The sequence below is a fragment of the Cryptocyanus atlanticus LEGE 06306 genome (assembly GCF_056633155.1).
Window position 1 is genome coordinate 107,827 of sequence record NZ_JBSJOZ010000003.1, and the last position, 54,530, is coordinate 162,356.

Sequence of the window (54,530 nt, forward strand, 5' to 3'; positions counted from 1 at the left end):
GCAAACAGGGGGGTGAGGGCCTCCTCGTAGGCCTCCTGGGTGGTGGCGAAGCCGCACTTGTAGACGCCGTTGTTGATGGTGTCGTAGATCCAGGTGTTGAGTTCGTCGATCTCGGCGCGCAGCTCCTCGGGGTAGTAGTCGCCGGGGGCGGCGCCAACCCCATCGAAGGCGGTGTTGAACATGCGCAGGATCTCCGATGATTCGTTGCTGACGATCGTGGAGCGCCGCTTGTCCCAGAGGATCGGCACCGTGACGCGGCCGGTGCAGCCGGGATCGGCGTGGGTGTAGAGCTGATGGAGCCAGCGGGCGTTGAGCACCGGATCGGGCACCACGCCGGGACCCGGATCGAAGCTCCAGCCGTGCTCCAGCATCAGCCAGTGCACCACCGACACTGAGATGGCCTCCTCCAGGCCCTTGAGGGAGCGCAGGATCAGGGTGCGATGGGCCCAGGGACAGGCCAGGGAGACATACAGGTGGTAGCGGCCGGGCTCGGCGGCGAACCCCCCCTCTCCACTGGGCCCGGGGGATCCATCGGGGGTGATCCAGTGGCGGAAGCGGGCGGAATCGCGCTGGAAGCGCCCTCCACTGGCACTCGTGTCGTACCAGGCGTCCTGCCAGGCGCCGTTCAGCAGGTAGCCCATGGAGAAGGGAAAGTGGAGGCAACCTTAGGAAGTCCAGCCCCGAGGAGCGCGGTGTTCGCCGAACAGCCCCATTGGACGGCGACCGGGGGCCGATTCAGGGGCGACCCGCCAGGAGGGCGCGCCACAGCGCTTCGAGCAGCAGGGCCGAACCCCCACTCCACAGCGCCAGGCGCCCCGCCTGGCAGAGCACCTGGGTGGTGAGCAGGGCGCGGATCGGGATCATGGGCGCGGGGCTCCGATCGGAGCGGGGCTGGCGGGGCTGAGATCGTCGAGGGCCACACTGAAGGAGGGGGAGCCGTGGCGGGAGAGGGGCCAGCGGCGGACCCAGCCGCTGCCGGTGTGGTCATCGATGCCGATCAGCTGGTAGGTGCCGGAGCGGTTGCCCGCGAGCTCCACGAAGGCGCCGGGTTGAAGGTGATCCATCGCCGGAAAGCAACGCCCTCTCAATGTATCGGTGTATGACACCAGCTTGACAGCCAGTCACATACCAGTAAGGAGTATCGGGAAACACCCATCAGGGGGGCTCGTCCCAGCGGAAGCCCTGGTCCTGCCAGGAGGTGATGTCCTCGATCGGCTCGAGGTGGGTGAACACGTGGCTGCGGGGCAGCAGGGTCACCACGTCCCGTTCCAGGCGTTCGCAGAAGTCATGGCCCACCTGCACCGTCCAGGCCCCGGGCACCAGGACGTGAACGGAGATGAAGCGGCGGGAGCCCGCCACCCGCGAGCGCAGGGCGTGGAAGGCGATCCCCTCCCCCGCATGGGAGGCGAACAGCGCTTCGAGCTGGTCGCGCTCGGAGGCCGGGATCGATCGATCGAGCAGACCGGAGGCGGTGTCGACCAGCAGTCGCCAGCCGGTGACGAGGATATTCACCCCCACGGCGATGGCGATGAGCGGATCGAGAACGAGCAGGCCGGTGAGCTTGACCAGGGCAATGCCCACCACCACGCCGATCGAGGTCCACACATCGGTGAGCAGGTGGTGGGCGTCAGTCCGCAGGGTGATCGAGTGAAAGCGGCGGGACGCCCGCAGCAGCAGCCAGGCGACCGCGGCGTTGATCCCAGTGGCGATCAGGGAGAGGGTGAGCCCGAGGCCGAGCCGCTCCAGGGGCTGGGGCTGGAGCAGCCGCGGCAGGGAGGCGTGCAGGATGCCCAGAGCGGCCACCAGGATCAGGGCGCTCTCCAGTCCGCTGGAGAAATATTCGGCCTTGAAGTGGCCGAAGGGATGGTCCTCGTCGGCGGGCTTAGCGGCCAGCGTCAGCGCCCAGAATGCCCCCAGGGCCGCCACCAGATTCACCCCCGACTCCAGCGCGTCGGAGAGCAGGCCCACCGAACCGGTGAGGCGCCAGGCGACCGCCTTGATCAGAATCGTGACCAGCGCAGCTCCCACCGAGAGGAGGGTGTAGGAGCGGGCAGTCGCGAAGGCCATGGTCAGGCTCTGGCGAGCGCAATCTAGGGGGACCAGTGAAACGGAACACCCTGGCTAGGGTCCCCGCAGCCGGATGGAGCAGCGCGTGCGCAGACGAACCCGGTTCCTGCTTCCCGTCGTGCTGCTGCTGGGCATCCTGTGGGCGCTCCTGTCCGCTCCAGCTCCTCAGGCGACGGCCCAGACGGGTCGTGCCGAGATCCGCGGCGTCTGGCTGACGGGCAACGACATGGCCACGGTGCGCGACCGCCCCAGGATGGAGGCCGCGGTGGCCAGGCTCAAGGACACCAACTTCAACACCCTCTACCCGGTGGTGTGGAACGGTGGGTATGCCTATTACCCCAGTGAAGTGACCCAGCGGCGCCAGATTCAGTCGTTTACATACCGGGGCCTGCAGCAGCAGGACATCCTTGAGGAACTGATCGCCGAAGCCCATGCCAACGGGATGCTGGTGCTTCCCTGGTTTGAATTCGGCTTCATGGCGCCCCCCTTCTCGGAGCTGGCGACACGCCATCCCGACTGGCTGACCCAGAAACTGGACGGCGGCAGGACCTCGGTCAGTGCCGCCGGCGAGGTGGTGTGGCTGAACCCGTTCCACCCGGAGGTGCAGGCCTTCATCACCGAACTGGTGATGGAGATCGTCAACGGCTACGACGGCGACGGCATCCAGTTCGATGACCACATGACCCTGCCGAGCACCTTCGGCTACGACCCCTACACGCGGGACCTCTATCGCAGGGAGATGAAGCGGGATCCACCGGCCAACCCCCAGGATCCGGGCTGGCTCAAGTGGCGGGCCGACCGGATCACCGCCTTCATGGACCAGTTACACCGCACGATCAGTGCGGCGAAGCCGAACACGATCGTCTCAGTCTCCCCCAACTACTACGACTTCGCCTACAAGTTCCAGCTTCAGGACTGGCTGACCTGGGTGCGGAGAGGTCTGGTCGATGAACTGCTGGTGCAGGTCTACCGACCGGATCTCGAGAGCTTCGAGGCCCAGCTCACACGGCCGGAACTGGCCGAGACCGGCGCCAAGATCCCCACCGCGATCGGGGTGATGACCGGCCAGCGAACCCGGCCGGTGCCGATGGCGATGATCGAAGCGCAGACCCGGGCCGCCCGGCAGCGGGGACTGGGAGTGGCCTACTTCTACTTCGAGAGCCTCTGGCAGAAGACCGCCGAACCGGCCGAGCTGCGGCAGGCGGGTTTCCGCGCCCTGTTTCCGACCCCGGCACCCCGTCCCAGGCCCTGAATCGGCAGGGCCGGCCAGCCCCTAGAGCCAGCGCATGGCCGGGGAAGCCAGCAGCTCCGGGGAGGGCCAGCCGCCGAGGTCACCGAAGACCGAACTGAGCACGACCCAGACCCCCCGACGCTCGTCCAGCTCCCGTTCGGCCGCCCATTCAGCGGCCTGCACCTGGTCGGCGCTGAGCCCCACACCCTCCACCAGGCGGCGGTAGGCCAGCTTCTCCTCCGCGCTGATCGGAGAGGCCGCGCCCTCCTCGTGGTCGATGCGGGCCATCAGGTAGGCGAGCTTCACCGCCAGGCGACGATCCTCGTCGCTGATCAGCCGGGGGATCACCGCGTCCAGTTCGGCCAGATCCAGGGCACCACGCCGGAACGGATCCGTCTCCGCCTGCAGGGAGGCCTGGCCATCGGCATCCTCCGGGCTGAGGTATTGCCGGACGATCCGCTGCAGGAGGTCGCTCTCCTCCTGCGAGAGCCGGCCGTCGGCCCAGGCCACGCAGCAGATGACACGAAGCAGGTCGCGCTGGCGGTCGCTGGCCGGATCGCGGGGGTCAGCCATGGGGCGGAGCGGAGGGGACGGGGAGGATTCTGAATCGAGCCGGACCAACAGCCCCCCGGGAGGAGGACCTCAGGGATCAGCCGACGGGCCAGAGGAGCCATAAGGCCAGCTGACCGGCCGGCCCCCGCCCGGTGATCACCTCTCCGGCGATGGCGGCCACGAAGCCCAGCATCGCCACACGACCGTTGAGGCGCTCCACACCGGCCAGGGCGGCGGTGTTCCAGGGCCGTGGCGTCGTGAGGCTCTGGCCGAAACGCTCGACGGGTTCGAAACGATGACGGGGCTGGGCCATGACCTCGGTGCAGGGGGCGCCTGGATGCCTCACACCCTGTCACAGCTGGGCGCTGGCCAATCTAGCCGGGTTCGATAGGGTCAGGCCCATCGATCCATCCCCAGACCCATGGCCCGCTCCCTGCTCCGGGGCTCCATCCCCGCTCTGGCCTCCCTGGGCCTCGCCATCCTGAGCCTGGCGGCACCCGTCCGGGCCCAGACCCAGGAGGAGGCCCGGCAGGCCGAAGCCAACCGGGCCCGCTGCACCAACGGGGTGGCGATCGGAGGCCTGATCGGAGGAGCCGTGGCCAGCGGTGGTGTGATCAACCGGCTGGGCGGGGCCGCCATCGGCGCCACCGCCGGCTGCGTGATCAACCGTGGCGTCAACGAAGGGCGCTGAGCCCGCCGCCCATGCCCCCGTCCCTCTCCCGCCGCCGCTTTCTCGCCCTCGGGGCCGCCGGCCTCGGGGCAGGGGCGCTGGGAGCCCGAGCGTTCGGGTCCACTCCGACGCTGCCCCCCCGGGGGGATCTGCGCCTGGCCCTGATCAGCGATCTGAACGCCAGCTACGGCTCCACCACCTACATCCCCGAAGTGGACCGGGCCGTCGCCCTGATCCCCACGGTCCACCCCGATCTGGTGCTCTGCGCCGGCGACATGGTGGCGGGCCAGAAGCTCAGCCTCAGCGACGCCCAGCTCAGCGCCATGTGGACGGCCTTCGATCGCCGCGTGCTCTCCCCCCTGCGGAAGCGGGGCCTGCCCTTCGCGCCCACGATGGGCAACCATGACGCCTCGGCCAGCCGCTCCGGCGGACGCTACGTGTTCGCGCGGGAGCGGCAGCAGGCATCGCGGTTCTGGCGCGCTCGCCGCGACGCCCTGGGCCTGTCCTTCGTGGACGCCAGCGGGTTTCCCTTTTTCTATTCCGTCCTGCAGGACGGCCTGTTCCTGCTGGTCTGGGACGCTTCATCCGCCACGGTGCCGGCGGAGCAGCTGCGCTGGGCCGAGCGCAGCCTGGCGTCCCCCGCCGCCCGCTCCGCCCGGAGGCGACTGGTGCTCGGCCACCTGCCCCTCCAGGCCGTGGCCCGGGGGCGCGACAGCGGCGGCAACGTGCTCGCCGGAGCCGGCCGCCTGCGCCAGCTGATGGAGCGCCACGACGTGGAGGCCTACATCAGCGGCCATCAGCACGCCTATTACCCCGCCCGGCTCGGAGAGCTGGACCTGTTCCAGCTCGGGGCCGCCGGCAGTGGTCCCCGCCCCCTGCTGCAGGGAGGGGCCGCCCCCTTCCAGACCCTCACCGTGCTCGATCTGGCCTGGAGCAGCGGCCGCACCACCGACACCACCCTCAATCTGCGCACCCTGCGCCCAGTCGACCGGCGACAGCTGCCGGCACGGATCGTCAACCGCCAGGGGGAGGCCCTGACCCGTCAAGCAGGTTGATGGCGTAGAGCACCTCCTCCAGCGCCTCACCGGCACGGATGCCCGCGTATCGCTGGGGGGTTGCGGCCGAGCAGCAGCTGGCCAGGGGCACCAGCACGGTGGAGGGTCGGGCGTGGCAGAACTGCACCACGCTGAGGCGGTCGTCGGAGTGGCCGGCGGGGGCCACCACCCGGTGAAGACCGGCCGGAATCAGGCCGTTGCTCAGCCGCTCCAGCATCAGGCCGCTGTTGAGGATCACCCGGCCTTCCGGCGGGCTGGCCTCGACCCACGCTCCCTCCACCTCCACCTGCAGCCCCGGCCCGGAGGCCCGGGGCAGGGCCGTGATCAGGTTGATGTCGCCATGGGGGGCCGCCCACAGGTGGCCCACGGCCGGAGCCGTCGCCATCGGCGGATAGCGGATGGCCCGGCTGAGGGTGGGAGCCTCCCGCACCATCGCCTCGAAGAAGCTCTCGGCGGCGCCGAGACCCAGCGCGATCACCCGCAGGAAACGGCGCTGCAGATCCTCGATGGCGCGGTGAAAACGCTCGAGCACCCCCGTGATGCCCGGGACCACGGCCTCCGGCAGCAGCGGCTCCGGATAGAGCAAGGGATGGCGGCGGCGCAGCGGGTGGCCCACCGGAATCGGCGACGACCAGTTCAGCATCTCCTTCCAGTCGGCCAGGGGGCTGCCGGCGGCGGTTTCCACCAGCGGGCCGGTGTAGCCCGTCTGCCCGCAGGAGCCGGGGGCGGAGAAGGCCTGCTTGCGGGCCGGATCGAGGGCGAAGAAGGCGGAGAGCATGCCGTAGGCCGTGTCGAGCAGATCCACCGGCAGGTCGCTGCTGGTGTAAACGAAGCCGGTGGCCAGGCTGCGGCGCACCCCATCGACCACGGCCCGGCGCCGGGCGCCATCGCCCCGCTCGAAGGCGAGCAGATCGACATCAAGAATGCCCTGGACCATGGCGGGAACCCTACGGGGGCCGGTGGGGCCGCTCAGGCGACCGGATCGGTGAGGGGAAGGGTGGCCGGCGCGGGGGCCCTGGCCAGACCCACGTCAACACCGATGTGCTGGTTGGGTCGGCCGGTGATCAGCAGGGCCGAGCGCTGGCGGGTGGCGATCTGCCAGAGCCAGCGGGTGAGCAGGGTGAGGCGGTTCTCGGTGGCGGGGATGAAGGCCAGATGGGCCAGTCCCCAGACCAGCCAGCCGGTCAGCCCGGAGACCCGCAGCCCCCGCAGGTCGGCCACGGCGTAGAGCGGCCCGATCACCGCCATGCTGCCCAGGTCGAGCCAGCGGAACGGGTCGCTGCGGCGGCCCTGGATGCGGTTGACGATGTCCCGCGCGACCCAGGCCCCCATCTGCACCGCCGGACCGGCCATGCCCGGCAGCGGCGCACCGCTGGCGGTGTGGGGGTAACAACAGAGATCCCCCACCACCCGGAGCTCCGGATGACCCGGCACCGTGAAATCGGGTTCCACCTGAACCCGGCCACCCCGGTCCAGATCGCAGCCGCAGCGCTCGGCCAGCAGCCGCCCCAGCCGGGAGGCCCGCACCCCCGCCGTCCAGCAGATGGTGGCAGCCTCCAGGCAGGCGCCAGAGGTGTCGCCCCCCCGGAGGCGCACCCGACCCGGAGCGATCGAATCCACCATGGTGTTCAGCAGCACCTCGACCCCGTTGCGGCCCAGGTAATCCGCCGCCGCCACCGAGAGGCTCGGATGCATGGCCGGCAGAACCCGATCGACCGCATCCACCAGCACCACCCGGCACCGCTCGAGCTCCAGTTGCTTGAAATCGCGGCGCACGGCCGCGTGCATCAGTTCGATCAGGGAACCGGCCAGCTCACAGCCGGCCGGTCCCGCCCCAACCACCACCACCGTCTGCAGGAACCGGCGGCGAAGGGGATCGGTGGTCTGCTCGGCCTCCTCCAGGGCCGTCAACAGCCGCCGGCGGATCTCCTGGGCGTGTTCGATGATCTTCATCGGGGGCGCCAGGGGCCGCCATTCCTCATGGCCGAAGTAGGCGCTGCCGGAGCCGCTGGCCAGTACCAGCTGGTCGTAGCCGAAACGCTGATCATTGAACACCAGCACCCGGCTCTGCGGATCCAGATCCGTGACCTCCCCGAGCAGCACCTGCACGTTGGGGGCCTGCCCCACCAGTTGGCGCAGCGGCGAGGCCACATCAGCCGCCGAGACCAGCCCCGAGGCCACCTGATACAGGAGCGGCTGGAACAGATTGAAATTGCGCTTGTCGATCAGGGTGACCCGCACCGGCTGGCGGGCCAGGGCCTGGCAGATCCGCACCCCGGCGAACCCGCCTCCCACCACCACCACGTGGGGGAGATCACCGCCAAGGCCGGCCGGGGGAGGCAGTTCGAGAAAGAAGCGCTCCGGTGCCATCGTTACGGCCAGCCAACCGCCGGGACCCAGGTCGTCCTAGGGCAGAGGTGGGGGGCTGACTGTGCCGGTTACGCCCATTGGCTCGACTGGGGCCGCAGCGGCCATGGCGTCCGATGATCCCGGGGCGGATGGGCCGGTGGGGGCGACAGCGCCGGTGGGCCCGGCGGGGTCCCGCAGGAACAGGGACCGGGTCGCTGCGTCGGGGGAGGAGACGGGGGAGCCGGAAGCGGCCGCGCCGACCCGGGCGAAGGCCAGCCAGCGGAAATCGCCGAGGGCGGCGGGGTCCACCAGCCGCAGCAGGGCCTCCCGGCGCGCCAGCAGGCTGGCCAGATCGGCCGGGACCGCCCCTTGCTGCAGGCCATGCAGCCGCTCCGCCAGCCCCAGGGCCAGCAGGGCCTCCCCCTGGCGGCGCTCGCCCAGGGGCGTCCAGCCCGCCGCTGCGGCCGCCGTCCGCAGGCTGTCGATGCACAGGTGAGCGGTGAGGTCCCAGTGTCCGGGCTCCAGCAGGGGATCGGCACTGGCCCGCTGGCCCCGATAGGCCATCAGGGTTCCACTGTGGCGCTGCGGGGCGTAATACCGCCAGGCCTCCAGGGCGTAGTCGATCACCAGCAGGCGGCCGGCCTCGAGCGCGGCGGCGCAGGCCGCCAGCCAGGGGGAGACCCCCGGATGGAGCTCCGTGCACCAGCCGGCCGGGCGCCGGGGCCCGGGGGTCGCCAGTCCGAGGGGCTCGAGGGTCTGCGCCAGCTCAGGCTCCAGGCGCTCACCGGGCTCCAGGGACAGGCCGCCAGCGGCACCGGCCAGGGTCACCATCTGGCGTCGCCAGTGATCCCCAGCGGAGACGATCCGCTCCACCGCCAGGGCATCGAGCACCTCATGGGCCAGGACCACAGCGCGCAGCGGGGCCGAGGCCAGCTGCCGGAAGGAGCACCAGCGCACCGGCAGGGGGGAGCCGGCCAGCCGGCGGCGCTGGCGCCGGGCCATGCCGGCGTTGGGCTCCACCAGCACCAGGTCCGTGCGGGCCGCCAGGGCGGGCCAGCCGGTGGCGAGGGCGGCGGCGAGCTGGGCCGCCAGATCCCCCTCGCCGGGGCCGGTCTCCACCAGCGCCAGCGGTCGGCGTCCCTCGGCGGAACGATCCGGTCCGCCATCCTGATCCAGCTGCTGCAGCCACTGGGCGATCTGGGGGGCCAGCAGCTCGGCGAACCCATCCCCGAGCGAAGGGGCCGTGGCGAAGTCCCCGTGGGGACCGAGACGCAGGCGCCCACTGCCGTAGGCACCGTGGTCCGGGTCATGCAGCGCCCACTCCATGTACGTGCGGAAGGGCACCTGCCCCCCGGCGTGGCGGAGGCGCTGCTGCAGCCAGTCGGATGGGGACACGACCATCGGGACATTCGGAGAGAATGGATTGTCCCTGAAGCAGCCGCATGGGCCTCGCCGCCAGATCGCACCCGTCCGCTGCCCTCCCCGGCCTGATCGGCCTGATCGGCCTGCTGGCCGCCCTGCTGCTGCTGCTGACTCCCCTGGGCGGAGCAAGCGGCGGGGGAGTGGCCATGGCGGCCGACAACCCCGAGCTGCTGCCCGACCATCCCACCCCGGTGATCGATCTGGCCCGGGCCCTCACCGACGGACAGCGCGTCAGCCTGGAGACGCACCTGGAGGCCTTCGAGGCGAGCAGCGGCTGGAAGCTGCGCGTGCTCACCCAGTACGAGCGAACCCCCGGGCTGGCGGTGAAGGAGTTCTGGGGGCTCGATGAGCGGAGCCTGCTGCTGGTGGCCGATCCCCGTGGCGGCAACCTGCTCAACTTCAACGTCGGCGATGCCCTCTTCGCCCTGATGCCCCGCACCTTCTGGGTGGAGTTGCAGACCCGCTTCGGCAACCAGTTCTACGTCCGCGACCACGGCGAGGACGGCGCGATCGTCGATGCCCTCAGCGCCGTGGAGACCTGCCTGGAACGGGGGGGCTGCCAGGTGGTGCCGGGCCTGCCCCGGGAACAGTGGCTTCTCACCCTGTGCACCTCGGTGCTCGGAGGGGTGATCGTGGGGGTGGCCGCCTTTCCGCGCAAGGCGGAGGACCGGGTAGCCTGGAGCTGGGTTCTGCTGCTCTCCCCCCTCTGGGTGATGCTGTTTGTGGTGTTCGGTCTCGGACCGGTGTTCACCCGCACCTCCGATCCACTGCCCGTGTTGCGCAACGTGCTCGGTTTTCTGGGTTCCGCCGTGGGGGCCTACCTGGTGGCCCAGAAAACGATGGGGAATCCTGCGGGCAGCGAACCGGGCTGATCGCAGCAGGTCACTCGTCCTGGCCGATCCCCTCGAGGGCGCAGGCGAGGCTCCCCGACGTGCAGGCCTGGATCACGGGCGGTTCCGCCCGGGCCAGTTCGGTGCGAACACCCTGGAGGGCCCTCAGGGTGGTGAGATTGGCGTCATAGAACGCGCGCAGTTCCGTGAAGCGCTTGACCGGCTGGCCATAGAAGCTACGGCCGGAGAGGGTGGGGAACGAGGCCCATTCGGGGGCCAGCTTGGCGGCCAGCTTGGGGGTCATCAGCCCGCCATCGACCAGGGGCAGGGCCCCGCGCCGCTGGATCAGGAAGATGGCGGCCTGGTCCTGCACCAGGGGTCCGAACCCCTGAAGTCCCAGGGCCCGGCTGGCCATCGACCAAGTGAACGGCATGAACTGGTAAGCCCCGGCGGCGGCGCTGGCGTATCGGGCGGTGCGCACGACACGGTCGGGATGCCGGTCGAGGCTGGGCATCAAACCGCCGCCAAACATGATCCAGTAGCCGCGGTCCTCGCCATTGGCCCAGGTGCCCTCCGCAAAACGGATGGTGTTGAGCATGGCCCGACGCTCAGGCGTGATCGCGAACTGGCGTGCCCCCCTCGGAAGATCCTCGGGCATCGCGATGGCCAGGGAGTGCGGCTGGGTCCGACCCTGGTCTGGGCTGTGGGAGGAGGCGCCGGGCAACCGGATCTGCTCCCAGCTCATGGCATGGGCTGGAGCCGTCAGGCCGATGGCCAGGGCGGGCAGACACAGGCGACGGGTGAGGGAAGCGAGGGTGGACAAGCGGGGAGTGGGGTAAGGGACAGGAACCATGGGGAAAGCCCATGGAGAGACAGCCGTAGATCGATCGCCTGGGGGGCGAGAGCCATGAATCAACTGCCGCCAACGTTGAAACAATCCGAAGATCAGGAAAACAAGATCAACCAGGCTGCATCAACGAAGCAGAATCAAGTGGGCAAAAACTGGAGGCTGATCTGAACTGAACGGTCACAAAGAAACGTGGGTAAGAATCTTGCCGCGTTCGGATGGGCGTTAATGTGTCAAATCATGTTGGGGCCTGGGTCGTATTAGTGCCAGTCGAACAAGTGTCCACACGTTATCCTGAGCACCTGTTGAGTTCACATCACTGTTCTGCACTGGGATTTCTGATCTGAAATCAATCAGCCTCAGGATGATCAGATCTGCTGATTGAAATCGGTCCTTTCGTAGCCGTGGACACCAGATCGCCTGCGCCGCAGTGCTCCCGGCCGTTTCAAAGGTGTTGACTTCAACCCCTCGAAGCGGATCTGGCGATCAGCCATTCCGCCGCCCGATCCGCCCCGTCGTTCGCCAGGGGCTCAGCCGCCGGTGGGTGGAGCGGCTTGTCGAGATCCCAGTCTCCGCTGCGGGCCTGGACTTCGCTGAGCAGCCGGTGGGCGCCGTGGCGGCGCAGGCCCTGCTCCAGCGCCGGCGCCTCGGCGAAGCCGCGGCGGTGCACCACGTGGAGACCCACGCCGCCGGAGAGAGCTTCGCAGAAACTGCTGTAGCCGGGCTTGGTGATCTGGCGCTCCACCAGGGACATCAGCTCCAGGGGGCGCACCCCCGACGGCAGCAACCGCACGTTCTTCGCCGCAGCGGCGCCAGGCTCGGTGCCAATGAAGACATGGTCCGGCCAGCGCCGGAACGGTTCGGGGCCCAGCCGCAGGCCCAGTCCGCCGAAGCTCACCAGCACGCAGCGGCTTCGCTCCGCCGGCAACGCCAGCTGCCGGCGGAGCTGGTCGGGATCAAGGCGGGCCGGGGCCACCGTGAGCCCCACCTCAGTCGATTCGAGGCCCCAGTCCATCGGCAGGGCGAATGGGCAACGGATCAGGCCGCTTCCGAGGGCATAGAGCGCTCGGCAGCGTTCCGCCCAGCCAGCGAAGGCCCCTCCCATCGGGGCATAGATCGTGTCCCAGCCGAAGTTGCCGATCCAGACCAGGGGCACCTCCAGCCGGGCGGCGAGCCGGGCGGCCGCCGGGGGCACATCGCCGAGCAGCAACTTGAGCCCCGGCTGGGCCCGCAGCCAGGCGGCCTCCGCCTCGATCTGGGCCGGAAGGCGGGCCTCGAGCCGGTCCAGGGCCTCCAGGGTGCCGGCCAGGTCGACGCCGAGGGCGTCGGCCTGCACCACCCCCACATCCCAGGTGCAGGGACGGTGCTCGAAGGGCACCGTCCCGAAGGCGCCGGTCAGGAAGGCGGTCGGCAGGGAGGTGGAGAGCACGAGGCGCCAGTGGGGTCGGCGGGCAGCCAGGGCCAGCAGGATCGCGGCCGACCGGGAGCCATGGCCATAGCCGTGGCCGCTGACGCAGGCGTAGATCAGCACGGCACGGCCAGGCTCGCCGCCAGCGACGAGCGTTCGAACAGCATCTGCTCGTAGAGAAGCCGACCATCGGGGTGGTACCAGCGGTGGCTGGCCAGGCGGAGTTCCCCCTGCTCCAGCTCGGCCCAGGCCAGGTGCCGCAGCGGCCGCCCCAGGGCATCCGTACCGTGGCGGGGCACGCAGGCGGCATTGAGGTAGGCGGTGCCGCGGCGGTCGATCAGGAAGCTGCGCCGCTCCCCCCGGCCCCGGCGCAGGGCGTGGTGCATGTGCCCGAACACCACCAGGGGGAGCGGGCGATGGGGGCGGATCGACTCGATGGCCTGGGCCAGATCCTGGTCACCCCAGTCGCAGGCGGGGGGTTTCCAATCACGGCCGCAGGGATCGTGGGCCTCACTGCCCAGGCCGCTCGGACCGCAGTGGGCCAGCATCACTAGGGGCAGAGCCGGGTCGGCGGCCAGGGCCGCCGCCACGATGCGCCGCACCGATTCAGCCGGCTCGACCGGCCCCCAGAGGGCCTGTACCGGCCTGGAGAGATGATAGCCGCCGCCAGCGCTGCCTGGGCGGCCTCCCACCACCGCCAAACCGGGGGGATCGAGGTTGCGCAGGGCCCAGCCGCAGTGCCGCTCCCCGAGCAGATCGATCTGGCGCTGCAGGCGTCGGCCACTGGGGTCCTTGCCCGTGTCGTGGTTGCCGAGGATGCAGGCGAGGGGATGGTCGAGGCTGGCCAGGCTGGCGGCGATCCGTTCCTGACCGTCGCTGAGATCCCCCACCACCAGCACCACATCAGGGGCCAGCCGGCGCAGCAGCCCCACATCCAGCGAATCCCATTGCCCGTGCAGATCTCCGGCAATGGCGATACGCATGTCGACCGTGCCAGATCCCTAGGGTGGTTCCATCCTGACCCAGATGAGGTATCGGTTGGTTTTCGCGGCCACTGACACCCGCCGATCGTCCCCCTCCGCCGCAGGCTCCGCTCCCGCCCCCGCGGACCTGCCGGGCGCCATCGAAGCCCTGCGGCGCCAGCGCAATGCCGTGATCCTGGCGCACTACTACCAGAGCCCCGAGATCCAGGACGTGGCCGATTTCATCGGCGATTCGCTCGAACTCTCCCGCCGGGCCGCCAGCACCGGCGCCGACGTGATCGTCTTCTGTGGCGTCCACTTCATGGCGGAGACCGCCAAGATCCTCAGCCCGGACAAAACCGTGCTGCTGCCGGATCTCGACGCGGGCTGCTCCCTCGCCGACGCCTGCCCCGCCGACGCCTTCGCCACCTTCCGCGCCAGACACCCCGACCATCTGGTGGTGAGCTACATCAACTGCTCGGCGGCGGTGAAGGCCCAGAGCGATCTGATCTGCACCAGCAGCAACGCCGTGCGCCTCGTGCAGCAACTGCCGGCCGATCGGCCGATCCTGTTCGCGCCGGATCAGAACCTGGGCCGCTGGGTGGCCCGCCAGAGCGGTCGTGCGCTCACGCTCTGGCCGGGCAGTTGCATCGTGCACGAAACCTTCAGCGAGGAGGGCCTGCTGCGGCTGAAGCTGGAGCAACCGGAGGCGGAGGTGATCGCCCACCCGGAGTGCCTGCCCACCTTGCTGGATCTGGCCGACTTCATTGGCTCCACCAGCAAGCTCCTGGAACGGGCGGCCGCCAGCGATGCCACCCGGTTCATCGTGCTCACCGAGCCCGGCATCCTGCACCAGATGCGCAAGCAACTGCCCCACAAGCAATTCTTCGAGGTGCCGGGTCAGGACGGCTGCAGCTGCAACGCCTGCCCCTACATGCGGCTGAACACACTGGAGAAGCTCTGGCGGTGCCTGGAGCGCCTGGAGCCCGCCATCGAACTCGACGAAACCACCCGACGGAAGGCCCTGGCTCCGATCCAGCGGATGCTCGCGCTGAGCGCCTGAGGCTCAGTAGCTGTAGTTGGCCACGAACAGCGAGGCCTCGTCGTCGGAGGGCTGGGAGCCGGCCACGTAACAGCCCCGGGCCGCCTCGCCATTGGCGGTGGCCCGGGCCAGCAGGGCGGCCTGGCCGGCGGCCACGTCCTGGCCTTTCCAGTGCTGGAGGCAGGAATGCTGCAGGGCGCGGCCAAAGGAGAAGCCCAGATGCCAGGGGGCGCCCGGCACCTGGTTGATGGCGTTGAGGTAGACACTCGCCTCTTCCTCCCCCAGCCCGCCCGAAAGGAAGAGGATGGCCGGCACGGCCGACGGCACGCTGCGCCGCAGGGTTCGCACCGTGAACTCGGCCACCTGCCCTGGGCTGGGCCGCTCCTGGCAGGCGGCGCCGGGCAGGGTCATCGAGGGCTTGAGCAGGCTGCCCTCCAGAAACACTCCGTTCAGGCCGAGAGCCTCGTAGACCGTGCGCAGCACCCACTCCTGCACCGTGGCGGTGGTGAGGATGTCGTGGTCGCCGTCCATCAGGATCTCGGGCTCCACGATCGGCACCAGACCCTCCTCCTGAACGGTGCGGGCGTAGCGGGCCAGGCCCCAGGCGTTCTCACGCACGCAGAGCTCCGAGGGGCAGCCCTCGCCGGAGATGCGCAGCACGGCCCGCCACTTGGCGAAACGGGCACCGCGTCGGTAGTAGCGGGCCGCCCGCTCCCGCAGCCCCTTGAGCCCGGTGCACCAGCTCTCCTCCGGCAGGCCCCCAGCCAGGGGCTCCACCCCCTGATCCACCTTGATCCCCACCACCATCCCCTGCTCCCGGAAGCGATCAAGGATCGATCCCGCCGGCTGGCCGTCGGGGGCGGTGGCGTCCTGAAAGAGGGTTTCCTCGAAGAGGATCACCCCGGAGACGGACGCACCCAGAGCCGGCGCGGTGGCCAGCAGGGTGCGGTAGGCGCGGCGGTGCTCCTCGCTGTTCTCCAGCCTGATCGCCGCGAAGCGCTTACCGATCGTGGCGGTGGATTCATCGGCCGCCAGCAACCCCGAACCCGGGCGGGCCAGGGCGGCGGCGGTGGCCTCCAGCTCCTCGCGATGGATGTCGAGCGGCATGGGCCGGGTGCGTGGGATCCCCATGGCTAGGGGAAGCGCCTGCCGGCGTCAACGCGCGGAGCCCGCCAGGATGCGCCCCTCCACACTCCGGCCGGGCCCCGTCCACCGGCCCCGCCATGGTGCTTCCGGCCGGCGGCCTGATTGAGCTCACCCCCCAGGGGTTTTACTGCCCGGCGGCCGGCGCCTGGATCGATCCCTGGCGGCCGGTGCCGCGGGCGCTGATCACCCATGCCCACGCCGACCATGCGCGCCCGGGCAGCGGGGCCTACTGGGCGGTGGGCAGCGGCGCGGCCGTGCTGCGTCAGCGGCTGGGGAACGGTCTCCCACTCACGCCGGTGAGCTACGGCGCGGAGTTCCGCATCGGTGAGGCGGTGGTGTCGTTCCACTCGGCCGGGCATGTGCTGGGCTCGGCCCAGATCCGGATCACGGCTGGCGGTGAAACCTGGCTGATCAGCGGGGATTACAAGCGCGCTGCCGACCCCAGCTGCGCCCCGTTCGAACCGGTGGGTGCCGATGTGTTGATCACCGAGGCCACCTTCGCCCTGCCGATCTACCGCTGGCGGCCGGGCCGCGAGGTGGCCACCGCCATCCTGCAGTGGTGGCGCAGCGCGCCGGAGCGGCCATCGCTGCTGTTCGCCTATGCCTTCGGCAAGGCGCAGCGGCTGCTGGCGGAACTGGCGGCGCTGGGGGTGGAGGAGGAGGTGCTGCTGCACGGGGCGGTGCAGAGCCTGATGCCCGCCTACCGGGAGCAGGGGGTCAGCCTGGTGCCCACCAGGCCGATGAGCGAGCTCCCCCGGGGCGCCCCACTGGCGGGACGCCTGCTGATCGCCCCCCCGTCCGCCCACCGCTCGGTGTGGATGAAGCGCTTCCAGAATCCCCAGACCGCCTTCGTCAGCGGCTGGATGGCGGTGCGCGGCGCCCGGCGGAGGCGCGGCTACGAGCGCGGCTTCACCCTCAGCGATCACGCCGACTGGGACGGCCTGCTGACCACCGTGAAGCAGTCCGGCGCCCGCCAGGTGTACGTGACCCACGGCAACAGCAACGGCCTGGCCCGCTATCTGCGGGAAGTGGAGGGGATCGCCGCCGAGCCCCTCGAGGGGCGGTTCCAGGCGGAATTGGGCCAGGACGAAGCAGAAGCGGAGCTGACGCGCCCAGACCCGGCCTGATCGTGGGCTGGTCTCCCCGCCGAGACCCGTGGGCCGGCTCTACGGGCGGGCCTGGGTTCCTGGCAGGCGCGGGGCCTGCGGGGCCGATGCTCGGAACCGTCCCAGGACGAGTCGGGAGGATCGCCCCCGAACTCCTGGAGGCCTGGTTCCGCAGGGGCACTCAGGATCCTCCGCTGCGAGGGGGTGCCCAGGATGGCCGGGACGATGACGCTGGAGGAGTTCGACTGCCAGACAAAGGCCGCCGGGATTCTCTCCAGACGTTTGTGGTCCCGGGTCCATCGCGATCGAGACATCCGGCGCGGCGACTGCTCGCGCAACACATCCGCCTGCCGATCCCCCGGGGTCATCCGGATGGAGCGGGCGGGAACGTTCGGCGATGGGGTGAGCGTCATCCACGGGCGTTCGGCGATCCGGGAACCCACGACGCTGACAGCGGAGACCAGCCCCGCGTCCAGGCCCGGCCGGGGACAGCTGGTCGATGCCGGGGAGCACGGGATGCCTGGGCGACTTCCCAACGACGACCACCCGAATGGGCCGGATCCGAACCCCGCTCGCTCGGGGGGCTTGATCCGTCCTCCCAGGGCCGTCCCCGTTCAACCAACGGCGACGTCCCAGTGCGTGGCTTCCCATGGAGGAGCGAAGGCCCTCGTTGAGGAGATCATTCCGGATGAATTGATCAGAATGAAACATGTTGCCATGGTGAATCCTCAGCCTATGGAGCGCCCCATCACCGATGACATGAGGCGAAGTGGATCGGCTCAGAAGAACGCGATGACTTCAAAAAGACAAGCGCTACCGAACAATTCTGGAAAAGTCACCATGACCACGGATGAAGTCTTTAAAGAAAGGATGCAGGCGTGGTCGAACGCACTCGAGCAAATCAAAGCGATTTGGTAGGCCTGATCCTGGCGGTGAGCGGAGGCCACCAACCAGCGCGTCGTGGCACCATCCGCGGGCGGACAACGCTTGCCCGGCCTGGCCGGGCCAGGTAGCTCCACCATGTCCGGGCGCCAGACCCCTCCTCCAGATCAGGGAGCCGGGCAACGGACGGGTCTCGATGAGGGACCGGATCCACCCCACTGAAACGGAACTCCCTGGGCCCAGACAACGGCAAGGCCGGACCTCCGGGTCGGGGAGCCGGGGGAGTCGGGGGGGATCACTCGCGACCGGTTCCTCGTCGGAACTGGGGCAGGTCACCGCAACACCCGGCAGGGGACGGTTTGCCTTCCCATCCTCCTCTCCAGTTCCCCGTTCCCGATGAGGTTCCACGTCCAGCTGGAGCGGCTGCAAACCACCGCCACCGCCCTGGCCGCCCGGTACCGATCCCTGGCCAGCTGTCCGGACGACAGCCTCGGCCGGGCGGTCCTGGCCTTCGTCGATGCCCATGGCTGCAGGGTGCCCGGCAAACGGGGCGGCCACGGCACAAGCGCCGCGGAGGAATGGGGCGTGCTGGGTTTCCAGGCCGGCTTCGGCCGCAATGATCCGTTCTTCACGATCCTGCTCGCCCTGGCCCAGGTCCAGCTCGGCATCGGCAGCACAGTGACCCGTGATCTGAACAACGACCGGGATCCCTGGGACGATTTCAGCCGGCCCCTGAAGCCAGGTCCTGGTCCCTGCCCCGATCACCGCCATGCAGGCCTTCGCCACCCTTCTCCAGCAACTCGATGCCAGTGGTGGCACCAACGCCAGGGTGCGGGCACTGGCGGAGTACTTCACGGCGGCCCCGGCCGAGGATGGGGCCTGGGCCCTGGCCCTGCTGCTCGGCAAGCGGCGCCGGCGTCTGCTCACCGGCCGGCGGCTCCGCCAGATCTGCCAGGAGCGCAGTGGCCTGCCGGAGTGGCTCTTCGATGCCTGCCACGCCCAGGTGGGGGATTCGGCCGAAACGGTCGCACTGCTGCTACCCGAGTTGAAGCTGCCGGCCGCCGACCCCCTGGACCTGCCGTTGGCCACCTGGATGGGCGAGCGGCTGCCGGCCCTGGCCCGGTTGGAGGAGGGTGCCCAGGCGGAGGCGGTGCTGGCGCTCTGGGCCGCCTTGCCCGAAGGCCAGGTGTTCCTGGTCAACAAACTGCTCACCGGTGGCTTCCGGGTGGGCGTGTCCACCGGTCTGGTGATCCGGGCCCTGGCGCTGACTGGCGGCCTGGAGGAGGCGGAGCTGGCCCACCGGCTCATGGGGGGGTTCGACCCCTCGGTGGCCGCCTTCCGCGCCCTGCTCGAGCCGGCGCCCGCCGGTGCGATACCCCTCAGCCGGCCCTATCCCTTCTTCCTGGCCTCTCCGCTGGAGACCGGACGGCTGGCGGGCACGGAGACCTCGGCCTGGCAGGTGGAGTGGAAGTGGGACGGCATCCGCGGCCAGTTGATCCACCGCGGCGGCGAGGCCTTTCTCTGGAGCCGTGGTGAAGAGCTGATCAATGCCGCCTTTCCGGAGCTGATCACCCTGGCCCGGCTGCTGCCCGAGGGCACGGCCCTTGATGGGGAGGTGGTCGTCTGGCCGGCCGGGGGCAAGCGGCCCGAGCCCTTCGCCGCCCTGCAACGGCGCCTCGGCCGCCAGAAGCCCAGCGCCGCCCTGCGGCGGACCAGCCCGGCGGCCTTCGTGGCCTACGACCTGCTGGAGCTGGGGGGCGATGACCAGCGCCCCCAGCCCCTGGGCCGGCGTCGGGCCGCCCTGGAGGATCTGCAGCAGCGGCACTCCGCGGCGGCGCCCCCTCCCTGTGCCGGGCTCCTGCGCCTCTCGACCGCCCTCCCCCTGCCGGACTGGGAGGCCCTGGAGCCGCTGCGGCAGCGAGCCCGCCACGCCGGCGCCGAGGGGCTGATGCTCAAAGCCCTGGCCTCGCCCTACCTGGCCGGCCGTCGGCGGGGCCACTGGTGGAAGCACAAGCTGGAGCCCTTCCATCTCGATGCCGTGCTGGTCTACGCCCAGGCGGGCAGCGGCCGCCGCGCCAACCTCTTCACCGACTACACCTTCGCGCTCTGGAGCCGGCCGCCGGGCACTGCCGACCAGGTCGGCGAGGGATCCGCGGAAGCGGACGAGCCCCGGCTGATGACGTTCGCCAAGGCCTATTCCGGCCTCGATGGTGCTGAGATCAGCGAACTCGACCGCTGGATCCGCCGCCACACCACCGAACGCTTCGGGCCGGTGCGGGCCGTGGAGCCGCTGCAGGTGTTCGAGCTGGCTTTCGAAGGCCTGCAGGAGTCCAGGCGCCACAGGAGCGGCCTGGCGGTGCGCTTCCCCCGCATCTCCCGCTGGCGCCGCGACAAACCGGCGACGGAAGCCGACTCTCTCGAGAGCGCCCGGGCCCTGATGCCGGGCGTCGCGGATGAGGAAGGCGGCCGGTGGGACGAGCCGGGCCAACCGGAACGGCCGCGCCACGGCCAGACCGTCTAACTGGAGCAGGCCCGGACCACACCTGAGCGGCGAATCCCGAAGCGACGGACCGTCCACCCCCGTTGATCGCGCAGGTCCGGCCCTGCGGTCGGGGGCTTGGCTCGTATGCGTGTTCAACGCATCGCGATGCCACTCGGCTCGGTGCAACAAGGGCAGCTGGTTCGCATCCATTCACTGCCCTTGCAACCGGCCTTACAGCGGCGTCTTCAGGCGATGGGGATCCAAACCGGTGCGCCCCTTGAGGTCCTGCGGCGGGGACAACCTGGCGGGATTCTGCATGTGGCCAGCGGCCTGGTGGAGTTCATGATCCGGCATGAACAGGCCAGCCAGAGTGAGGTCACCCCTGTGGCTTCACTCTGAAGCGATCGGCCATCCGTGAGCTGTCAAGGCACAGTCAGAACGCGGTCGTTCGGGTGTGAGAGAACGGTCAGACCGGCGATCAATCGACCACCTTGATCGATGATCAGCGCCGCCATCCACGCCAGAAGCAGGGACCACTCCAGCGACTGCAGAACGAAGGGGCGGCATCTGGATTCCTGCAGCTGGCCGCCTGGATGCCCAGGCACGGCGTGTACAGCAACACGAAGGTCATGAAACTCAACGCCTGCAAGGCTGGGATAACGGACGCCAGTCCATCCCCCAGACCTGATTCGCTCGACGTGTCAATCACGGCCATGGCCCCCAGAGAATCTCCTTGGCGATGAAGCCGAAGAACAGCGACACCGTGAGCTGGGGACCCATCCCGATCGGCCCCAGCACCGGCTGGAAGAAGCGACCGATGTCTCCATCCCAGGTCTGACCCGATGCCGCGGCGGCCCCGACGGGCAGGTTGGTGCGCAGCCCGATTCCCGTCGCCCCCACCAGGATGAACATCGGGGTTGTGACCAGAACATTCAGCATGTACGTCCAGCCGAGGCGGACGACCGTGAGCAGGCCTGGGGGCGCGGAAAGACGGAAGTTTCAACAGCAACGCCTCCTGGCCTGGATAGAGGTACTTGAAGATCAGGCCGGTGATCACGGCGGCCTGAACACTCATCAGATCGAACCTCAATAGCACCAGCCCAGGGGGCCACCACGGCCTGGGGAAGAACACGGCAGCCATGAAGAGATACACGCTGAAGCGTACCTGCACAGGGTAAACGGAATACACAGCATGGCCAGCAGCCGCGTACCGCGATCCCGGATCACACGGGTTCCCAGGAAGGAGAGAACGTTGCAGCCAAAGCCCATCACCTGCAGCACAAACGCTCGGCCATCGAGCCCCAGCCAGCGCATGAAGCCATCCATGAGAATGGCCACCCACGGGAGATATCCGGAATCCTCGATGATCGCCAGCACGACATAAGACAGAAGATCAGCGGCGCGGAGGTGGCCACCGTGCCGCCCCCCAGCCAGAGGCCATCCACCACCAGGCCCTTCAGGACGGGGGGCGCCTGGATCTGGTACAGCCCTGGCTCGAGCAGGTGGGCCTGAACCCAATCGAGGCCACTCCCGAGGCGATCCTGCGGCGGAGTCGTCACCAGGTAGAGCAGCTGAAACACGGTCAGAACGAGGCCCAGAAACAGCAGCAGGCCCGCCACCGGATGCAGCAGGATCCTGTCCACCGCCCGGGTGCGTCGGTTGTGCAGCCGATGCAGCTGATCGAGGGGCTGGTGGATCCCATGGTTGCGCTTGGCGCTCACGGCCACCACCGGGATCCCCAGCTCAGCCGCCATGGTCGCATGGTCGATCTCGATGCCGAAGTGATCGGGCTTCATCGCTCATGTTGAGGACGGCAACCATGGGAAGACCCAGGGTCTGCAGCGGCAGCAGCAACCGGATCTGGCTGCTGATCTGGCTGGCATTGAGCACCACCAGAAGCAGATCGGGGCTGCCGTTCCGCATCACTCGCTGCACCACGGCCTCATCGTCACTGCTGCCAGTGAGGTCGTGAATCCCGGGCAGATCAACCACCGTGTCGGCCTGACCAAGACGATCAGGGGGCATCGCGCCCCGCAGCAGCTCCACCGTGAGACCGGGCCAGTTGGCGATCTGGGCATGGCCGCCCGTCAGCCGCTTGTCGAACGTGGATTTCCCCGTGTTGGGCATTCCGAGCAGCGCCATGGTGAAGTTCTCCCGGGCGGCGGCGTCCGCCGATCTCGGACCGTGATGGCAGGACCGCCTGCTCCAGCAGCGCTCACGCGGGCCGGCGGGACGGCTGGAAGTCACACGCTCGGAGGACACCATCGGGCTCGGCCTCGGCGGCGATCAGGCCTCAGCGGCCCCACTGAGACCCCGCTGGATATGGCTGAGCGCCGTCCCTTCGAGGAACTGCTGATCCAGCAGCAACAGCGCAGCACTGTTGTCACCGGCGAGCCGCAGCCGCTTGCAGACGAAGCGCGCCTCCGCTTCCTCCTGCAGTTGCTCGGCGACAAACCAGTCGAGCATGGCGGTGGCACTGCGCTCTCCCTGGTGCTCGGCCATGGTGTACAGCCGATTGATGGAGGCCGTCACACCCTTTTCCATTCCGTAGGCCACATCGAAGAGGGCCTGAACGGAGGGCCAGCTGCGCTGCGGAGCCTCCACCGTGGGCAGTTCCACTTCGGCATCACTGTCCACTAAGTAGGCAATCATGCGGGAGGCATGCTGGCGCTCCTCATGACTCTTGTTGAGCATGTAGATGGAGAAACCGGCCAGATCTTTCTCCCGCAGCCAGATCGACATCGCCAGGTAGGTGTGGCTGGCCTGGAATTCCGAAGCCAGGTGATCGTTGATCGCCCGGGTGAGTTCATTCATGCCGGCAGACAGGGGTGCTCTTCCCCATTGTGGGCCGTGCGATCGCCGTGGGCCGGGCCAAATACACGGCCGGCTATGACCGATGGCACAACGGTTGCCCCCCGGGGCCGAGGCGGCGGGGGAGACACCAGGGCCGAGCAGGGCAGGCTCCTAGATCCCTGGCCGGTACACCGACCGGCCGTCGCCGGGCAGCAGGGTGAGCGCAGCGGGATCGATGCGCCGCCCCAGGGTGATCTCCGCCTCGTCGTCCCCCGCGCCGGCCGCCACGGCGCCGGGGCCGCCGCCCTCCCAGCGCTCCAGGGAGAGAACCCGCCCCTCGGGCCCTTCGTAGTCGCCGTAGCGGCAGCCGCCCAGGCGCCGGTTCATGGTGCGGGAACTGGAGGTGGCCCCGGCGCGTCCCTGCTCCCTGAGCCCATAGGCCACCCCCTCCCAGTGGATCCGGTCCGGGAAGGGATCCGGCAGCTCCTCCACCTGGTGGATCAGCTCGAGCGGAGCCGGCTCCAGCCAGCTCACCTCAAGCCAGTCGTCTTCGCAGACGCTCAGCCAGCGGCCGTCGGGCCCATCGCGAAGGAGATACTCCAGCCACTGGAATCCTCCGTCGTCATAGAGCAGGCGGTCTTCCACCACCCAGTCGCGGGAGCCGGCCTGCACGATGTCGCCGGTGCTCAGATCGAACAGGGTGCGGGCCCGGGGCAGGGCCGGCGTTCGTCGCTCCCGCCGCTGCACGCGCAGCAGCACCAGCGCCGCCAGCAGCAGGCCCAGCAGCAGAATCCAGACGCCCATGGGCCCAGCCTATCGATCGCTCAGCGCCAGAGGCTGCGGCGCTGGTAGTCGGCCAGGACCGGTCGCGACAGCCGGTTCGGCCGCACCCGCTGATCGGGCGGGGGCCGCAGATCCCGGGGGAGCTCGAACAGCCGCGCCAGCCGGTCGGCATCGACCCAGCGTGCCTCGAAGGGCAGCGCGGCGGCCCGCAGATCCTGCCCCGGGCGGTGGGCCAGCACGAACCCCCAGGGCCCAAAGCTGGGCACCGTGACGCTGTAGGGCCGGGTGGCGAGATTCACCTGCTCCAGGGAGGCCTGGATCGAGGCCATCACCGCCGGCGTGAAGAACGGGGTCGAGGCCTGGGTCACGATCAGCCCCTCCGGCGCCAGGCGCCCCAGCAGCCGCCCATAGAAGGTGACGCTGTAGAGGCGGGCCAGGGGGGCGGTGGCGGGGTCGGGAAAATCGGCGATCACCACGTCGTAGGGGCCCGAAAGCCGGCGCACCAGCTCGAAGGCATCCCCCAGATGCAGTCGCACACGCCGGTCGTCCAGGCTGCCGCCATTGATCCGCCGCAGGACGGGATGGCGACGGGCCAGCTGGGCCATCGCCGGATCCAGTTCCACCAGATCCACCCGTTCCACCCCCGGCCAGCGCAGCACCTCCCGGGCGGCCAGACCGTCGCCGCCCCCCAGCACCAGCACCCGCCGGGGCCGGGGATGGAAGGCCAGGGCCGGGTGGACCAGGGCCTCGTGGTAGCGGTATTCGTCGAGGCTGGAGAACTGCAGGTTGCCGTCGAGGAACAGGCGCAGGTCGCCACCCCGCCGGGTGAGCACGATCCGCTGGTGCCGCGACTGGGCCCGCCCCACCACCGGGTCGGCGTAGAGGCCATCCTCGATCCGGTCCCCCAGCGGCACCACGGCCAGGGCCGCCAGCACCGCCACCGGCAGGGCTGCGCTCACCGGCCAGCGCCAGCGGCGGCACTCGGGAAACATCCAGCAGAGCAGGGCACTGCTGGCCAGCGGCACCAGGGCCAGCAGACCGGCGGTGGGCAGCAGCCCGAACCAGGGCAGCAGCAGCAGCGGAAACAGCAGCGCCCCCACCAGGGCGCCGAAGTAGTCGAGGGCGAGCACGCGGGCCAGGGCCTGCCGCAGGTGCTGCTGGCTCTCGAGCAGCCGGGTGAGCAGCGGCACCTCCATCCCGCCGAGCACCCCCACCAGCAGCGTCAGCACCACCAGGGCCAGCCAGACCGGGCCGTCCAGGCTGAACAGGCCGAACAGCAGCAGCGGCCCCAGCAGGCAGAGCGGAGCCAGGCCCAGCTCCACCAGCAGGAAGCAGCCCAGCAGCCGCTGGCGCTGGCGATCCCCCACCGCCAGGAACTGGCTGAGCCAGGCGCCCAGCCCCATGGCCGCCAGGAACGTGCCGATCACCACGCCCGTGGCCAGGGCGGCATCACCGAGCAGATAGCTGGCCTGGGTGGCCAGCATCAGCTCCAGCACCAGCCCCACGCAGGAGGAGACGGCGGCCGTGGCCAGCAGCACCTTCACCTGCAGCGGCGACAAGGGAGCCGGCGGACGGGAGGACATCGCTACTTCGCCGCCCCCGGCCCCCGGCCCTGGAACCGGGACCAGTCGCGCGGGACCTCACGGCCCACCCAGCGGCCGCCGCGGTAGCCGCCCCGGAAGATCACTCCGCGGCCCCCGGCGGGGGTGCCGTCCTGACCGATGCGGTAGAGCATCGGCCGGGTGATGGCGGCCAGCGAGCCCACCCCCACCGCTGAAACGGTGAGCACCAGAATCAACCGGCGTTCGAGCGGCATCTCAGGCCGCCTCACGGGCCGGGGCCAGCGGCAGGGCCACCACCGGAACCGCCGTGCGCACGCCGTCCTCCAGCACCAGTTCGAGCCATTCGATCTCCCACGGCTCGTCGCCGTCGTCGAGCCGCTCGCTCACAACGGCGCGGACGCGCAGGTTCTGGGAATCGGGCACCCGCAGGTCGATGGTCTCCGCCAGGGTCAGCCAGTGGTCGCCGTCGCTGGAGTACCGCCGGGGGGCGAGCCAGCGGCGCTGCTCCAGCCGGGGGCGGCCCAGGGCGTCGCTCACCACCAGCTCGAAGCGGGTCTGGGGCAGGCCCGCCAGCGGGGCGGTGTCGCTGCTGGGCCGCTCCCAGCGGGCCCGGATCCTCAGCCGCAGCAGGCCTGGCCCGCCGGCCCAGAGACGCAGCCCCACCCGGCAGTCCTCCAGCCGCACCACCCGCCGGGTGCGCCAGCCGCGGTAGATCGAGGCGTGCAGGATCGCCACCATCCCCGTTCCCACGACGGCGGTGAACAGCAGCAACGGCGCGTCGACGCTGTGGTTGCGCACCCGCAGACGCACCACGAGCGGGGCCTGGAGCGGCCGGCCGGTGTCGTCCCGCAGATCCTCCAGGGTCAGGCGGAGGCGATAGGAGCCCGACGTCCGGGGCCTCAGGTCCAGGGCTACGACGGTGTCGCTCTCGTCCCAGGTGCCGCTCTGGCCGTCCTCCACCCAGGTGCCGGTCTCACGCCAGCCCTCCTTGTCGAGCTGGAGCACCGCCGTGCCGCCGGCATCGAGCAGATCCACCGCCAGCCCCATCGAGCTGTCGGGCGGGAGGTCCGTGCGGAGCCGGATCGACGGGCTCCCCAGCGGTCCTCCCCGGAGGGTGAAGGGCCCGCTCAGCACCGGAGCAGCCGGATCCACGGCGACCAGCTGGCGCTGGGCGGGCACCAGCGCCGAGGCCGCCAGAATCAGCAGCGGCAGCAACGGCAGCAGCCAGGCGAGCAGGGGCCAGCGGACCAGCTCGGTAGCGTGGCGCTCGATTCCGGGCGAGGCGATGGTCAAACCGCTGCTCCAGTTACTCCTGACGGTCGGCTGGACCTTCGTGGGGGTCATCCTCATCTATGGCGGGTTGCGGCTGTTCGACGCCCTCTCACCCACCGACTTCCGGGCCGAAGTGCGCCGGGGCAATGTGGCCGCCGGGGTGGTGCTGGGTTCGGTGATCCTGGCCATCGCCGCGGTGGTGGTAGCCGTCCTGGTCTCCTGATCACCTGAGCCGGCCGGCAACCTTGAGTTCCGTGTCCAAGCCGTCACTGGCGCCGATCGAGGCCTGGTTCTCCCGGAAGGGCTGGCGCCCCCTGCCGTTTCAGCGTCGCTGCTGGAGGGCCTATCGGGACGGCCGGGACGGGCTGATCCAGGTGCCCACCGGCGCCGGCAAGACCTATGCCGCGGTGATGGGCCCGATCGCGGCGATGCTGGCGGAAGCGGAGCGCGCCGGCGGCACCACGCCCCGAGGACTTCGGCTGTTCTATCTCACCCCGCTGCGGGCCCTCAGCCGTGATCTGGCCCTGGCGATCCGGTTGCCGATCGAGGCCATGGGCTGGCCGGTGCGGCTGGGCATCCGCAACGGGGACACCGGCAACGCCGAGCGGGCCCGTCAGCTGAAGACTCCGCCCCAGATCCTCATCACCACCCCCGAATCGCTCTCGGTGCTGCTGGCCGGTGCGGGGGCCACCGAGCTCTTCGGCGACCTCCAGGCGGTGGTGCTCGATGAGTGGCATGAGCTGATGGGCAGCAAACGGGGCTCGCAGACCGAACTGGGCCTGAGCTGGCTTCGCCGCCTCCGACCCGGCCTGCGCACCTGGGCGATCAGCGCCACGATCGGCAACCTCGAAGAGGCGGCCCGGGCGGCGGTGGGAGCCGGCGCCGAACCCCTGATCATCACCGCCAGGATCCGGCGGGCCACCGAGATCCGCAGCCTGCTGCCCCCGTCGATCGACGGCTTCCCCTGGGCCGGCCATCTCGGCCTGCGCATGTACGAGGAGCTGGTGGGGGCCCTCGATCCGGCCGTGTCCACCCTGCTGTTCACCAACACCCGCCACCAGGCCGAACGCTGGCGCCAGTGCCTGCGGTTCGCCTGCCCCGACATGGAGGACGCCCTGGCCCTTCACCACGGCTCGATCGATCGGGCCGAACGGGAAGCGATCGAGAGCGGCGTGAAGACCGGTGCCATCCGGTGGGTGGTCTGCACCAGCTCGCTCGATCTGGGTGTCGACTTCCAGCCGGTGGAGCGGGTGGTGCAGATCGGGAGCGCCAAGAACCTGGCCCGGCTGCTGCAGCGGGCCGGTCGCTCGGCCCACAACCCCGGCGGCACCTCCCAGGTGCTGTTCATGCCCACCCACGCCCTGGAGCTGCTGGAGGTGAGCGCCATGCGGCGCGGGCTGGCCGCCGGCCTCGTGGAGCAGCGCAAACCCCCACGGGCCCCCCTCGACGTGCTGCTGCAGCACCTCACCAGCCTGGCCTGCGGGCCGGGGTTCGAGCCCGAGCAGGAGCTGGAGACCGTGCGCAGCGCCTGGAGCTTCCGCACGCTCAGCGACGGGGACTGGGCCTGGTGCCTCCGCTTCCTTGAGCACGGTGGCGCCTGCCTCGGCACCTACCCCCGCTACCGCAAGCTCGAGCGCGAACCGCTGCAGCGGTCGGCAGCGGCGGCGCCCTTCCGCTACCGCGTCACCGACACCGCCCTCGCCCGCCTGCACCGGCTCAACATCGGCACGATCACCGCCAGCCACTCCATCACGATCAAGGTGGTCCGCGGCGCCACGCTCGGCCACGTGGAGGAAAGCTTCGTGAGCCGCCTCAAGCCCGGCGATGGGTTCTTCTTCGCCGGGCGGCAGCTGGAGTTCGTGCGCCTGCGCGAGATGACTGCCCTGGTGAAGGCCAGCCGCCGCCGAAGCCGGCTGGTGCCGGCCTGGGCCGGCGGCCAGATGGCGCTCTCCGATCTGCTCGGCGTCCATCTGCGCCAGGAGGTGGACCGCTGCGCGCGGGCCCTGGAGGGAGGCGGCACCCACCTCGACACCCCGGAACTGCGCGCCCTCGAGCCCCTGCTGCGCCGCCAGCAGGACCTCTCGGCGTTGCCGAGAGCCGACCAGTTCCTGGTGGAGATCACCCGCAGCCGCGAGGGCAGCCACCTCTATGCCTACCCCTTCGAGGGGCGGTTCGTGCATGAGGGTCTCGGCTTCCTCTGGGCGGGCCGGCTGACCCGGATCGAGGCGGCCACGATCACGGTGTCGGTGAACGACTACGGTTTCGAGCTGCTGGCCCCGCGGGGCTATCCCTTCGCTGAGCTGTTCGAGAGCGCGGGCGGGACGCTGCTCAGTGAGGCGGCACTGCAGGAGCATCTGGAGAACTCGATCAATCTCTCGGAGCTCTGCCGGCGTCGCTTCCGGGCGATCGCCCAGGTGAGCGGGCTGGTGCTGAACGGCTTCCCCGGCCAGTCCAGGATTGGCGGTCAGCTTCAGATCAGCGCCGGGCTGCTGTTTGATGTGTTCCAGCGCCATGAACCGGCCAACCCGCTGCTGGCCCAGGCCCGCCGGGAGGTGCTCGACGACCAGCTGGAGCTCGGCCGGCTGCGGGAGGCCCTGAAGCGGCTGCGTACCAGCGAGCTGCGGCTGGAGATCACCCCCCGCCCAGGACCGTTTGCCTTCCCCCTGCTGGCGGAGCGGCTCAACAACCGCATGAGCAACGAATCGGTGCTCACCCGGCTGGAACGGCTGATGGCGGAGGCCCGGCGGGCGGAGGGGACCTGAGCCCGGCGGCCGGCGGAATGGTGCGCAGGCGTCCGAGGGCCAAGCCGGTGTTGGTCCGTCCTTAACCCTGCCGCGACAGCCTGAAGGGGATCTCCCGCCCACTGACCATGCGTGGACCGGTGGCCCAGAGCACGTCCAGTTCCGATCGGCCGGCTCCGGCCAGCTCCGGCGATCCCCAGCGCACCGGAATGACCGCCGTCGATCGGGTCGACGGCATGGTCGAGCAACTCGTCGGCGCCCTGGGCCGGCCGGCCAGGGGCACCGGCCAGCATGACCTCGACCTGGCGCATCGCCACGCCGCGGGCGACCGGCTGATGCCCGGCATCGAGGAGGACGCCGAGCCTGACCTGGGCAACGGCGGACCGGGGCGCCGGGCGGCCTGCTCGCAGGACTCCCTGGCCCACCGGGAACTCCCGGCCCCCGGCGACGGGATCGGCTGCGAATTCGGCCTCGTCGCCCAGCACCGGGTCCAACGGGGGGAGACGATCGATCCGGTTGCCGCTCCCTCCAAATCGATCTCCATCGCCGGCCCGGAAACCTCCCGCACAAGCACCAGGAAGATCACCCTCCATGGCGCCCTCACGATCGGCTCCGTCAATGGGGCCAATCGCCAGAGTCGGGAGCCGGTGAGGTGCCCCTGGAGCCAACCGGCCGTCGGGACCCGCCGATCCCCGCTGAACATCAGCTGGACCCATGGCTCCTGATCCGATGATGCGCCGCCGCGACCTGTTCACCCTGCTGGGGCTGTCGGCAGCCGCCGCCGCCGGCGCTTCCAGCGCGGCGGGAACCAGTCCGATCCTCACCGAGCCGAGGCGATTGCCCTTCACTCCCCTGCCGGGGCCGATGCCACTGCCCAGCGACGGGCTGAGTGCCCCGGAGCAGCAAGCCCGCTACGGGGCCATCACGATCGACGACCGCCTGCTGGTCCCGGAGGGCTACCGCGCCGATCTGGTCGCGGCCTGGGGAGAACCGCTGGGACCGGGTCGCTTTGGCTTCAACAACGACTACCTCGCCCTGGTGGAGCTGGGCGAAGACCGGGCGCTGCTGACGGTGAATTTCGAATACATCAGTCCCAGGCCCTGGATCGAGGGCTACCGGGAGGCGATCGGTGCCGAGCTTCCCGCCCAGGCCCTGATCGAGGCCCTGCGGGAGCGGGGCGGCACGGTGGACGTGGGCAGCCTGGAACCCGGTGATCCCCTGGCGGCCCAGTGCCGCCAGCTGGCCGCGGCGGCCCTGAGCGATCTGGGCATCGGCGTGATCGAGATCGCCCGCCAGGCGGATGGGTCCTGGCGCCGGCAGGCGGGGCGCCGGGACTGGCGCATCGATGGCCTGAGCGGCCTGGGGGATCCCTCGGCCCAGTTGGCCGTCAGCGGGCCGGCCGCCGCCGTGTTTCGCCGCCGGGATCGCCTCGGCCACGACGACGGCCTCGGCGATCGTGTCATCGGCACCTTCGCCAACTGCGCCGGCGGCGTCACCCCCTGGGGGACGGTGCTCAGCGCCGAAGAGAACGTCCAGGACCAGGTGGTCGAGGCGGTGTTTGCCGATGGCAGCGCGTCCGATCCGGCCGACCTTCCGTTCCAGTTCGGCGAGCAGCGGCTGCAGGGCCTCGGCAATCCCTTCGCCCTGGCCGGCAACAAATATGGCTGGATGGTGGAGGTGGATCCACGGCGGCCCGAGCGCCGGGCCGTGAAGCACAGCTGGTTGGGGCGCTTCCGCCATGAGGCCGTGGCGGTGAAGGCGGAAACCGGACAGCCCCTGGTGGTGTACTCCGGCTGTGACCGCATGGGCGGCCACCTGTATCGGTTCGTGGGCGACAGGCCGATCAGCGATCCGACGGATCCCGCCAATTCCGACCTCTTTCTGGCCGGCCGGCTGGAGGCGGCCCGGTTCTCCCCGGACGGCCGCGGCGACTGGATTCCCCTGGAGCCCGGCACCGAGGTGAACCCCATCCCCCCCAGCCACTTTGGGCGCCACGGCGTGCCACATGCCTGCCTCGTCCCCCACGGGGATCGGAGCCGGGCCGGCGCCGAGTCGCTCGTCAGCGATGCGGCAGTGGCGGCCTACCGCCACCGGTTCCCGACCCTGGCCGACCTCTATCCCGGTACGGGGGACGAGCAGATCGGGGCGATCCTGATCGATGCCCATCTGGCCGCCAGCGCCGCCGGTGCCACGCCGGCCGCCAGGCCGGAGGACACGGACCTGGATCCGATCAGCGGCGATCTGCTGATCGCCTTCACCGCCGGCGGCGTGAATGAGGATGGCCGGTCCGATCCGGCCATCTTCCGCGGCCCTGGCGGGGAATCGAGCTGGCCCTTCGGCTGGATCATGCGGCTCAGTGATGCCGACACGTCCCGGGGCAGCCGCTTCCGCTGGCGGATGGCGGCCACGGGCGGCACCCCCTGGCAGGGGGGCCTGGGGTTCTCCAATCCGGACAATCTGGCGCTGGACCGGGCCGGCAACCTCTGGATGGTGACCGACCGCTCCAGCACGGCGGACGACCTGGACGTGTTCGGCAACAACGGCTGCTGGTTGCTGCCCCGCAGGGGTCCAGGGGCGGGCGAAGCGCTGCTGTTTGCCTCCGGGCCGATGGAATGTGAGTTTTGCGGCCCCTGCTTCGATGCCGCCGAAACCAGCCTGTTCCTGGCGGTGCAGCATCCGGGTGAGCGCCACGGCACCCGGGTCGGGAACGCCCTTGAAGCCCAGGCCCATCGGCTCGTCGACCGCGACGGTCGCGCCTTCGATCAGGTGCGCTGGGTTCCCCTGGGCTCGAACTGGCCGTCGGGGGGACCCGGGCGCCCCCCCCGCCCTGGCGTGGTGGCGATCCGGCGCCTCGATGGCGCCCCGCTGCTCGCGCCCGGGTCCTCTCCCCCTCGCCGCTCAGTGCCGGCCCAGCAGCGGCGATAGCCTCGGCGGCAGCGCCACCCGTCATGAGCACCGCGCCGGACGGCCCCTCAACCCTCACGATCGCCTTCTTCGGGCTCGGGGCCGTGGGCTCGTCGATGCTGATCTGCCTGGCCGAGCTGGCCGAGCGGGACGGCGTCCCGCACCGGTTCATCGTGGTGGTGGTCAACGCCGAACTGGCCCGGGACGCTCTCTTCCACGCCGAACGCCTGTTCGACCGGATCACGTTCGTCGAGGTTCCCGACTTCAGGCTGGTGTTCGCCGCCGAAGGCGAGGCGTGCTGCCGGCTGGAGGGGGCCCACCTGCTGATCAATGCCGCCCATCCCCAGTTCAACCGGCCGATGCTGGAGCTGGGGCTGCGCCTGGGCGCCCATGGGGTCGACCTCGCCTCCGATATGTATGACGCCGAGACGGAGGCCTCGCTCACCTTCTCCCAGTACGCCTTCGATCAGGCCCTGCGGCAGCGCGGATGCGCGGCGCTGATCAACCTGGGCATCTCCCCGGGGGTCACCAGTTTCCTGATCGGACTGCGGCTGGAGGAGTTGAAGGCGGCACGGCGGAGGGATCTGGAGGTCGAGAGCGTGGATCTGTACCTCCTCGAGGACATCGATTCCGATGCGGTGGTCTTCTCCTGGTCGCCGCTGGTGGCCCTGGAGGAGCTGGCCGAGCGGCCGCGGCTGCTGCGCGATGGCCGCATCACCGTGCTGGAGCCGTTCAGTGCCGCCCGCGACCATGTCTTTCCGAACCAGCCGGGACCGACGCGTCAGTACCCCCTGTATCAGGAGGAGCTGCTGTCCCTGCATCGCGCCTTTCCCCAGATCCCTTCAATCGGGGTCTACACCGGCGGTTCCGAAGTGGAACTGGTGAAGGCCCTGTTCCAGCTCAATCTCCTCTCGAAAACCACCCTGCCGCAGCAGAGCGAACTGACGATCGAGGCCATGGTGCGCGCCATCCTGCCGGGGATGAACAAACCGAGGCGGATCGAGGACTATCTGCGCAGCGGTGTGATCCGGCGGGCCCATTTCGCCGCATCCGCCGAGATCCGCTACACCGAGAATGTCCGCAACGACCGGCAGACCACGGTGGAAACGGTGGGACTCAGCTACCTGCGCTACCGGGGCCTGCTGGAGAGCCCCTATGCCGGTGCCACCTACATCTCCTATCCCACCGCGGTGGGGGCAGCGATTCTGGCCTGGCACGCCCTGGCCTTCCTGCGGGAGGAGGACGGTGCTCTCCACGGGGTGATCAGCGGCGAGGACCTGGCTCGCCTGCTGCCCCGCTGGCGTGCAGAGGCGATCCGGCGGGATCTGGTGGCCTGGGACATCGACCTGTTCGAGTCCGTGCGGGACGCCACCCCCGGCTGAGGCGAAGACCCGCCTCCACCGAGCTGGACAGGTCAGTGGCCGTGTGGCCCCATGGGGTAGGTCGAACTTCAAACCCTGCCGCTGTTCCTGCGGCGGGGCGGCTCGATCCTCGGCTTTTCGTTCAACCGGAGGATCTGGCCATCACCTCCTACCGGGATCCCCACGGACGCAGGATCCACATCGTGCTCGATGTCCACAGGGAGCGTGCTCTGCTGGCGGCCCAACCCCCCCCCCCCGGCGGCACGGCTCCACGCGTCGCGCCGGCCCGCACGCGCTCCAGGCGAGATCCGCCTGAGGCGGTCCCTGGACCGGGAAGCGATCCAGGGGTGCGGGAAGGTGGAGGCTCGACGGTCTCGCTCCCCCGGATGTCCACCCTGCCCCTGCCCAGCACCGTCGCCAGCGTTGCCAGCGGCCTCGGCTGGCTGGCGGTCCTCGGACTGCTGATCCTGCTCCTGCGGCTGGAGCAGGCCCTGGGCCGCGCCCCCCGACTGCAGAACCGGTCCGGCCCAGGAGACGATCCCGGGTCTGACCCCCACGGAGAGGGCGACGAGGGAGCCCGGCCCGAGCTGTTCGTGATCGTTCCCACCTTCAATGAGGCCGCCACGATCGAGGGTTGCCTCAGCGCCCTGCTGGCCAGCGAGTTACCTCAGGCCGACTGGCGGGTGATCGTGGCCGACGACGACTCCACCGACGGCACCACCTCCCTGGTGGAGGCGGACCGGGGCCGCGGAGATCTGGCCCAGGGAGTTCTGGAGCTGCTGCGCTGCGGACCCAGACCCCAGGGGGAGCGCTGGTGCGGCAAGACCTGGCCCTGCAGTGAAGCGGTGCGTCACCTGGCCACCGCCGGCAAGAAGGACGACCGCTGGCTGCTGTTCCTCGATGCCGATGTGACCGTGGGGCCCATGGCCCTGGCAGCGGCGCTGGCGGAAGCCCGCCGCAGCGGCGCGGATCTGCTCAGCCTGGCTCCGAAGCTCGAGTGCGGCTGCCTGGCGGAGTGGCTGGTGCAGCCGATCGTGAGCGCGCTGCTGGGCCTGGGCTTTCCGATCGACCGCGCCAACGACCCGGACGATCCCACCGCCTTTGCGGCCGGACCGTTCATGCTCTTCCGCCGCAGCGCCTACGAACGGATCGGCGGGCACCGGGCGGTGGCCGCCGAGGTGGTGGAGGATCTTGCCCTGGCCCGGGCGATCAAACACCACCGGCTGCGGCTGCGCTACCTGCTGGGCCTCGATCTGCTCAGCCTGCGCATGTACCGCAGCACCGGCGCCCTCTGGGAAGGCTGGACCAAGAACTGGTACCTGGGACTGAACCGCAACGCCCCCCTGACCCTGGCCAGCGGAGCCGTGGTGCTGCTGCTGTTCAGCGGCCCCTGGCTCCTGCTTCCGCTGGCCCCCGGGCCGGCGGTGCTGGGCATCGCCCTGCAGCTCGCCATCCGGATCTGGAGCCGCTGGCGGTTCGGTCTCGGCCTGCGCCACTGGTGGCTGGGCGGGCTGGGGGGTCTGATGATCGCCGCGATCGCGCCGGTCTCGATCTGGAAGACCAGCACGGGCCAGGGATGGACCTGGAAGGGCCGTTCCCTGGCCGAGACTCCCGGCTGAAACGGCGCCCCAGGGGAAGGGGTCGAAAGCGGCCCGTCCGCCAGCCGCTCAGGCCTTGCCGAGCCGTTGGACGATGACGCTCATGAGCACCAGGGAACCGACCAGAGCCAGGAGCAGGGCGATGGTCATGGGGTCACGTCGGCGGAGAGCAGGCTCAGAACCTATCTCCGGCGCCGGCCCGTGGGGTGCTAGCCGGGATCACTCACCAGGGAATCCCCATGGGGCGTGCCATCCCCGGGTCGATGCAACCGGCAGAACGGAGGTTCTTCGCAGGCCTCCAGCAACCATTCGGCCATCTCCATCCGCAGGGCGTAGGCGTCCTCGAAGTGTTCGCCCCGCTCCAGCCAGGCCAGACGTGCTTCGACCCACCGGGACGGGCGGATCGGACGTTCAGACGACGCGCGCTCTGGGTTCATCGCTGAGTCCCCCTCAGTAGCCTCCATCCTCGGCCATCGGGGTCGATCGCCCGCCCCAGACCGGAACCGGGGGCGATCACCCCACCGCCACGAGCCAGCGGCCCCCGGCACCCAGCAGCAGGGCCGCCAGGGAACTGCCCCAGAGCAGCAGGCGGCCCGGCGCCAGCAGGCGGCGCAGCAGCAGCAGCGAAGCGCCCACGCCCACCAACAGCACGGCGCTCTGACAGAAGGCGATCACATGGGGATCGGCACTCCAGCCCGGCAGGGGACGGTGCCCGCTGACCGGCAGCAGCAGTCCCGCCTCGGCCATGCCCAGGGGCAGATGGCGGGCCAGCAGCAGGCCCCAGAGCAGCGGCAGCAGGCCATAGAGCGCCAGCCGCCAACGCTGGGCGGCCTGGGGAGGTGGGCTCCGCAGAACCGCCGCCAGACGCAGGCCGACAACGAGGGCCGACGGCAGGGCGAGGGCCAGAACGGCGAAGGCCAGGCGCGGCAGCAGCGGACCCCGCTGCAGAGACTCCGGGGCCAGGGGCAGGGCTCCCAGCAGACGGTGCCAGTGGGTGAGGCAGACCCCTCCGGCCAGCACCAGGATCAGGCCCGCCTCCCCCGCCGGTGGGGCCATCTCCCGCTGCAGATCGGCGGCGGGCGGCCGGAGGCTGAGCTGAACGGAGCGGTGCGGGCAGGCCTGGGCGCAGGTGAGGCAGAGCACACAGTTGCGGTTGTCGGCCAGGTGGGCCGGATGGGTGCCGAGCGGGCAGCCCGCCGTGGCCAGCCCCTCCCCCTCGGCTGGACCGCCCTTGAAGCAGGCATAGCTGCTGCAACTGCCGCTGCAGATGCCCGCCTGGGCCCGCAGTTCCAGCACCGACAGTTTGGCGAACAGCCCGTTCATCCCCCCCACCGGGCAGAGATAGCGGCACCAGAAGCGCTTCTCGAACCGCAACGACCCCAGTACGGCCCCCGCTGTGATCAGCAGCAGCAGGCAACTGCTGAGCCAGGCCGTGTTCTCCAGGTCCGCCAGCTCTTCCCAGAGAAGAATCGCGCCAAATCCCGCCGCCAGGCAGGGCGCCGCCCAGGTGTCGGTGTTCCCCCGCGGCCAGGGGGCCGGCCGCCGACCCAGGGCCCGGGCCAGTCGCTGGGCGATCTCCCCCCAGACCATGAACGGACAGAACGAACACCAGAGGCGGCCGACCAGCGGATAGGTCAGCAGGATCAGCGGCCACCACCAGGCCCAGAACAGGTTCAGGGCACCGTTGTGGGCACGGTCCTGCGGTCCGAGCCAGAGCCACAGGTTCACGAGCACGAACAGCCAGCTCACCAGGCCGTAGAGCAGGGTGTTCCAGACCCTCGGGGAGCGCATCCAGACCCGCAGGGCCGGTTTCCAGCGCCAGAGATCGAAACGGACCCGCGACTGCCGCGGCGTCAGCCAGAACACCTCCTCGGGCAGCTCGACCTCCGATGGCGTGAGCTGCCGCAGGGCCCGATCGACCAGCCCCTCAAGCTCGCGCACATTGCCGGGAAAGTCGTGGATCTGCAGCCGCCGGATCACCTCCTCTCCCACCACCGGCGTGGTGGTCCAACCCAGCGCCCGGCTGCGAAGGCGCAGGGTGTAGCGCAGCCAGTCGCCCAGGTCCTGGCGGCGCACGCGCAGGGGGGGAACCCGGATCAGGGTGCAGATCCGGTCGAAGGCCGGCAGGGCGCGTTCGGCGGTGAAGAACAGGCGGCCGGCGAACTGGTGGGGTGAGCCCTCCGCCCCAGGAGTCCGCCAGCGGCCGCTGCCGGCCAGCTCCAGCAGGGCCGCCATCAGCTCGGCGGGAGCCAGATCCAGCTTGTCGATCAGCAGGGATCCCTCCCCGAGCAGCGTGAGCAGTGCACCGGCGCCATCGCTGCCCGCGGCACCGAACAGATCGCCCCCATCCGCCCGCAGCCGGGCCCCGTCGAGCCGCACCATCAGCTGACGCCGGGCCGACGAGCCGAAATGGATCAGGGCGGCGATGTTGTCCTTCTCCAGCCCTGGCTCACCCATGATCAGCACCGCTGTGGCATCGCGGTCGTGGGCGGCCCGCCGCACGCTCTCGCGCAGGCTGCGGGCATAGCGGCTGTCGCCGACGATGCCCCGCCGGGCGCGACCGACCAGCAACGGCGCGAGCCGCCGGAACACGTCCTGTCCGGGATCCCCTGACTCTCCCGTCATCCGGCGTCGGGTCCGCGCGATGCTCTTCATTCTGCGCCGGCTCGCCAGCGCCCCACCCCATTCCACGACCCGCCTGGCCCGTCCCCATGTCCCTGACCCTCCACGGCGGTCTCCGCTCCCGCGCCTCGATGCCCCGCTGGTACCTGGCCGAGAAAGGGATTCCCTACACCTGGCGGCTGCTCGACATGCAGGCCGGGGAGCACCGCAGGGAGCCCTTCCTGGACCTCAATCCCTTCGCCAAAGTGCCCGTTCTGGTGGATGACGAGGCCCGCGGCGCCGATGGCGGCCCGCTGGTGCTGTTCGAGAGTGGGGCGATCCTGCTCTATCTGGCCGACCGCTACGGCCACGAGTTCACCACCCCCGAGCAGCGGGCCCTGGCGGAGCAGTGGGTGCTGTTCGCCAACGCCACCCTCGCCACCGCCCTGTTCGTTGAGTCGGCCCGCGAGCGGGAATTCCCGGCCCTGATGCAGGTGCTGGACACACGGCTGGGCGGGGGTGCCCCCCTGCTGGGCGACCGCTGGGGGGTGGCGGACTGCGCTGTGAACGCCCACCTGGCGTACCTGCCGGTCTTCTTTCCCCAGCTCGATCTCAGTCCCTACCCGGCCGTGCAGGCCACGATCACGACCACCCGGGCGATGGCGGCCTACCAGGCCGCCATCGCCACGGCCTGAGATGGGCTCCCAGCCGCTGGCCGCCGATCGGCTGCCCTTTCACTGGCGGGGCCATCGCCTGGAGCTGCTGGGGGCCAGAGCCGTGCTTGATCCGGCCCAGGGGCTGCTGCTGGTGGCCGATCTGCATCTGGGAAAGGCGGAAACCTTTCAGGCCCATGGCATCCCGGTGCCGAGCGATGGCGATGCCGGCACCCTCAATGCGCTGCTGGAGCTGGCCCATCGCTGGTCTCCCCGGGAGGTGGTGGTGCTGGGGGACCTGATCCACGGCCGCCTGGGTCTGACGGCCGAGCTCCGCGAGAAGCTGACCGCCCTGCCGGAGCTGCTGGGCTGCCCGCTGCGGCTGATCGGAGGCAACCACGAACGCGGCAGCTGGATCGACAGACTCCCGCTTGAGCCGAGCGGCCCCCGGGGCCCCCTCTGGCTGAGCCACGGGCCGGAGGCGCCACCCCAGCCGGGCCGGTGGCTGCAGCTCTGCGGTCATCTGCACCCGGTGGCCCTGGTCGGCAGCAGGAGTGACCGGTTGCGGCTGCCCTGCTTCAGCTTCGATGCCGCCGTGCAGCGGCTGGTGCTGCCGGCCTTCGGCCAGCTCACCGGTGGGCATCCCTGCGATGAACGCACCGAGCGCTGGCTGGTGGCTGAGGGGTCGATTCTTCCCCTTCCCTGTGCGAAACCCCAGGCCAGGCCCCACGGTGGATCCCGGCTCAGCCCCCGGCGGCCAGAGCCCGCACCACGTCGCCCCGGGTGAGAACCCCCACCAGGGCGTCGCCCTCCCGGACAAACAGCCGCTGGGTGGAGCGGTCGTGCAGCAGCTTCGCCGCCTCCGGCAACGACAGGTCCGAGGCGCAGCTGTGGGGGTGGCGGCTCATCACCTCCTCCACCGTGCTGCCGAGGACCTGGTGCACCTGCTTGTCCCAGTCGAGGGGATTGCGCAGATAGATCACCGCATCCAGCAGCATCAGGTAAGGCCCCGCATCGAAGCCGCTCTCCCGCACCATCAGATCCTGCTCGGTCAGTTCGCCCACCAGGGTCCCCTGGGCATCGAGGACCGGCAGGCCGCTGATGTGGTGTTCGCTGATCAGCCGCACCGCCTCCTGCAGGGGGGTGACCGGCGTCACGCTGAGCAGCGGTGTGGTCATCGCCTCGGCCACCCGCAGCGTCCTGGGGGAGTCGGGAGTCATCGGGGCGTCGCGTCTGGAAGGGTTCTAGGCCAGCGCGGGGGGGAAGGAGACGTCTGCGGCCAGAGTGCAGGATTGGCCGCTGCAGCCGGCGACGCCGTGGCACCCCATCCAGCCGAACCCGATCCCGCCAGGGCGCTGGCCCGCCAGGCGACCTCCCGCTGCCGAGCCCGGCGGCTGGCCGACGGCCTCACCCTGGGCCGGGCGCTGATCGGCCTCCCCCTGCTGCTGGCGCTGGGCGGGGGGCAGGAGCCGCTGGCCTGGCTGCTGCTGCTGGCCGGGGGACTGAGCGACTGGGCCGACGGCTGGCTGGCCCGCCGGGCCGGGGGCGGATCGGTCTGGGGCGCCCGCCTCGATCCCCTCACCGACAAGATCCTGATCAGTGCGCCCCTGCTCTGGCTGGCCAGCGCCGGCAGCCTGCCGCTCTGGGCGGTGTGGCTGCTGCTGAGCCGGGAGTTGCTGATCTCGGGCTGGCGGGCGAGCCGCAGGGGCGGCGCCCCCGCCTCCGGCTTGGGCAAGGCCAAGACGCTGCTGCAGTTCGCCGCCCTGCTGCTCCTGCTGTGGCCGCGCGACTGGGGGGGGGCGGCGGTCCTGCACGGGCTGGGCTGGTGGATGTTCTGGCCGTCGTTGCTGCTGGCGCTGGGGTCGGGGCTGGGCTATCTGCGCGCCGGCGGATCCGACTGAACCGCCAGCAGACCCGCGTCGGCGCTGAAGTCGGGCTGGGTGGGAGGGCGCAGGGCGTAGTCGTTGCGGTAGCTGTCGGCCAGGGCGGTGTCCAGATCGAATCGCGGCGACCAGGCCAGCTCCCGCCGCAGTCGATGGATGTCGGTGAGGAAGTGGGCCAGGCGGAGCGGGAACGCCTTGCGCGCCTTGGGGTCGAGCCCGGAGGGATCGAAGCGGCGGATCTCCACGGTGGCGGGATCGCGGCCGCAGGCGCGGGCGGCGGCGGCCACCAACCCGCGCAGGGTGACTCCCTGCTCGCCGCTGCAGTTGTAGATCCGGTTGGCGGCCGCTTCCACGTCGATGCAGCGTGCCATCGCCGTGGCCAGGTCGGTCACATGGCCCAGCTGGGTGATCGTGCTGCCATCGCCCGGCAGGGGAACCGGGCGGCCATGGACGATCCGGTCGAAGAACCAGCTCTCCACCGGGTTGTAATTGCCAGCTCCGATGATGTAGGTGGGCCGGAAGCTGGTGAAGGCGATGCCTTCACGGCGCAACCAGTCTTCGGTCTCAAGCTTGCCGGCATGGCGGCAGGCCGGGTCTGTGGGGGCCTCCTCCGTGAGGGGCCACAGCTCACTGTCAGCGTAGACGCCGGCCGAACTGACGTAGACGAAGCGGTGGCTGGGCGGTCCGGTGCGCTCCAGCACCGCGGCACTGTCCATGAGCGTGCGGCCGCTGCTGTCTACGATCACCTCGAAGCGGCGGCCACCCAGCTGGGCCAGAGCGTCCGGATCGCTGCGGTCCCCCACCAGACCCTCCACGCCGGCGGGCACCGGCAGCCGGCCCCGGGTGAACAGAGTGAGGGCATGGCCGGCGGAGCGCAGCTGCTCCACCAGGGGCTTGCCGACGAAACGGGTGCCCCCCATGATCAGGATCCGCATCGTCGCCATCCGCACAGAGCGCCATTCAAGCGGCCGGGCCTCCGGAGAGGATGGGGGACGGCCCCCGCCACCGCTTCCGAGCGCCATGCAGATCATTCCCGCCATCGACCTCCTCGACGGGCAGTGCGTGCGCCTGCACCAGGGCGATTACGGCCAGGTCACCCGCTTCAGCGACGATCCGGTGGCCCAGGCCCTGGAGTGGCAGCGCCAGGGGGCGGAGCGCCTGCATCTGGTGGATCTCGATGGCGCCCGCAGCGGGGAACCGCTCAATGACCCGGTGGTGCGGGCGATCACGGCGGACCTTGACATTCCCGTCCAGCTGGGGGGCGGCGTCCGCAGCGCCGAACGGGTGGAGGACCTGCTGGCCTGCGGTCTCGACCGGGTGATTCTGGGCACGGTGGCGATCGAGAATCCGGACCTGCTGCGGCACCTGGCGGCCCGCCATCCCGGCCGTGTCGTGGTGGGCATCGACGCCCGTGACGGGCGGGTGGCCACCCGCGGCTGGCTGGAGGCGAGCGCGGTGGAGGCCACGGCCCTGGCGGCCAGCTTCGAAGGCAGCGGGGTGGCGGCGATCATCAGCACCGACATCGCCACCGACGGCACCCTGGCCGGCCCGAATCTGGAGGCCCTGCGCGCCATGGCCAGCGCCACCAGCCTTCCCCTGATCGCCTCCGGTGGCGTGGGATCCGTCACCGATCTTCTGGCCCTGCTGGCGCTGGAGCCCCTGGGGGTGGAAGGGGTGATCGTCGGTCGCGCCCTCTACGACGGCAGCGTCGATCTGCGGGAGGCGCTCCAGGCCGTGGGCCCGGGTCGGCTGCAGGATCCGATCGCCCCGTCGATCGGTTAATGTCGCGCCTATAACATAGAGAGTGCCCTGTTCACTGCATCACCACCGACGTGTCCGCCCCCTTCGCCATCCCGGCCCTGCCGGCACACCCCGGAGCCATGGGGGGAGCTGGTGCCGAACCGGCCGGACCCAATGCGCCGGATCCGGCCTGCGGAGCCCCCGGGCTGCACGCCTCCGTGACGGACGCCTTCCGCCGCTGCCGTGATCTGGGCATGCGTCTGAGCCGTCAGCGCCGCATGGTGCTGGAGCTGCTCTGGCATGAACGCAGCCATCTCAGCGCCCGGGACATCTTCGAGCGGCTCAATGCCCAGGGCCGCAACATCGGCCACACTTCCGTCTACCAGAACCTGGAAGCTCTGCAGTCGGCCGGAGTGATCGAATGCCTCGATCGGGCCAGCGGCCGGCTTTACGGCTACCGCAGTGATCCCCACAGCCACCTCACCTGCCTCGAGACCGGCGCCATCGAGGATCTCGACGTGGTGCTGCCAGATCATCTGGTCCGGCAGATCGAAGAGCTGACCGGCTACGCGATCGACTCCTACACCCTGCAGCTGTTCGGGCGACGGCGTGGTTGAAGCAGGGTTCTCGCGGCGGACGGACGCCCCCTGGGTAAGTCCACCAACAGTCGTTACCTTGGCTGGATGATGTGGCCTCCCGCGTGAGTCAGCCAGCGGTCTCACCCGCCCCGGCGGAGCAGCCGCCCCCCCAGTTGCTGCTGTTCGCCGCACCCCTGCTGCGGGATGGCCTCGCCCGGCTGCTGAGCGCCGATCCCCCCGGCTACCGCGTCGTCACCGAACCCCCGCGCCTGGAGGGGGCTCCCCAGCTGCTGATCTGGAGCCTGGAGGCCCCTATCCAGCCCACCATGCTGCTCGGCGAGCTGGAGCGGCTGGAGCGGCGCTGGCTGCCGGCTCCGCTGCTGCTCCTGCTGCCGGCCGTACCCGGCTGCCCGGAGGACTGGCTGCTGCGGCTGCCGGTGGCCGGGCTGCTGCAGGACCCCGATCCCGACCAGCTGCTCGGCGCTGTGGCCACCCTGCTCACCGGTGGGCGGGTGGTCGACCTGCGCGGGGCGGAGCGCGCCTCGGCGGCGGCAGGGGCCAGCCCGATGGGCCTGGGTGACTGGTTGCTGCTGAGTGGACTGCAGCAGATCGATGCCGAACTGCTGGTCTGCGCCGGCCTGCTGGACCCGCCGCCCCAGAACCTGCTGCTGCAGCTGATTGTGGAGGGCCGGCAACGGGAACTGCGGGCAGCCAGGGGATTCCTGATGCTGATCTGGGGACCCGCCAGCCTGGCCTGGAGTGCCCGCGTGGCGCCGCTGCCCGCTGCCTCCGGCCAGCCTCTTCCCAGCCCCCCGGCCGGAGGGAGCACAGCGATCACGCTCCGGCAACGCACGGCCGAAGGGGTCTGGGAGGCCATCCGGGACCGGCTCAGTGGCGCCAGCAGCGCACCCCTGGCCCAGCGGAACGACGGTGAACTGTTCGCCCTCGAGGGTCTCAGCGCCGAGCGCCGCCGGGATCTGCTGCTGGCGTTGCTGAGGGAGCTGGACCAGTTGCTGGGTCTGCTGCGCCATGACCATCCCCAGGGGGAAGCCCTCCAGACCCGCTGGCTGGAGGTCCAGCCCGCCATCCGCCGGCAGGCCCTGCGCCGGATGGCGGGCCCTTACGTGCAGCTCCCCCGTCAGGGCAGCCTCAGGCCGGTGGCCGACACCCTCAGCGATGCCAGCGCCTTCGAGGACGAGGATCCCGATCTGCCCCCCTGCCAGCCCATGCTGGCCGCCCTGCTGAGCGCCCAGCCCCTGCTGATCGATGGACGTCTGCTGGCCCCCGATGAACCCCGGGCCCTCCTCCACCTGGAGACCCTGGTGAGCAACTGGATGATCCGCACGGCCGAGCGCATCAGCGCCGATGTGCTGGCCTGCTGCGGCGACTGGCCGGAGCTGCGCCGCTATCTGCTGGTGCAGGACCTGATCGCCACCCGCAGCCTGGAGCGGCTGCGCAACCAGCTCAACGCCCAGCAGCGCTGGAGCGAGTGGTTCGAGCGGCCGATCCAGCTCTACGAAAGCCAGCGCCTGCTCTATCGCCTGCAGGATGGAGCGATTCAACCGCTGCTCCTCACCGAACCGCGGGATGAGGAGTTGCGGCGGCTCGGCTGGCTCCAGCAGGCCGTCACCCTGGCCCTGGAGGCCCGGGACGCCGTGGCTCCTCAGCTGCGCGCCCTGCTGCAGCGACTCGGCGATCTCCTCGTGGTGGTGCTCACCCAGGTGATCGGCCGTGCCATCGGGCTGGTGGGCCGGGGCATCCTGCAGGGCATGGGGCGCGGCCTCAGCCGCCCCTAGGGCCACAATGGCGAGAGTCCTGCTCCGATCGGTTGCCCGTTCTTCATTCCCCCGCTCAGGGTCTGACCTCCTGCCGCGACCGGCTCCGGCAAGGGGCCCGAGCCCTGGTCAGCCTTGCTCTGCTGGCGCTGCTGACCCTGGGCACGGCGGCGGCTCCGGTGGACGCGGCCCTCACCACCAACAGCTACGACGGGAACATCTTTGCCCTCTATGCCGGCAACGGCTCCCTGGTGCCACCGCGCAGCACCCTGGCCCAGGCCATGGCCGACCATCGCCCCGTGGTGCTGGTGTTCTACCTCGATGACAGTGCCGACAGCAAGCAGTTCGCGCCGGTGATCTCGGAGCTGCAGCGGCTCTGGGGTCGGACAGCCGAACTGATCCCCCTCACCACCGATCTGATCCAGAACCGCCCCGACAAAGGCCCGAGCGATCCGGCCCACTACTGGAAAGGGGTGATCCCCCAGGTGGTGGTCTTCGATGGCGACGGCAGCGTGGTCTTCAATGACCAGGGCCAGGTCAGCCCCGACGCGATCAGCGACGCCCTGTCCAGAGCCACCGGCCTGACGCCGGCTGGCGCCGGGGCCGGTGCCGGCGCAAGCAGCACCCGCAGCTTCAACGAACTGAACAGCGAAGTCGTTGCGGGTGAATGAACAGCCGGGCGCCATGGACACCCCCACCGGCCCCGGCCGCCGGGAAACCGACAGCCTCGGCACCGTCACCGTGCCTGCCGAGCACTACTGGGGCGCCCAGACCCAGCGCTCCCTTCGCTTCTTTCCCTTCGGTGAGGCGATGCCGAGCCCGATCCTGGGCGCCTTCGGCCAGCTCAAGGCGGCCTGCGCCGAGGTGAACGCGGCCATGGGCCGGCTGGATGCCCAGCGGGCCGGCTGGATCGTCGCCGCCGCGGAGGAGGTGGCCGCGGGGTCCCTGGCGGAGGAGTTCCCCCTCCGGGTCTGGCAGACCGGCTCCGGCACCCAGACGAACATGAATGTCAATGAGGTGATCGCCAACCGGGCGATCGAGGCGGCCGGCGGGGTCCTGGGCAGCAAGGACCCCGTCCACCCCAACGATCACGTCAATCTCAGCCAGTCCAGCAACGACACGTTTCCCACCGCCCTGCACCTGGCGGTGGTGCTCCAGCTCGTGGGGTCGGTGCTGCCGGCCGCGGAGGACCTGCGACAGGCGCTGCAGGAGAAGGCGATCCGCTTCGAGCCGATCGTCAAGATCGGCCGGACCCACCTGCAGGATGCCGTCCCCCTCAGCCTGGGCCAGGAATTCTCGGGCTACGTGGCCCAGCTCAGCCTGGGCATCGAGGCCATCCGGCAGACGCTGCCGCGGCTGCAGGAGCTGGCGATCGGCGGCACCGCCGTCGGCACCGGCCTCAACGCACCCGCAGGCTTCGGCGAGGCGGTAGCCAGCCGGCTGAGCGAGCGGCTCGCTCTCCCTTTCCGCAGCGCCCCCAACAAGTTCCAGGCTCTGGCGGGCCATGAGCCGATCGCCGCCGCCCATGGCGCCCTCACCGTGCTGGCCGGATCCCTGCTGAAGATCGCCAACGACATCCGCTGGCTCGCCAGCGGTCCTCGCTGCGGCCTGGGGGAGCTGACCCTGCCGGAGAACGAACCGGGATCCAGCATCATGCCGGGGAAGGTGAACCCGACCCAGTGCGAAAGCATCACCCAGGTGGCGGTCCAGGTGATGGGGAACAACACGGCCGTGCAGATGGCGGCGAGCCAGGGCAATTTCGAGCTCAACGTCTTCAAGCCCCTGCTGGCCCACAACCTGCTGCAGAGCTGTGAGCTGCTGGCCGGCTCCTGCCGCAGCTTCCGGGCCTACTGCGTCGAGGGTCTGGAGGCCAACGAAGGGCGGATCGAATCCCTGCTCGACCAGAGCCTGATGCTGGTCACCGCGCTCACCCCGATCATCGGCTACGACCGGGCCTGCGCGATCGCCAGCCACGCCCATCGCCACGGGCTCAGTCTGCGGGAGTCCGCCCTGGTGCTCGGGGCGATCAGCGCCGAGGCCTTTGATGCCGCCGTGCGGCCGGGACACATGACGGGACGGGATCAGCCGGGAGATCGTGGCGGCAAGCGGATGTAACTGTTCCGTGACGAAAGGGAGCTCAGGCGAAGGCCGGCTGAGCAAGGTGGAGATCTGTGAGCCGCTGCCTCCGCTGTGATGCCCAATCGTCAGGCGTTCCGCCTCCGAGCCGATCTGCTCGCCGGGGCCGCTCTTCTGCTGCTGGCCGCAGCGGGCTCCGCCCGGGCCGAGGAGGTGCTGTACACCCTCGACACCACCTGCACCATCCGGGGCGGAGCGCCCGTGCCGTGCAGCGTGGAGGCCGTGGATGAGGGCGAAGCGACCCTCTATCGGCATCGGATCGGAACCAGCCTCACCACCATCCGCATCACGGACAGGCCGATCCGGATGTCCCTCTGGGACAACGGCAGCAGGATCTGGGTGTCGTTGAAGCAGGCCGGGGCCCGGTTCTCCACCAACACGGTCTGCTTCAACGGTCTGGACTTCTGCGTGGTGAACCCCAACTACCTCAACAGCGTCGCGGAGGAGAACGCCAACACCGATGACCGTGATCTGGTCCGGGTGCACTTCGGTGATGACGGCCGGATCGACGCCAGTTGCTACGACGACGGCTGCGCCCTGATCCGCCCATGAAGCCACTCAATCGAATCGGCAGTCTGCTGCTGACTGGATGGCTGGCACTTCCCGGGGCGGCCAGCCTGGCCTCAGGCCTTGAGTCGCCGGATCGGAGCGCCCCCGCAGCGGACTCCGCCGGTGCCTGGGTCGCCCGCGGGGGCGGGGGCGGTCGGGGAGGGGGCGGCGGTTCCCGGGCCCGCAGCGGATTCAGAGGCTCCAGCGGTGGCCTCAACCGGGGCGCCAGCAAACCCAGTGGCGGCTGGAGCTCCTCGGTGCGCGGGGGCAATGTCCGTCCCTCGATGGATCGTCCAGGTGGATCCAGTCGATCGACGGCGGTGAACCGAAGCACCAACCGGGACATCGACAGAAACGTGAACCGCTCGGTCAACCGCTCGTTCGATGGCTCCGTCAACCGCAACTGGGATGGTCGTCGCGTCAACATCGACTCGGTGAACGTGAACGCCGGCTGGGCCCGGCCGGGCTGGGGTGTGGCCCGTCCCTGGAACCACGGCTGGTACGGCGGCTGGGCCACCCCCAGCTGGGGTTGGTGGGGGGCCCGGGCGGCGGCCTGGGGAGTGGGAAGCCTGGCGTCGGCGGCGATCATCAACAACGCCGTCAACGACGCCATCAACAACCAGCAGACCTACATCGTGGTGCCGAATTCCACGTACCAGCTCCTCTACGGCAGCGTCCAACCCGCCGGCGACGCCTCGGTGCGTTTCGCCGTCAGCAATGCCGGCAGCACCTACGAGCTCAGCGCCGACTGCAACGCCGGCCTGATCGATGGTCAGCAGCCGGGCAGTGCCGCCGAGGCGGAGTTGCTCAACGCCGCCTGCCAGGTCGCCTATGGATCCGTCTGATCCCGGTCCCTGAACACGGTGGTCGCCCGCTCAGAGCAAGTTGGCGGCCAGTTCGGCCAGGGGTGATCGCTCCCCTTTCTGCAAGGTGACGTGGCCGGCCAGTCCCTGCCCCTTGAAGCGCTCCACAAGCCAGGTGAGGCCGTTGCTGTCGGCGTCGACGTAGGGATTGTCGATCTGGTAAGGATCACCGGTGAACACGATCTTGGTGCCCTCTCCCACCCGGGTCACGATCGTCTTCACCTCATGGGGCGTGAGGTTCTGGGCCTCGTCCACCACCATGAACTGACGGGGAATCGAGCGGCCGCGGATGTAAGTGATCGCCTCCACCTCCAGCAGACCCATGCCCTTGAGATCCGACCAGTGGCTGCGGGGCGACCGGCCCGATCGCCCGGTGCCGTGGCCAGGGTCCTCGACCCCCAGCAGATACTCCAGATTGTCGATGATCGGCTGCATCCAGGGGCCCATCTTCTCCTGCAGATCCCCCGGCAGAAAGCCGAGGTCCTTGCCCAGGGGGATCACCGGCCGGGTCACCAGCAGCCGGTCATAAAGATGGGCATCCGCCACCTGATGCAGTCCGGCGGCCAGGGCCAGCAGGGTCTTGCCGGTGCCCGCCTTGCCCACGAGGGTCACCAGTTCGATCGCTGGATCCAGCAGCAGATCGAGCGCGAAGGTCTGCTCACGGTTGCGGGGCGCTACCCGGCCCAGCTTGAGGCGACCCACCGTCTGCAGGGTCAGCAGGCTGCCGCCGGCGCTGTCCACCCGGGCGAGCAGGGTGTGGGAGGGCCGCACGTCATCCACCAGGGTGACCCCCTCATTGGCCAGCAGCAGCGGCTGGCCCGGGCCCCCATCGGCAAGATCCAGCCTCCCGTCCCGATGGAGACCCTTGATCAGGGACGCCGGCACCCTCCACTCGCTCACCCCGGGGTAGAGATCGGCGATCGCCACCTTGTCGGTGGTGTAGTCCTGGGCAATCAACCCCACCGCATCCGCCTTGATGCGCAGGTTTGTGTCCTTGGTGACCAGCACCACCGGGGGGTGACTGCCCATCACGTCCTGCAGACGCTGCTCGAGGGCCACTGCCAGGATGTTGTTGTCGCCGTTGCCGACCTTGAGTTCCGGCGGGAGCTGGCTGAGGGTCTCGCTGCGGCAGAACACCACCTTCAGCAGGCCATGGTGGATCGCATCGATCTCCACCCCATCGGCCAGGTTCCCCTTGCGGCGTAGCCCATCGAGCAACCGCGAGGCCTGACGTGCATTGCGCCCCTTCTCGGAGGAATCGCGCTTGAAGCGGTCGATCTCCTCGACCACCTCGATCGGGATCACCACGGTGTTGTCCTCGAACCGGTTGATCGCCAGCGGATCGTGCAGCAGCACGTTCGTGTCGAGCACGAAGGTCTTCTTCATCGCAGCCGGCGCCCGGAGCCTGGCTCGAACTTAGGGGGCCGACAACGGCGAGCCGGGCCAGACCGCCAGGCGCGACCTACGCTCCCGCTGATTCCGGCGCCGCTGCCCCTTGCCGTCCCTGCCACCGCTCCTGAGCGCCGCCCTGCTGGTGGGCCTGCTGTTCGGCCTCACCCTGCTCTGGCTGGAGCTGCGCCACCGGCTGCGGCCCGCCTCACCCCTGCGCCTGAGTTCCGGACCCTGGACGACGCGCTGGCTCGAGGACGGCGCCGTGGAGCTGAGTGGAACCCTCACGATCGCCAACCCCCACCCCCGGATGGAGGTGATGGTGCCCGAGCTGAACCTGCGCCCCACCCTGCTCGCCCGGGGAGATCTGAGCGGGGTGAGGATCCACACCCAGCTGGCGGCGGACCATCCCGATGAGGAGACCAGGGCGGACCGCTATTGGGCCGCCTACATCGTCAAGGGCCGCAGCAGCACCCGGGCCAGGGCCGTCGTGCGGCTCGAGGCCCGGGCGGCGGCGGACGCTCCACCCCCCGCCCTCGAGGCCCTGCTCGACACCCTCTGGCTCGAGATCCTCTGGATCAACTACGGCCCGTTCGGCCGGCTGGAGCGCCGCGATGGGGTGCTGATCCCGCTGCGCCGCCCGCAACCGGTGGATCCTGCCACCGCCCGCTGGCGGGAAGGGGACGGCTGCCGGGTGCTGCCGGTGCCCACCCATCTGCTCGGTGTGCTCGACGATCCCTCCGCGGTGCTGAGCCACTACGCCGGAGCGGTGCTGCAGCCCGGCGACATCCTCACGATCGGCGAGACCCCGCTGGCGGTGATCCAGGGGCGCTACCACCATCCGGCCACGGTGGAGCCGTCCGCCCTGGCGCGTCTCCTCTGCCGGGCATTCCATCCCACCAGCAGCCTCGCCACGGCCTGCGGTCTGCAGAGCCTGATCGACATCTCCGGCCCGGCCCGGGTGCTGTGTGCCTGGCTCGCCGGCACCCTGCTCAAGCTGGTGGGCCTCCCTGGGGGCTTCTACCGCTTCGCCGGGGATCAGGCCCGACTGATCGATGACATCACCGGCACCACGCCCCCCTACGACCAGACGATCGTGCTCGGACCGGAGCAGCCGGCCCGCGCCTGCCGTGAGCTGGCCTCCAGCCTGGGGGTTCCGGTGGCGGTGGTGGACGTGAACGACCTGGGCCGGGTCAAGGTGCTGGCCTCCAGCCCCGGCTGCGATGAGGAACTGCTGCAGCGGGCCCTGCGGCCCAACCCGGCCGGCAACGCCAACGAACGCACCCCCCTGGTGCTGGTGCGGCCCGCCTGAGGGGAACCCGGCCGTCCGGCCTCTCCCCGATACAGTTGTTCAACAGCGGTCTGGCCGTGCGTCACCCCACTCCAACCCGCCCTCCGGGAGGTGACCCACTCACCGCGCCCGAACAGATGAGGGTCGCTCCGCTTCAGGGATGGATGCTGCCCCTGCTTCAGGACCCCTCGGTGCTGGATCTCCATCCCCTGTTGCAGAAGGCCCTGCTGCTGCAGGGACCCGAACGGCTGCTGAGCTCCCTGGTGCAACGTCCGCCCCTGGCCCCCGAAGTGCTGGTGGCGTTCCGCAGCCCCGATCGGCTCCTGGGGCTCTGCCTGCTGCGCCGGCTGAACCGCAGCGGCAGCTGCTGGGGGGTGGATCAACTGAGAATCTGCCCCCGCAGCCTGGCCGCGCCCGGTTCACCCTCCGCCCGGGACGTGGAGGGAGCCCTGCTGCGGGAAGCCCTGCAGGGTGGTCGGGGGGCCTCCAGCTGGATCGCCACCGCTCCCGCCGACGGCCAGGACCGGTTGGCGCTGTTGCGGGAACAGGGCTTTCAACCCTTGCTGCACCAGACCATCTGGACCTGGCAGCCCCCACCACCGCAGGCCGGCGCGAGCCCCCAGACGAACGAGGCCGCCCCGCCCGAAGACCTGCAGCAACGGCCGCTGAATCGCCGCAGCGCGGCCCTGCTCTGGCATCTGGAGCAGGCCGCCTGCCCCGCCCAGTTGCGCCAGCTGCTGGATCGCCGCGTCGACGACGTGCTCGACCAGGGGGAGGGCTCCGGGGTGCTCTGGGTGGACACCAGTCGCCAGCAGGCGGTGGTGGCCGTCCGCCGCCTTCGCCCGATCGGCCGCGGCCCCTGCGAGCTCGAGGTGACGCTCCATCCCGGCTGGTCCCATCTCCATGGGGCCGCCCTGGGGGCCCTGATCCACCGGCAGGCGGGACAGCACCCCGTCCGGTTGCGCAGTGATCAGGGGGATGGCGCCCGCAGCCGCTGGCTGGCCGATCTCGGGGCCGTGGCCCGGGGGGAGGAGCTGCTGATGGCCCGCAGCGTCTGGAAGCGGCAGGGCCCGCCGCTGCGGTCGGCGGTCCGCTGGCGGCTCGACACCGTGCTCGAGAGCCTCAAGCCCCGGCGCCGGCCCGTTCCCACCCCCCTCCAGCGCAGCGGCAGCGCCCACCACAGCTCGCCGGTGGGCGGCGGTGGCCGTTGAGTCGCCCGCTGCCTCCGCCTCCCCGCTCGGTGCTCGCCCTGGATGTGGGACATCGCCGCATTGGCCTGGCGGGATGTGACCCCCTGGGCCTCACGGTCACGCCCCTGCCGGCCCTGCGCCGCGGCCGCTTCGGGGAGGATCTCGATCACCTGCGCAACCTGGGGCGTCAGCGCCGGATCGAGGCGCTGGTGGTGGGGCTTCCCCTGGACGCGGCCGGCCAGGAGACCCCCCAGGTGGTTCACTGCCGCCGCTATGGCCTGCGGCTGGCCGCCGCCCTGGCCCTGCCGCTCGCCTGGGTGGATGAGCACGCCAGCAGCTGGGAGGCGGGCGAGCGCTTCGCTCTGCATGGCGATCGCAGCGGCCGGCTCGATAGTGCCGCGGCTGCGCTGCTGCTGCACCAGTGGCTCCGGGAGGGGCCGACACCCGGTCCGGTCTCCCCGGCGACCCCACCCCCGGGCCTGCCGGCCGACGCTGCGACATTCTGAACGCATTCGCATTGCCTCCATGAGCGCCGAAGGACCATCGATCACCGGATCGGGTGACGTGCCCACGGTGCTCGTCCGCGATGGCCGCGGACGCCAGCTGCTCTGTTTTCTCGAGCAGCTGATCCCCCTCGACGGGCACGATTACGCCCTGCTCACCCCGGTGGACACTCCGGTGTGCCTGGTGCGCATCGGTGACGGAGAGAGCCTCGAGGATGAGGTGATCGAGGAGCTCAACGCCGCCGAGGCCATTCTCACCGTGGCGGACGTGGTGCTGCAGGAGCACGACCTGACCCTGGTGCGCTCGGCCGTCACCCTGACGGTGAGCGGCGAACTCGATGAGCCTGACCCCGACGAACTCGATGAGGAGCTGGAGGACGAGGACGCCGACGAGGAGACCGATCTCTATGAAATGTTGATCCAGTTCCGGGCCGACGGCCAGGAGTACGGCCTCTACATCCCCCTCGATCCATTCTTCGTGGTGGCCCGCATGGAGAGCAGCGAGGCGGTCCTGGTGGAGGGGGAGGAGTTCGAGCGGGTGCAGCCCCGCATCGAGGCCGAGCTTGAGGACCGGGAGAGCGCCGGGTGAAGGTTCAGCGCCTGCTGCGCCCGGACTGGGTGCCGGGCACCACCCTGGTGGGATTGCCGCTAGAGCGCCTGCTGCAGCAGGGAATCGGCGCCCTCGTCCTGGATGTGGACCGCACCATCCTGCCCCGACGGACGGCCGAGCTACCCCCCTCGGTGGAGAACTGGCTGCTGGCGGCCCGGCGGGAGCTGCGGCTGCATCTGTTCAGCAACAATCCCTCCCGGCAGCGGATCGGGGCCGTGGCCGATCGGCTCGCGCTGCCCTACACCACATCAGCCGGCAAACCGCGGCGCAGGGCCCTGCGAAAAGTGCTGGCCGAGCTGGGACTCTCGCCTTCCCAGGTGGGGCTGGTGGGCGATCGGGTCTTCACTGACGTGCTGGCCGGGAACCGTCTGGGCCTGTTCACCGTGCTGGTCAAACCGGTGGATCCCCTCGGCCAGCCCTGCCGGCGGGACCGACTGCAGCGGCTGGAGGTGGGTCTGGCGCGGCTGGTGGGGACCAACCTGGCCCGATGATCCGGCGCGTCATCAAGGTCGGCACGAGCCTGCTGCGGGGATCCCCGGGCCGTGGCACCGAGGCGGTGATCGCCGATCTGGCCGCCAGCCTCAGCCGGCGGCGGCAGGGAGGTGAGGCGATCGCCCTGGTCACCAGCGGGGCCGTCGGGCTGGGCTGCCAGGCCCTGGGCCTGGTGGATCGCCCCGGCGAGGTGGTGGCCCTGCAGGCCTCCGCCGCGGTGGGCCAGGGACGGCTGATGCGGCTCTACGAAACCGCCTTCGCCCGCCATGGCACCACGGTGGCCCAGGTGCTGCTCACCCGCGGCGACCTGGCCTCCCGCCGGCGCTACCAGAACGCCTGCCGCACCCTCGAGCAGCTGCTGGGCTGGGGGGTGGTGCCGGTGGTCAACGAGAACGACACCCTCGCCACCGACGAACTCCGCTTCGGTGACAACGACACGCTCTCCGCCCTGGTGGCCGTGGCGGTGGGGGCCGACGAGCTGGTGCTGCTCACCGACGTGGACCGGCTGTACTCCGGCGACCCCCGCAGCGATGCCAGCGCCGAGCCGATCGAGGAAGTGCGGGACCTGGCGGAGCTGGCCCGGCTCAGCGGGGTGGCCAGCGGCGGGGGTCGCTGGGGAACCGGTGGCATGACCACCAAGCTCACCGCCGCGCGCATCGCCACCTCCAGTGGCGTGCGGGTCCGGCTGGCCGACGGCCGCGATCCCGCCGTGCTCGAGGCCCTGCTGGCGGGCGGGCGCGTCGGGACCGTCTTCCAGCCCAGCATCACCCCCCTGCCCGACCGCAAGGGCTGGCTGGCCCATGCCCTGGTCCCCCGCGGAGATCTGGTGATCGATGCCGGAGCGGAGCGGGCCCTGGTGGAACGGGGCGCGTCGCTGCTGGCGGTGGGCATCCGCTCGGTCCGCGGCAGTTTCGCCAGCCGTGATGCCGTGCGACTGGTGAGCCGGGACGGCCGGGAGATCGCCCGCGGGCTCTGTGCCCTCAACAGCACCGAAGTGGAGCGGGTCCGGGGGCTGAGCAGCGAGGCGGCCCAGCTGGCCCTCGGGAGGCCAGTGCCCGACGCGGTGGTCCACCGCGACCAGCTGGTGCTCACCACCGGCGCCGCACCCCCGGCCGCCAACCCCCCGCTCGGCTGAGCCCGCAACCCCGCAGCCGCCCTACGATCCGGCCGCGGACACGGGTTGCCCCATGCGCTTCAGCACGTTGCTCACCC

At 70.4% G+C, this 54,530-nt stretch carries 59 protein-coding genes (2 of these 59 only partly in view); 32 read left to right on the top strand and 27 right to left on the bottom strand.

The window, feature by feature from the left end:
• The 4 genes from ACWJI7_RS04790 to ACWJI7_RS04805 all read right to left on the bottom strand — a co-directional run.
• Positions 1–641 carry the 5' portion of a glutathione S-transferase family protein gene (locus ACWJI7_RS04790; RefSeq protein ID WP_479935811.1) on the bottom strand. The gene continues 328 nt to the left of window position 1, outside the view, so 641 of the gene's 969 nt are visible here — the first part of the coding sequence; the start codon lies at positions 639–641; its stop codon lies beyond the left edge, outside the window.
• Positions 642–735: 94 nt separating this feature from the next.
• Positions 736–864: a hypothetical protein gene (locus ACWJI7_RS04795; protein ID WP_479935812.1), complete on the bottom strand. Its 129-nt coding sequence runs from the start codon at positions 862–864 to the stop codon at positions 736–738.
• On the bottom strand, positions 861–1,064 hold the full coding sequence (locus tag ACWJI7_RS04800) for a hypothetical protein (RefSeq protein WP_479935813.1): 204 nt from the start codon (positions 1,062–1,064) through the stop codon (positions 861–863). Before ACWJI7_RS04800 ends, ACWJI7_RS04795 begins: the two co-directional genes overlap by 4 nt.
• A gap of 91 nt (positions 1,065–1,155) precedes the next feature.
• Positions 1,156–2,067: a cation diffusion facilitator family transporter gene (locus tag ACWJI7_RS04805; protein ID WP_479935814.1), complete on the bottom strand. Its 912-nt coding sequence runs from the start codon at positions 2,065–2,067 to the stop codon at positions 1,156–1,158.
• Between the two features lie 73 nt (positions 2,068–2,140).
• Here ACWJI7_RS04805 and ACWJI7_RS04810 point away from each other — a divergent pair, with 73 nt between their 5' ends.
• On the top strand, positions 2,141–3,319 hold the full coding sequence (locus ACWJI7_RS04810; protein WP_479935815.1) for a glycoside hydrolase family 10-like protein: 1,179 nt from the start codon (positions 2,141–2,143) through the stop codon (positions 3,317–3,319).
• 21 nt (positions 3,320–3,340) lie between these two features.
• On the opposite strand, the gene ACWJI7_RS04815 is transcribed toward ACWJI7_RS04810, so the two are convergent.
• Positions 3,341–3,871, bottom strand: coding sequence for a tellurite resistance TerB family protein (locus tag ACWJI7_RS04815; protein ID WP_479935816.1), 531 nt, complete (start codon positions 3,869–3,871; stop codon positions 3,341–3,343).
• Positions 3,872–3,947: 76 nt separating this feature from the next.
• On the bottom strand, positions 3,948–4,163 hold the full coding sequence (locus ACWJI7_RS04820) for a high light inducible protein (protein WP_479935817.1): 216 nt from the start codon (positions 4,161–4,163) through the stop codon (positions 3,948–3,950).
• A gap of 108 nt (positions 4,164–4,271) precedes the next feature.
• On the opposite strand from ACWJI7_RS04820, the gene ACWJI7_RS04825 reads away from it, so the two are divergent.
• Both ACWJI7_RS04825 and ACWJI7_RS04830 read left to right on the top strand, forming a co-directional pair.
• Positions 4,272–4,541 (top strand): hypothetical protein, encoded by a 270-nt coding sequence (locus ACWJI7_RS04825; RefSeq protein WP_479935818.1) that lies wholly within the window; start codon positions 4,272–4,274, stop codon positions 4,539–4,541.
• Between the two features lie 11 nt (positions 4,542–4,552).
• Positions 4,553–5,575: a metallophosphoesterase family protein gene (locus tag ACWJI7_RS04830; protein WP_479935819.1), complete on the top strand. Its 1,023-nt coding sequence runs from the start codon at positions 4,553–4,555 to the stop codon at positions 5,573–5,575.
• Here the strand turns inward: ACWJI7_RS04830 and ACWJI7_RS04835 are convergent.
• From ACWJI7_RS04835 to ACWJI7_RS04845, 3 genes are read right to left on the bottom strand one after another with little or no spacing between them, the layout of a single operon-like run.
• Positions 5,535–6,512 carry an isopenicillin N synthase family dioxygenase gene (locus ACWJI7_RS04835; RefSeq protein ID WP_479935820.1) on the bottom strand — a complete coding sequence of 326 codons (978 nt, stop codon included), beginning with the start codon at positions 6,510–6,512 and terminating at the stop codon, positions 5,535–5,537. The two genes, ACWJI7_RS04830 and ACWJI7_RS04835, sit on opposite strands and share 41 nt — an antisense overlap.
• Positions 6,513–6,544: 32 nt before the next feature.
• Entirely contained in the window at positions 6,545–7,945 is a 1,401-nt protein-coding gene (locus ACWJI7_RS04840) for an NAD(P)/FAD-dependent oxidoreductase (protein WP_479935821.1), read from the bottom strand.
• 36 nt (positions 7,946–7,981) lie between these two features.
• Positions 7,982–9,325: a class I SAM-dependent methyltransferase gene (locus ACWJI7_RS04845; RefSeq protein ID WP_479935822.1), complete on the bottom strand. Its 1,344-nt coding sequence runs from the start codon at positions 9,323–9,325 to the stop codon at positions 7,982–7,984.
• A 41-nt stretch (positions 9,326–9,366) separates the two neighbouring features.
• Between ACWJI7_RS04845 and ACWJI7_RS04850 the strand changes: the two genes are divergently transcribed.
• On the top strand, positions 9,367–10,218 hold the full coding sequence (locus ACWJI7_RS04850; protein WP_479935823.1) for a TPM domain-containing protein: 852 nt from the start codon (positions 9,367–9,369) through the stop codon (positions 10,216–10,218).
• Between the two features lie 10 nt (positions 10,219–10,228).
• Here ACWJI7_RS04850 and ACWJI7_RS04855 read toward each other — a convergent pair whose 3' ends face one another.
• The 3 genes from ACWJI7_RS04855 to ACWJI7_RS04865 all read right to left on the bottom strand — a co-directional run bounded on the left by ACWJI7_RS04855 (position 10,229) and on the right by ACWJI7_RS04865 (position 13,414).
• The gene (locus tag ACWJI7_RS04855) at positions 10,229–10,999 is read right to left on the bottom strand and encodes a glycoside hydrolase family 104 protein (RefSeq protein WP_479935824.1); all 771 of its coding nucleotides are present in this window, start codon (positions 10,997–10,999) and stop codon (positions 10,229–10,231) included.
• 484 nt (positions 11,000–11,483) lie between these two features.
• On the bottom strand, positions 11,484–12,554 hold the full coding sequence (locus ACWJI7_RS04860) for a hypothetical protein (RefSeq protein WP_479935825.1): 1,071 nt from the start codon (positions 12,552–12,554) through the stop codon (positions 11,484–11,486).
• Positions 12,548–13,414, bottom strand: coding sequence for a TIGR04168 family protein (locus ACWJI7_RS04865; RefSeq protein WP_479935826.1), 867 nt, complete (start codon positions 13,412–13,414; stop codon positions 12,548–12,550). Before ACWJI7_RS04865 ends, ACWJI7_RS04860 begins: the two co-directional genes overlap by 7 nt.
• A 55-nt stretch (positions 13,415–13,469) precedes the next feature.
• On the opposite strand from ACWJI7_RS04865, the gene nadA reads away from it, so the two are divergent.
• Complete coding sequence (gene nadA / locus ACWJI7_RS04870) at positions 13,470–14,456, top strand: quinolinate synthase NadA (protein WP_479935827.1); 987 nt, start codon at positions 13,470–13,472, stop codon at positions 14,454–14,456.
• Positions 14,457–14,459: 3 nt separating this feature from the next.
• Here nadA and ACWJI7_RS04875 read toward each other — a convergent pair whose 3' ends face one another.
• On the bottom strand, positions 14,460–15,542 hold the full coding sequence (locus ACWJI7_RS04875) for a class I fructose-bisphosphate aldolase (RefSeq protein ID WP_479935828.1): 1,083 nt from the start codon (positions 15,540–15,542) through the stop codon (positions 14,460–14,462).
• Positions 15,543–15,658: 116 nt separating this feature from the next.
• On the opposite strand from ACWJI7_RS04875, the gene ACWJI7_RS04880 reads away from it, so the two are divergent.
• The 4 genes from ACWJI7_RS04880 to ACWJI7_RS04895 all read left to right on the top strand — a co-directional run bounded on the left by ACWJI7_RS04880 (position 15,659) and on the right by ACWJI7_RS04895 (position 20,450).
• Positions 15,659–16,708: a ligase-associated DNA damage response exonuclease gene (locus ACWJI7_RS04880; RefSeq protein ID WP_479935829.1), complete on the top strand. Its 1,050-nt coding sequence runs from the start codon at positions 15,659–15,661 to the stop codon at positions 16,706–16,708.
• Between the two features lie 618 nt (positions 16,709–17,326).
• A complete protein-coding gene (locus ACWJI7_RS04885) occupies positions 17,327–17,605 on the top strand; it encodes a hypothetical protein (RefSeq protein WP_479935830.1) in 279 nt (92 codons plus the stop codon).
• A 733-nt stretch (positions 17,606–18,338) separates the two neighbouring features.
• Positions 18,339–20,090 carry an ATP-dependent DNA ligase gene (locus ACWJI7_RS04890; RefSeq protein WP_479935831.1) on the top strand — a complete coding sequence of 584 codons (1,752 nt, stop codon included), beginning with the start codon at positions 18,339–18,341 and terminating at the stop codon, positions 20,088–20,090.
• Positions 20,091–20,195: 105 nt separating this feature from the next.
• Positions 20,196–20,450 carry a FeoA family protein gene (locus ACWJI7_RS04895; RefSeq protein WP_479935832.1) on the top strand — a complete coding sequence of 85 codons (255 nt, stop codon included), beginning with the start codon at positions 20,196–20,198 and terminating at the stop codon, positions 20,448–20,450.
• Between the two features lie 306 nt (positions 20,451–20,756).
• On the opposite strand, the gene ACWJI7_RS04900 is transcribed toward ACWJI7_RS04895, so the two are convergent.
• The 9 genes from ACWJI7_RS04900 to ACWJI7_RS04940 form a co-directional block, all read right to left on the bottom strand.
• On the bottom strand, positions 20,757–20,990 hold the full coding sequence (locus tag ACWJI7_RS04900) for a hypothetical protein (protein WP_479935833.1): 234 nt from the start codon (positions 20,988–20,990) through the stop codon (positions 20,757–20,759).
• Between the two features lie 147 nt (positions 20,991–21,137).
• On the bottom strand, positions 21,138–21,377 hold the full coding sequence (locus ACWJI7_RS04905; protein WP_479935834.1) for a hypothetical protein: 240 nt from the start codon (positions 21,375–21,377) through the stop codon (positions 21,138–21,140).
• Entirely contained in the window at positions 21,320–21,847 is a 528-nt protein-coding gene (locus tag ACWJI7_RS04910; protein WP_479935835.1) for a hypothetical protein, read from the bottom strand. The genes ACWJI7_RS04905 and ACWJI7_RS04910 overlap by 58 nt, the downstream gene beginning before the upstream one ends.
• On the bottom strand, positions 21,795–22,298 hold the full coding sequence (locus ACWJI7_RS04915; RefSeq protein ID WP_479935836.1) for a FeoB small GTPase domain-containing protein: 504 nt from the start codon (positions 22,296–22,298) through the stop codon (positions 21,795–21,797). The genes ACWJI7_RS04910 and ACWJI7_RS04915 overlap by 53 nt, the downstream gene beginning before the upstream one ends.
• A 39-nt stretch (positions 22,299–22,337) precedes the next feature.
• Positions 22,338–22,865, bottom strand: coding sequence for a ferritin (locus ACWJI7_RS04920; RefSeq protein ID WP_479935837.1), 528 nt, complete (start codon positions 22,863–22,865; stop codon positions 22,338–22,340).
• A 150-nt stretch (positions 22,866–23,015) separates the two neighbouring features.
• Positions 23,016–23,648, bottom strand: coding sequence for a DUF4178 domain-containing protein (locus ACWJI7_RS04925; protein ID WP_479935838.1), 633 nt, complete (start codon positions 23,646–23,648; stop codon positions 23,016–23,018).
• A gap of 20 nt (positions 23,649–23,668) precedes the next feature.
• Complete coding sequence (locus ACWJI7_RS04930) at positions 23,669–25,210, bottom strand: polyamine aminopropyltransferase (RefSeq protein WP_479935839.1); 1,542 nt, start codon at positions 25,208–25,210, stop codon at positions 23,669–23,671.
• A 2-nt stretch (positions 25,211–25,212) separates the two neighbouring features.
• Positions 25,213–25,443: a hypothetical protein gene (locus tag ACWJI7_RS04935; protein WP_479935840.1), complete on the bottom strand. Its 231-nt coding sequence runs from the start codon at positions 25,441–25,443 to the stop codon at positions 25,213–25,215.
• 1 nt (position 25,444) lies between these two features.
• A complete protein-coding gene (locus ACWJI7_RS04940) occupies positions 25,445–26,482 on the bottom strand; it encodes a hypothetical protein (RefSeq protein WP_479935841.1) in 1,038 nt (345 codons plus the stop codon).
• Between ACWJI7_RS04940 and ACWJI7_RS04945 the strand changes: the two genes are divergently transcribed.
• From ACWJI7_RS04945 to ACWJI7_RS04970, 6 genes are all read left to right on the top strand, one after another.
• Positions 26,475–26,684, top strand: coding sequence for a DUF350 domain-containing protein (locus ACWJI7_RS04945; protein ID WP_479935842.1), 210 nt, complete (start codon positions 26,475–26,477; stop codon positions 26,682–26,684). The genes ACWJI7_RS04940 and ACWJI7_RS04945 overlap by 8 nt on opposite strands.
• Positions 26,685–26,706: 22 nt before the next feature.
• Entirely contained in the window at positions 26,707–29,223 is a 2,517-nt protein-coding gene (locus tag ACWJI7_RS04950) for a ligase-associated DNA damage response DEXH box helicase (RefSeq protein WP_479935843.1), read from the top strand.
• Positions 29,224–29,342: 119 nt separating this feature from the next.
• On the top strand, positions 29,343–29,927 hold the full coding sequence (locus tag ACWJI7_RS04955; protein WP_479935844.1) for a glycogen/starch/alpha-glucan phosphorylase: 585 nt from the start codon (positions 29,343–29,345) through the stop codon (positions 29,925–29,927).
• Positions 29,917–32,127, top strand: coding sequence for a PhoX family protein (locus ACWJI7_RS04960; protein ID WP_479935845.1), 2,211 nt, complete (start codon positions 29,917–29,919; stop codon positions 32,125–32,127). Before ACWJI7_RS04955 ends, ACWJI7_RS04960 begins: the two co-directional genes overlap by 11 nt.
• Positions 32,128–32,150: 23 nt before the next feature.
• Positions 32,151–33,488 (top strand): saccharopine dehydrogenase family protein, encoded by a 1,338-nt coding sequence (locus tag ACWJI7_RS04965; protein WP_479935846.1) that lies wholly within the window; start codon positions 32,151–32,153, stop codon positions 33,486–33,488.
• Positions 33,489–33,853: 365 nt separating this feature from the next.
• Positions 33,854–35,086: a glycosyltransferase family 2 protein gene (locus ACWJI7_RS04970; protein WP_479935847.1), complete on the top strand. Its 1,233-nt coding sequence runs from the start codon at positions 33,854–33,856 to the stop codon at positions 35,084–35,086.
• A 188-nt stretch (positions 35,087–35,274) separates the two neighbouring features.
• On the opposite strand, the gene ACWJI7_RS04975 is transcribed toward ACWJI7_RS04970, so the two are convergent.
• Positions 35,275–35,502, bottom strand: a complete 228-nt coding sequence (locus tag ACWJI7_RS04975; protein ID WP_479935848.1) for a hypothetical protein — start codon at positions 35,500–35,502, stop codon at positions 35,275–35,277.
• Positions 35,503–35,578: 76 nt separating this feature from the next.
• Positions 35,579–37,690: a 4Fe-4S binding protein gene (locus tag ACWJI7_RS04980; protein ID WP_479935849.1), complete on the bottom strand. Its 2,112-nt coding sequence runs from the start codon at positions 37,688–37,690 to the stop codon at positions 35,579–35,581.
• Between the two features lie 86 nt (positions 37,691–37,776).
• On the opposite strand from ACWJI7_RS04980, the gene ACWJI7_RS04985 reads away from it, so the two are divergent.
• Together ACWJI7_RS04985 and pdeM are read left to right on the top strand one after the other, a co-directional pair.
• Positions 37,777–38,361: a glutathione S-transferase family protein gene (locus ACWJI7_RS04985; RefSeq protein WP_479935850.1), complete on the top strand. Its 585-nt coding sequence runs from the start codon at positions 37,777–37,779 to the stop codon at positions 38,359–38,361.
• Between the two features lies 1 nt (position 38,362).
• Positions 38,363–39,106 carry a ligase-associated DNA damage response endonuclease PdeM gene (pdeM, locus tag ACWJI7_RS04990; RefSeq protein WP_479935851.1) on the top strand — a complete coding sequence of 248 codons (744 nt, stop codon included), beginning with the start codon at positions 38,363–38,365 and terminating at the stop codon, positions 39,104–39,106.
• Here pdeM and ACWJI7_RS04995 read toward each other — a convergent pair.
• Positions 39,063–39,497: a CBS domain-containing protein gene (locus ACWJI7_RS04995; RefSeq protein ID WP_479936009.1), complete on the bottom strand. Its 435-nt coding sequence runs from the start codon at positions 39,495–39,497 to the stop codon at positions 39,063–39,065. The two genes, pdeM and ACWJI7_RS04995, sit on opposite strands and share 44 nt — an antisense overlap.
• Before the next feature lie 216 nt (positions 39,498–39,713).
• Here ACWJI7_RS04995 and ACWJI7_RS05000 point away from each other — a divergent pair, with 216 nt between their 5' ends.
• Positions 39,714–40,220 (top strand): CDP-alcohol phosphatidyltransferase family protein, encoded by a 507-nt coding sequence (locus ACWJI7_RS05000; protein WP_479936011.1) that lies wholly within the window; start codon positions 39,714–39,716, stop codon positions 40,218–40,220.
• On the opposite strand, the gene ACWJI7_RS05005 is transcribed toward ACWJI7_RS05000, so the two are convergent.
• Positions 40,193–41,137: an NAD-dependent epimerase/dehydratase family protein gene (locus ACWJI7_RS05005; RefSeq protein ID WP_479935852.1), complete on the bottom strand. Its 945-nt coding sequence runs from the start codon at positions 41,135–41,137 to the stop codon at positions 40,193–40,195. The two genes, ACWJI7_RS05000 and ACWJI7_RS05005, sit on opposite strands and share 28 nt — an antisense overlap.
• A gap of 85 nt (positions 41,138–41,222) precedes the next feature.
• Here ACWJI7_RS05005 and hisA point away from each other — a divergent pair, with 85 nt between their 5' ends.
• The 7 genes from hisA (at position 41,223) to ACWJI7_RS05040 (ending at position 47,825) form a co-directional block, all read left to right on the top strand.
• Positions 41,223–41,984, top strand: coding sequence for a 1-(5-phosphoribosyl)-5-[(5-phosphoribosylamino)methylideneamino]imidazole-4-carboxamide isomerase (gene hisA, locus ACWJI7_RS05010; RefSeq protein WP_479936013.1), 762 nt, complete (start codon positions 41,223–41,225; stop codon positions 41,982–41,984).
• 212 nt (positions 41,985–42,196) lie between these two features.
• Positions 42,197–42,559: a Fur family transcriptional regulator gene (locus tag ACWJI7_RS05015; RefSeq protein ID WP_479936015.1), complete on the top strand. Its 363-nt coding sequence runs from the start codon at positions 42,197–42,199 to the stop codon at positions 42,557–42,559.
• Positions 42,560–42,642: 83 nt separating this feature from the next.
• A complete protein-coding gene (locus tag ACWJI7_RS05020; RefSeq protein ID WP_479935853.1) occupies positions 42,643–44,316 on the top strand; it encodes a DUF3685 domain-containing protein in 1,674 nt (557 codons plus the stop codon).
• 32 nt (positions 44,317–44,348) lie between these two features.
• Entirely contained in the window at positions 44,349–44,966 is a 618-nt protein-coding gene (locus tag ACWJI7_RS05025; protein ID WP_479935854.1) for a thylakoid membrane photosystem I accumulation factor, read from the top strand.
• 13 nt (positions 44,967–44,979) lie between these two features.
• A complete protein-coding gene (gene fumC, locus ACWJI7_RS05030) occupies positions 44,980–46,410 on the top strand; it encodes a class II fumarate hydratase (RefSeq protein WP_479935855.1) in 1,431 nt (476 codons plus the stop codon).
• 78 nt (positions 46,411–46,488) lie between these two features.
• A complete protein-coding gene (locus tag ACWJI7_RS05035) occupies positions 46,489–46,983 on the top strand; it encodes a hypothetical protein (RefSeq protein WP_479935856.1) in 495 nt (164 codons plus the stop codon).
• Positions 46,980–47,825: a hypothetical protein gene (locus ACWJI7_RS05040; protein ID WP_479935857.1), complete on the top strand. Its 846-nt coding sequence runs from the start codon at positions 46,980–46,982 to the stop codon at positions 47,823–47,825. Before ACWJI7_RS05035 ends, ACWJI7_RS05040 begins: the two co-directional genes overlap by 4 nt.
• A 30-nt stretch (positions 47,826–47,855) precedes the next feature.
• Here the strand turns inward: ACWJI7_RS05040 and ACWJI7_RS05045 are convergent, their stop codons facing one another.
• Complete coding sequence (locus ACWJI7_RS05045) at positions 47,856–49,229, bottom strand: PhoH family protein (protein WP_479935858.1); 1,374 nt, start codon at positions 49,227–49,229, stop codon at positions 47,856–47,858.
• Between the two features lie 109 nt (positions 49,230–49,338).
• Between ACWJI7_RS05045 and ACWJI7_RS05050 the strand changes: the two genes are divergently transcribed.
• The 7 genes from ACWJI7_RS05050 to lpxD form a co-directional block, all read left to right on the top strand.
• A complete protein-coding gene (locus ACWJI7_RS05050) occupies positions 49,339–50,544 on the top strand; it encodes a F420-0:Gamma-glutamyl ligase (RefSeq protein WP_479935859.1) in 1,206 nt (401 codons plus the stop codon).
• 143 nt (positions 50,545–50,687) lie between these two features.
• Positions 50,688–51,734 carry a hypothetical protein gene (locus tag ACWJI7_RS05055; RefSeq protein WP_479935860.1) on the top strand — a complete coding sequence of 349 codons (1,047 nt, stop codon included), beginning with the start codon at positions 50,688–50,690 and terminating at the stop codon, positions 51,732–51,734.
• Complete coding sequence (ruvX, locus tag ACWJI7_RS05060) at positions 51,731–52,219, top strand: Holliday junction resolvase RuvX (RefSeq protein WP_479935861.1); 489 nt, start codon at positions 51,731–51,733, stop codon at positions 52,217–52,219. The genes ACWJI7_RS05055 and ruvX overlap by 4 nt, the downstream gene beginning before the upstream one ends.
• 19 nt (positions 52,220–52,238) lie before the next feature.
• A complete protein-coding gene (locus tag ACWJI7_RS05065) occupies positions 52,239–52,805 on the top strand; it encodes a DUF3727 domain-containing protein (protein WP_479935862.1) in 567 nt (188 codons plus the stop codon).
• The gene (locus ACWJI7_RS05070) at positions 52,802–53,317 is read left to right on the top strand and encodes a YqeG family HAD IIIA-type phosphatase (protein ID WP_479935863.1); all 516 of its coding nucleotides are present in this window, start codon (positions 52,802–52,804) and stop codon (positions 53,315–53,317) included. The genes ACWJI7_RS05065 and ACWJI7_RS05070 overlap by 4 nt, the downstream gene beginning before the upstream one ends.
• Complete coding sequence (gene proB, locus ACWJI7_RS05075; protein ID WP_479935864.1) at positions 53,314–54,453, top strand: glutamate 5-kinase; 1,140 nt, start codon at positions 53,314–53,316, stop codon at positions 54,451–54,453. Before ACWJI7_RS05070 ends, proB begins: the two co-directional genes overlap by 4 nt.
• 52 nt (positions 54,454–54,505) lie before the next feature.
• On the top strand, positions 54,506–54,530 hold the beginning of the coding sequence (gene lpxD, locus ACWJI7_RS05080) for a UDP-3-O-(3-hydroxymyristoyl)glucosamine N-acyltransferase (protein WP_479935865.1). The gene runs 1,013 nt beyond the window's last position; 25 of the gene's 1,038 nt are visible here — the first part of the coding sequence; it begins with the start codon at positions 54,506–54,508; its stop codon lies beyond the right edge, outside the window.

Coding starts and splice junctions, on each gene's coding strand:
- ACWJI7_RS04795 (WP_479935812.1), bottom strand. CDS start 864: ATGATCCCGATCCGCGCCCTGCTCACCACCCAGGTGCTCTGCCAGGCG.
- ACWJI7_RS04800 (WP_479935813.1), bottom strand. CDS start 1,064: ATGGATCACCTTCAACCCGGCGCCTTCGTGGAGCTCGCGGGCAACCGC.
- ACWJI7_RS04805 (WP_479935814.1), bottom strand. CDS start 2,067: ATGGCCTTCGCGACTGCCCGCTCCTACACCCTCCTCTCGGTGGGAGCT.
- ACWJI7_RS04810 (WP_479935815.1), top strand. CDS start 2,141: ATGGAGCAGCGCGTGCGCAGACGAACCCGGTTCCTGCTTCCCGTCGTG.
- ACWJI7_RS04815 (WP_479935816.1), bottom strand. CDS start 3,871: ATGGCTGACCCCCGCGATCCGGCCAGCGACCGCCAGCGCGACCTGCTT.
- ACWJI7_RS04820 (WP_479935817.1), bottom strand. CDS start 4,163: ATGGCCCAGCCCCGTCATCGTTTCGAACCCGTCGAGCGTTTCGGCCAG.
- ACWJI7_RS04825 (WP_479935818.1), top strand. CDS start 4,272: ATGGCCCGCTCCCTGCTCCGGGGCTCCATCCCCGCTCTGGCCTCCCTG.
- ACWJI7_RS04830 (WP_479935819.1), top strand. CDS start 4,553: ATGCCCCCGTCCCTCTCCCGCCGCCGCTTTCTCGCCCTCGGGGCCGCC.
- ACWJI7_RS04835 (WP_479935820.1), bottom strand. CDS start 6,512: ATGGTCCAGGGCATTCTTGATGTCGATCTGCTCGCCTTCGAGCGGGGC.
- ACWJI7_RS04840 (WP_479935821.1), bottom strand. CDS start 7,945: ATGGCACCGGAGCGCTTCTTTCTCGAACTGCCTCCCCCGGCCGGCCTT.
- ACWJI7_RS04845 (WP_479935822.1), bottom strand. CDS start 9,325: ATGGTCGTGTCCCCATCCGACTGGCTGCAGCAGCGCCTCCGCCACGCC.
- ACWJI7_RS04850 (WP_479935823.1), top strand. CDS start 9,367: ATGGGCCTCGCCGCCAGATCGCACCCGTCCGCTGCCCTCCCCGGCCTG.
- ACWJI7_RS04865 (WP_479935826.1), bottom strand. CDS start 13,414: ATGCGTATCGCCATTGCCGGAGATCTGCACGGGCAATGGGATTCGCTG.
- ACWJI7_RS04875 (WP_479935828.1), bottom strand. CDS start 15,542: ATGCCGCTCGACATCCATCGCGAGGAGCTGGAGGCCACCGCCGCCGCC.
- ACWJI7_RS04880 (WP_479935829.1), top strand. CDS start 15,659: ATGGTGCTTCCGGCCGGCGGCCTGATTGAGCTCACCCCCCAGGGGTTT.
- ACWJI7_RS04890 (WP_479935831.1), top strand. CDS start 18,339: ATGCAGGCCTTCGCCACCCTTCTCCAGCAACTCGATGCCAGTGGTGGC.
- ACWJI7_RS04895 (WP_479935832.1), top strand. CDS start 20,196: ATGCGTGTTCAACGCATCGCGATGCCACTCGGCTCGGTGCAACAAGGG.
- ACWJI7_RS04900 (WP_479935833.1), bottom strand. CDS start 20,990: ATGCTGAATGTTCTGGTCACAACCCCGATGTTCATCCTGGTGGGGGCG.
- ACWJI7_RS04905 (WP_479935834.1), bottom strand. CDS start 21,377: ATGGATGGCTTCATGCGCTGGCTGGGGCTCGATGGCCGAGCGTTTGTG.
- ACWJI7_RS04910 (WP_479935835.1), bottom strand. CDS start 21,847: ATGAAGCCCGATCACTTCGGCATCGAGATCGACCATGCGACCATGGCG.
- ACWJI7_RS04920 (WP_479935837.1), bottom strand. CDS start 22,865: ATGAATGAACTCACCCGGGCGATCAACGATCACCTGGCTTCGGAATTC.
- ACWJI7_RS04925 (WP_479935838.1), bottom strand. CDS start 23,648: ATGGGCGTCTGGATTCTGCTGCTGGGCCTGCTGCTGGCGGCGCTGGTG.
- ACWJI7_RS04930 (WP_479935839.1), bottom strand. CDS start 25,210: ATGTCCTCCCGTCCGCCGGCTCCCTTGTCGCCGCTGCAGGTGAAGGTG.
- ACWJI7_RS04935 (WP_479935840.1), bottom strand. CDS start 25,443: ATGCCGCTCGAACGCCGGTTGATTCTGGTGCTCACCGTTTCAGCGGTG.
- ACWJI7_RS04945 (WP_479935842.1), top strand. CDS start 26,475: ATGGTCAAACCGCTGCTCCAGTTACTCCTGACGGTCGGCTGGACCTTC.
- ACWJI7_RS04960 (WP_479935845.1), top strand. CDS start 29,917: ATGGCTCCTGATCCGATGATGCGCCGCCGCGACCTGTTCACCCTGCTG.
- ACWJI7_RS04965 (WP_479935846.1), top strand. CDS start 32,151: ATGAGCACCGCGCCGGACGGCCCCTCAACCCTCACGATCGCCTTCTTC.
- ACWJI7_RS04970 (WP_479935847.1), top strand. CDS start 33,854: ATGTCCACCCTGCCCCTGCCCAGCACCGTCGCCAGCGTTGCCAGCGGC.
- ACWJI7_RS04975 (WP_479935848.1), bottom strand. CDS start 35,502: ATGAACCCAGAGCGCGCGTCGTCTGAACGTCCGATCCGCCCGTCCCGG.
- ACWJI7_RS04980 (WP_479935849.1), bottom strand. CDS start 37,690: ATGACGGGAGAGTCAGGGGATCCCGGACAGGACGTGTTCCGGCGGCTC.
- ACWJI7_RS04985 (WP_479935850.1), top strand. CDS start 37,777: ATGTCCCTGACCCTCCACGGCGGTCTCCGCTCCCGCGCCTCGATGCCC.
- pdeM (WP_479935851.1), top strand. CDS start 38,363: ATGGGCTCCCAGCCGCTGGCCGCCGATCGGCTGCCCTTTCACTGGCGG.
- ACWJI7_RS04995 (WP_479936009.1), bottom strand. CDS start 39,497: ATGACCACACCGCTGCTCAGCGTGACGCCGGTCACCCCCCTGCAGGAG.
- ACWJI7_RS05005 (WP_479935852.1), bottom strand. CDS start 41,137: ATGCGGATCCTGATCATGGGGGGCACCCGTTTCGTCGGCAAGCCCCTG.
- hisA (WP_479936013.1), top strand. CDS start 41,223: ATGCAGATCATTCCCGCCATCGACCTCCTCGACGGGCAGTGCGTGCGC.
- ACWJI7_RS05015 (WP_479936015.1), top strand. CDS start 42,197: ATGCGTCTGAGCCGTCAGCGCCGCATGGTGCTGGAGCTGCTCTGGCAT.
- fumC (WP_479935855.1), top strand. CDS start 44,980: ATGGACACCCCCACCGGCCCCGGCCGCCGGGAAACCGACAGCCTCGGC.
- ACWJI7_RS05035 (WP_479935856.1), top strand. CDS start 46,489: ATGCCCAATCGTCAGGCGTTCCGCCTCCGAGCCGATCTGCTCGCCGGG.
- ACWJI7_RS05040 (WP_479935857.1), top strand. CDS start 46,980: ATGAAGCCACTCAATCGAATCGGCAGTCTGCTGCTGACTGGATGGCTG.
- ACWJI7_RS05045 (WP_479935858.1), bottom strand. CDS start 49,229: ATGAAGAAGACCTTCGTGCTCGACACGAACGTGCTGCTGCACGATCCG.
- ACWJI7_RS05055 (WP_479935860.1), top strand. CDS start 50,688: ATGCTGCCCCTGCTTCAGGACCCCTCGGTGCTGGATCTCCATCCCCTG.
- ACWJI7_RS05065 (WP_479935862.1), top strand. CDS start 52,239: ATGAGCGCCGAAGGACCATCGATCACCGGATCGGGTGACGTGCCCACG.
- proB (WP_479935864.1), top strand. CDS start 53,314: ATGATCCGGCGCGTCATCAAGGTCGGCACGAGCCTGCTGCGGGGATCC.